Origin of the sequence: Paenarthrobacter sp. NPDC091711 (genome assembly GCF_044756605.1) — a bacterium.
GTDB lineage: Bacteria > Actinomycetota > Actinomycetes > Actinomycetales > Micrococcaceae > Arthrobacter.
Genome location: NZ_JBIVTF010000024.1, coordinates 1 through 47882, shown reverse-complemented (window position 1 = coordinate 47882; position 47882 = coordinate 1). Strand labels below are relative to the sequence as shown.

Annotated in this window: 37 protein-coding genes and 1 pseudogene; 23 read left to right on the top strand and 15 right to left on the bottom strand. The window is 60.4% G+C overall.

Features of this window, described 5'->3' with window-relative positions; genetic code table 11:
• The first annotated feature begins 1393 nt into the window (after positions 1–1393).
• Positions 1394–1558, top strand: coding sequence for a hypothetical protein (locus ACIQH5_RS21670; protein WP_400407561.1), 165 nt, complete (start codon positions 1394–1396; stop codon positions 1556–1558).
• 51 nt (positions 1559–1609) lie between these two features.
• Here ACIQH5_RS21670 and ACIQH5_RS21665 read toward each other — a convergent pair whose 3' ends face one another.
• Both ACIQH5_RS21665 and ACIQH5_RS21660 read right to left on the bottom strand, forming a co-directional pair.
• Complete coding sequence (locus ACIQH5_RS21665; protein WP_400407559.1) at positions 1610–2200, bottom strand: hypothetical protein; 591 nt, start codon at positions 2198–2200, stop codon at positions 1610–1612.
• Positions 2201–2223: 23 nt separating this feature from the next.
• Positions 2224–2727 (bottom strand): MarR family winged helix-turn-helix transcriptional regulator, encoded by a 504-nt coding sequence (locus ACIQH5_RS21660; protein ID WP_400407557.1) that lies wholly within the window; start codon positions 2725–2727, stop codon positions 2224–2226.
• A gap of 87 nt (positions 2728–2814) precedes the next feature.
• Here ACIQH5_RS21660 and ACIQH5_RS21655 point away from each other — a divergent pair, with 87 nt between their 5' ends.
• The 9 genes from ACIQH5_RS21655 to ACIQH5_RS21615 all read left to right on the top strand — a co-directional run bounded on the left by ACIQH5_RS21655 (position 2815) and on the right by ACIQH5_RS21615 (position 18287).
• Positions 2815–3609: an EamA family transporter gene (locus ACIQH5_RS21655; RefSeq protein ID WP_400407555.1), complete on the top strand. Its 795-nt coding sequence runs from the start codon at positions 2815–2817 to the stop codon at positions 3607–3609.
• A 302-nt stretch (positions 3610–3911) separates the two neighbouring features.
• Positions 3912–4514 carry a hypothetical protein gene (locus ACIQH5_RS21650; protein WP_400407553.1) on the top strand — a complete coding sequence of 201 codons (603 nt, stop codon included), beginning with the start codon at positions 3912–3914 and terminating at the stop codon, positions 4512–4514.
• Positions 4515–4932: 418 nt separating this feature from the next.
• Complete coding sequence (locus ACIQH5_RS21645) at positions 4933–7377, top strand: hypothetical protein (protein ID WP_400407551.1); 2445 nt, start codon at positions 4933–4935, stop codon at positions 7375–7377.
• Positions 7378–7406: 29 nt separating this feature from the next.
• Positions 7407–8804, top strand: coding sequence for a hypothetical protein (locus ACIQH5_RS21640; protein WP_400407550.1), 1398 nt, complete (start codon positions 7407–7409; stop codon positions 8802–8804).
• An 8-nt stretch (positions 8805–8812) separates the two neighbouring features.
• Positions 8813–14392, top strand: coding sequence for a hypothetical protein (locus ACIQH5_RS21635; protein WP_400407548.1), 5580 nt, complete (start codon positions 8813–8815; stop codon positions 14390–14392).
• Between the two features lie 136 nt (positions 14393–14528).
• Positions 14529–15899, top strand: a complete 1371-nt coding sequence (locus ACIQH5_RS21630; RefSeq protein WP_400407546.1) for a DNA cytosine methyltransferase — start codon at positions 14529–14531, stop codon at positions 15897–15899.
• 96 nt (positions 15900–15995) lie between these two features.
• A complete protein-coding gene (locus ACIQH5_RS21625; RefSeq protein ID WP_400407544.1) occupies positions 15996–16421 on the top strand; it encodes a very short patch repair endonuclease in 426 nt (141 codons plus the stop codon).
• A gap of 445 nt (positions 16422–16866) precedes the next feature.
• Positions 16867–17790 (top strand): APC family permease, encoded by a 924-nt coding sequence (locus ACIQH5_RS21620; protein ID WP_400407542.1) that lies wholly within the window; start codon positions 16867–16869, stop codon positions 17788–17790.
• Between the two features lie 296 nt (positions 17791–18086).
• On the top strand, positions 18087–18287 hold the full coding sequence (locus tag ACIQH5_RS21615) for a hypothetical protein (RefSeq protein ID WP_400407540.1): 201 nt from the start codon (positions 18087–18089) through the stop codon (positions 18285–18287).
• A 19-nt stretch (positions 18288–18306) separates the two neighbouring features.
• On the opposite strand, the gene ACIQH5_RS21610 is transcribed toward ACIQH5_RS21615, so the two are convergent.
• Entirely contained in the window at positions 18307–19551 is a 1245-nt protein-coding gene (locus tag ACIQH5_RS21610) for a flavin-containing monooxygenase (RefSeq protein ID WP_400407538.1), read from the bottom strand.
• Between the two features lie 309 nt (positions 19552–19860).
• On the opposite strand from ACIQH5_RS21610, the gene ACIQH5_RS21605 reads away from it, so the two are divergent.
• From ACIQH5_RS21605 to ACIQH5_RS21590, 4 genes and pseudogenes are all read left to right on the top strand, one after another.
• Positions 19861–20064, top strand: a complete 204-nt coding sequence (locus tag ACIQH5_RS21605; protein ID WP_024819996.1) for a cold-shock protein — start codon at positions 19861–19863, stop codon at positions 20062–20064.
• 353 nt (positions 20065–20417) lie between these two features.
• Positions 20418–20807 (top strand): annotated as a pseudogene (locus ACIQH5_RS21600) (AAA family ATPase); the annotation flags it as partial.
• Positions 20808–21719: 912 nt separating this feature from the next.
• Complete coding sequence (locus ACIQH5_RS21595; RefSeq protein ID WP_400407565.1) at positions 21720–23012, top strand: LuxR C-terminal-related transcriptional regulator; 1293 nt, start codon at positions 21720–21722, stop codon at positions 23010–23012.
• Positions 23013–23094: 82 nt separating this feature from the next.
• The gene (locus ACIQH5_RS21590) at positions 23095–24357 is read left to right on the top strand and encodes an APC family permease (RefSeq protein WP_400407536.1); all 1263 of its coding nucleotides are present in this window, start codon (positions 23095–23097) and stop codon (positions 24355–24357) included.
• A gap of 467 nt (positions 24358–24824) precedes the next feature.
• Here the strand turns inward: ACIQH5_RS21590 and ACIQH5_RS21585 are convergent, their stop codons facing one another.
• From ACIQH5_RS21585 to ACIQH5_RS21570, 4 genes are all read right to left on the bottom strand, one after another.
• Entirely contained in the window at positions 24825–25151 is a 327-nt protein-coding gene (locus tag ACIQH5_RS21585) for a hypothetical protein (RefSeq protein WP_400407534.1), read from the bottom strand.
• 190 nt (positions 25152–25341) lie between these two features.
• Positions 25342–25521 (bottom strand): hypothetical protein, encoded by a 180-nt coding sequence (locus ACIQH5_RS21580; RefSeq protein WP_400407532.1) that lies wholly within the window; start codon positions 25519–25521, stop codon positions 25342–25344.
• A 150-nt stretch (positions 25522–25671) separates the two neighbouring features.
• Positions 25672–27057 (bottom strand): UDP-glucose dehydrogenase family protein, encoded by a 1386-nt coding sequence (locus tag ACIQH5_RS21575; protein WP_400407530.1) that lies wholly within the window; start codon positions 27055–27057, stop codon positions 25672–25674.
• Positions 27054–28223: a glycosyltransferase family 4 protein gene (locus tag ACIQH5_RS21570; RefSeq protein ID WP_400407528.1), complete on the bottom strand. Its 1170-nt coding sequence runs from the start codon at positions 28221–28223 to the stop codon at positions 27054–27056. The genes ACIQH5_RS21575 and ACIQH5_RS21570 overlap by 4 nt, the downstream gene beginning before the upstream one ends.
• 321 nt (positions 28224–28544) lie before the next feature.
• Between ACIQH5_RS21570 and ACIQH5_RS21565 the strand changes: the two genes are divergently transcribed.
• Positions 28545–30428: an FG-GAP-like repeat-containing protein gene (locus tag ACIQH5_RS21565; protein ID WP_400407526.1), complete on the top strand. Its 1884-nt coding sequence runs from the start codon at positions 28545–28547 to the stop codon at positions 30426–30428.
• A gap of 48 nt (positions 30429–30476) precedes the next feature.
• Here the strand turns inward: ACIQH5_RS21565 and ACIQH5_RS21560 are convergent, their stop codons facing one another.
• Positions 30477–30833: a MerR family transcriptional regulator gene (locus ACIQH5_RS21560; protein ID WP_400407563.1), complete on the bottom strand. Its 357-nt coding sequence runs from the start codon at positions 30831–30833 to the stop codon at positions 30477–30479.
• Between the two features lie 229 nt (positions 30834–31062).
• Between ACIQH5_RS21560 and ACIQH5_RS21555 the strand changes: the two genes are divergently transcribed.
• The 4 genes from ACIQH5_RS21555 (at position 31063) to ACIQH5_RS21540 (ending at position 34305) form a co-directional block, all read left to right on the top strand.
• On the top strand, positions 31063–31485 hold the full coding sequence (locus ACIQH5_RS21555) for an Hsp20/alpha crystallin family protein (RefSeq protein WP_400407524.1): 423 nt from the start codon (positions 31063–31065) through the stop codon (positions 31483–31485).
• Between the two features lie 226 nt (positions 31486–31711).
• Positions 31712–32113: a J domain-containing protein gene (locus ACIQH5_RS21550; protein ID WP_400407522.1), complete on the top strand. Its 402-nt coding sequence runs from the start codon at positions 31712–31714 to the stop codon at positions 32111–32113.
• Positions 32110–32487 (top strand): hypothetical protein, encoded by a 378-nt coding sequence (locus ACIQH5_RS21545; protein WP_062066719.1) that lies wholly within the window; start codon positions 32110–32112, stop codon positions 32485–32487. The genes ACIQH5_RS21550 and ACIQH5_RS21545 overlap by 4 nt, the downstream gene beginning before the upstream one ends.
• Before the next feature lie 486 nt (positions 32488–32973).
• Positions 32974–34305 carry a DUF6350 family protein gene (locus ACIQH5_RS21540; protein WP_400407520.1) on the top strand — a complete coding sequence of 444 codons (1332 nt, stop codon included), beginning with the start codon at positions 32974–32976 and terminating at the stop codon, positions 34303–34305.
• A gap of 38 nt (positions 34306–34343) precedes the next feature.
• On the opposite strand, the gene ACIQH5_RS21535 is transcribed toward ACIQH5_RS21540, so the two are convergent.
• Positions 34344–34793, bottom strand: coding sequence for a hypothetical protein (locus tag ACIQH5_RS21535; RefSeq protein WP_214814997.1), 450 nt, complete (start codon positions 34791–34793; stop codon positions 34344–34346).
• An 11-nt stretch (positions 34794–34804) separates the two neighbouring features.
• Here ACIQH5_RS21535 and purN point away from each other — a divergent pair, with 11 nt between their 5' ends.
• Positions 34805–35371 carry a phosphoribosylglycinamide formyltransferase gene (gene purN / locus ACIQH5_RS21530; protein ID WP_400407518.1) on the top strand — a complete coding sequence of 189 codons (567 nt, stop codon included), beginning with the start codon at positions 34805–34807 and terminating at the stop codon, positions 35369–35371.
• A gap of 52 nt (positions 35372–35423) precedes the next feature.
• On the opposite strand, the gene ACIQH5_RS21525 is transcribed toward purN, so the two are convergent.
• The 3 genes from ACIQH5_RS21525 to ACIQH5_RS21515 are packed head-to-tail and all read right to left on the bottom strand — an operon-like array spanning position 35424 to position 38697.
• Positions 35424–36776, bottom strand: coding sequence for an MFS transporter (locus ACIQH5_RS21525; protein WP_400407516.1), 1353 nt, complete (start codon positions 36774–36776; stop codon positions 35424–35426).
• A 51-nt stretch (positions 36777–36827) separates the two neighbouring features.
• Positions 36828–37778, bottom strand: coding sequence for an N-acetylmuramic acid 6-phosphate etherase (gene murQ, locus ACIQH5_RS21520; RefSeq protein WP_400407514.1), 951 nt, complete (start codon positions 37776–37778; stop codon positions 36828–36830).
• Positions 37753–38697: an N-acetylglucosamine kinase gene (locus ACIQH5_RS21515; RefSeq protein WP_400407512.1), complete on the bottom strand. Its 945-nt coding sequence runs from the start codon at positions 38695–38697 to the stop codon at positions 37753–37755. Before ACIQH5_RS21515 ends, murQ begins: the two co-directional genes overlap by 26 nt.
• Positions 38698–38933: 236 nt before the next feature.
• On the opposite strand from ACIQH5_RS21515, the gene ACIQH5_RS21510 reads away from it, so the two are divergent.
• A complete protein-coding gene (locus ACIQH5_RS21510) occupies positions 38934–39863 on the top strand; it encodes an endonuclease domain-containing protein (RefSeq protein WP_400407510.1) in 930 nt (309 codons plus the stop codon).
• A 512-nt stretch (positions 39864–40375) separates the two neighbouring features.
• A complete protein-coding gene (purH, locus tag ACIQH5_RS21505) occupies positions 40376–42046 on the top strand; it encodes a bifunctional phosphoribosylaminoimidazolecarboxamide formyltransferase/IMP cyclohydrolase (protein WP_400407508.1) in 1671 nt (556 codons plus the stop codon).
• A gap of 178 nt (positions 42047–42224) precedes the next feature.
• Here purH and ACIQH5_RS21500 read toward each other — a convergent pair whose 3' ends face one another.
• Positions 42225–43331, bottom strand: a complete 1107-nt coding sequence (locus ACIQH5_RS21500; RefSeq protein WP_400407506.1) for a trypsin-like serine peptidase — start codon at positions 43329–43331, stop codon at positions 42225–42227.
• A gap of 106 nt (positions 43332–43437) precedes the next feature.
• A complete protein-coding gene (locus ACIQH5_RS21495; protein WP_400407504.1) occupies positions 43438–44049 on the bottom strand; it encodes a hypothetical protein in 612 nt (203 codons plus the stop codon).
• A 240-nt stretch (positions 44050–44289) separates the two neighbouring features.
• On the opposite strand from ACIQH5_RS21495, the gene ACIQH5_RS21490 reads away from it, so the two are divergent.
• Positions 44290–46512: an NADP-dependent isocitrate dehydrogenase gene (locus ACIQH5_RS21490; protein ID WP_400407502.1), complete on the top strand. Its 2223-nt coding sequence runs from the start codon at positions 44290–44292 to the stop codon at positions 46510–46512.
• Between the two features lie 61 nt (positions 46513–46573).
• On the opposite strand, the gene ACIQH5_RS21485 is transcribed toward ACIQH5_RS21490, so the two are convergent.
• Positions 46574–47683: an FAD-dependent oxidoreductase gene (locus ACIQH5_RS21485; RefSeq protein ID WP_400407501.1), complete on the bottom strand. Its 1110-nt coding sequence runs from the start codon at positions 47681–47683 to the stop codon at positions 46574–46576.
• Between the last annotated feature and the right edge of the window lie 199 nt (positions 47684–47882).

Genomic DNA, 47882 nt, shown 5'->3' with positions numbered 1-47882 from the left:
CCGGCGGACGAGGGCGCCGAGGTCCTGGTGGGACGCGTCGGTTTGTTTGCTCAGGTTCCCGAGTGTTTCGGCGCCCATGTCAAAGATGGCCATTGGTTCCCCCCAGTAGAAGATAAGGTCATTGCCTGCCCGGACGGACCGCGACAGGCTCAACCAGCATTGCGAACACAACTTGATAAGTCCAGTCGATGCAGTAACAAGAAGCTGAACTCCTTATGACGGTGGTGTCACATATGCAGTGGTCTCGGCAGGTCCTGTCGGACACCACGATGCCCCGGGAAAACGCCTCTAGGTATCAAAACGTGGCATCTAGGTGCCGTTTCGGGTCAGTCTAGGTGCTGAAAACACCCAAAATGAGTGTTCTCAGGGGGCGCCTAGGTGCTGAGGGTCCCTAATCCAACAAGCCGAGCCCTCCGATGCCCAACGTTAGGGCTGGCCGTTGGTGCCGGTCCCGTCCGGGTCAGCTGCCGCCGTCGTGCCTTAACTGAAGTACGACGGCGGCGGGTGGCTTTGGTGCCGTGCTTAGCTGACGCTGACGAGGACTTGGGGGATGCAGGCGAGGAGGACTGGCGAGCCGATACCCGTGCCGTTGAGGGCTTGCTGCCCCCAGCCGCCCATTTCCATGGTGAAACGGTGGGTCAGGAGCTGCGACGTGCTGCGGGCTGCCCATACCGACTATTGGGGGTGCGGGGAGGTGCGCTTGAGGCGGACCGAGTTCTCAGTAATGGGTGTATTCCTCCTATGTCAGAAGATTCCGAAATAGGAAGTGTCTCTGGTGACCTAGTACCTAGGCCGGGCTTGGGAGCACTCATATACGGGGGTTTTGGCACCTAATTGTGCTCTACGAGCACCTAGTTTGAGGGTTTTCGCCACCTAGATGCGGGTTTGTGGGATTGGATTGGGCGGAATGATCATCGACTTCAATAAAGGATGCTGACGGGCGGGCAGTATGACCAAGGCCAGAAACTTCTCGCTCTCCTTGTCCCTGGTTCTGGGTGTAGGAACGCTAGCTGTCGGTTTAGTCCCTCAGCCCATGGTCTTTCTGGCCGGTACTCTGCTTCTCGGCCTCCTCGGAGCTGTGACTCTGCGCTTTAGGGTGTGGCGATGGGTCCCGGACCGAGAACTTGAGTCAAGCCGCTCTGTCTTTGCTGTTGGTTGCGTTGTTGCCATGACCTTGGCGTCACTTCTCAGGAGTACGGATTGGAGTTTCGTGCTGGTTCCAATGGTCAGCATCGCAGTGACAACCTGTGCGTTCTACTGGCTTGACCGGCATGTCGACATTCAGGATTCCAGGTCGTCGAGCGATCCATAAGCCGAGGCAGTGCCTTATCAAGATTCTCGGTCGCAGTTCAATAGGAGAAATATGAGAAGGGTTCCACATCCATTTCAAGTCGTGGCGTTCTTCCTTATGGCCGTCAATTTCGCGTTGTGGCAGCCGTTCGTCTGGTGGCGTGCGGGCGCTGCAGTTCTCATGCTGGGGTTCGGCTGCTATGGCGTTTATGTGTTGCGGCGCAGCAAACGACGAGAGTCCAAGGCGGAGTCTGACGAACTTGAGTGATGGGGAAGCTGACGATGGCCTGTGGACTGACGTCTGCGGGCCATCTCCTTATTACGGGGTGTTTTTATCCGGGCGAAGGCGGTTCTGAAGATCCGGGTCACCTGAGCCAGCGACGAACCCGAAGTCGTACTTTCCATTGTCCGGTCGTGCCTCGCGCTCCAGTTTCAGCGCCTTGGAAGCTGTGTACAAGGTCTTCGCGATCCCGCTTTCCGTTTCAAAGGTGAAGGACCCAAAAACCGTAGGGTCCGTGCGGTCTCGCAGCAGGAGGGTTGTGTCCGGGCCATGTACTTCGGAAGCGATCGGGTGATAGCGGTCCATGTGCCGGCCCCAGATTGGTAAGGACAGGGGGAATGACAGCTTGACGGCTTCAGGGAAGGAAAACGGGATTTGGTCGATGGACAGGCCGTAGGGATCATCCACACCGTCGGTCTGGATGATCAGTCTTTGGGGGTCGAAGGTTCGGGTGCTTCCGTCCGGCAGCTCCTTCGCAGACCACATGAAGGCCCTCGGGTGCACTGAAACGGCATAACGCACCACATAGTTTCCGCTCTGGCAGTAAGAGATGCCGTCGTAGGACGTTCCGTCCCCGCCGCCCATAGCCTTACCGATCGCGATCGCCAGGTTTTCAGAGGAAGTGTCCACGCCTCATCCTTGCACGAGCCCGCTTAGGAGGGTTCGCCGTCGTTGTTTGTCAGCAGGAACTTGCGCAAGAGGTTGGCGAGCTGTGTGCGCTCGGTCTTGGACAGTCCGTCGAGCATCCGTTGCTGATTTTCCACGTGATGCTCCACCATATCGTCCACCAAGGTACGACCCTCGGGGGTGAGGCTGATCAGCAGTTGCCGACGGTTTTCCGGGTTGGTCTCCCTGTGAACGAGCCCGCGGGTGACGAGCCTGTCCACGCGGTTGGTCATGGCTGCGGAACCGATCATGGTGAGGCTGGCCAACCGTCCGGGCGTGAGCGGAGCTTCGGCGGCCGATCTGCGGAGTGTTGCCAGGACATCGAACTCCCATGGTTCCAACCCGAACCGGTTCATGAACTTCTGTACGTCCAGCGAGGCCAGGCGGCTGGCCCTGTTCAGCCTGCCCAGAACGCCCATGGAGCTGACGTCCACGTCGGGCCGCTCCTTGTTCCACTGTTCAAGAATCAGGTCTACTGCGTCGCGTTCCATTGCCCTCCCATGCTTGACCTCAAACAGTACAGCACCTACATTGTCTTACATCAAATAGTTCGACATCGAAATGTATGGAAATGAACAATGACTAAAGTGTCGCCTCGCGACCTCTTCATCACCGCCCTGGCGCCGATGGTGTGGGGCTCCACGTATCTGGTGACTACCGAGTTTCTCCCCGCCGACCGACCTCTCCTCGCCGCAACCGTTCGGGCTCTGCCGGCTGGGATCGTGCTGATGCTGGTCACCCGGACGTGGCCGCGGGGGAGTTGGTGGTTCAAAGCAGCTGCGCTGGGCGCGCTGAACATTGGGCTGTTCTTCTTCCTGCTGTTCTTCACCGCGTACCAGCTACCCGGTGGGCTGGCCGCACTGGTGATGTCCGTCCAGCCGCTGTTCGTACTCTTCCTGGGCGTGCTGCTTTTGGGGGAGAGGATCCGCCTGATGCACGTGGTTGCCTGCGCGGTGGGAGCAGCCGGTGTTGGCTTGCTCGTCCTGCGGTCCGACGCGACGCTAACTTTCGTGGGTGTGCTGGCCGGGATGGCGGCGGCGCTCAGCATGGCGGCCGGTATTGTCCTCACCAAACGCTGGGGAAAGCCCGACGGCGTGGGGCTGCTTGGGTTTACCGGCCTGCAGTTGGCGATGGGTGGAGTCATGCTCCTACCGGTCACTTTGATGGTTGAAGGGTTGCCGGAGGCGGTTTCTGTTCCTAATCTGGCCGGCTTCGCTTACTTGAGCGTGATCGGTGCTTTGGTCGCCTACGCGGTTTGGTTCCGGGGGATTCAGCGGCTGCCGACGATGGTGGTCTCGTTCCTGGGATTCCTTAGTCCGCTTGTGGCGACGGTGCTGGGGTTTGTGTTCCTGGGGGAAGCGGTGTCGGGGTGACAGGTGGTGGGGGCGGTGCTGGTGCTGGGGTCGGTGGGTTTGGTGCGGGGGGTGGGGCCGCGACCTCCCGCAAAAGCTGGGGACGCTGACGTGCTTGCCCGAGCAACCGAGCGGCGGCGTCACGCGTCGCCCGTCGTTCAAGCTAGAGAAATGCGGTTTGGCCGTAAGCAGAGCCCAACCGTTAGGTGAATGATGATCAGTCGACGAGCCCATTTCGTAACTAACTACCAAAGGTACTGCGGAGCCTTTAGGACTCGGCGTGTGGAACTTGGCAATCACGGAGCAGATGACAGGCTTCGGATATGACTCTTTCAGACTTTAACGCGAGTGCCTTGGTACTGGAATCCTGGGACAAACTATATAAAGCTCATAAGGAATACATCGCCGGGGCCCCACGTGCCTACGACGAAGTTCTTTACGAGGTCGCAGAACGCATACGAAGCACCAAAAGCATCGGCAAAGCCGACATCGGATCACTGCTCCTTTGGAAACGACTCCGCGCGGACACCCGGTGGGTTCGCAACCTCATGGTCATCCCCGACAAGGAAGTCCGTGAGCACACGTGCAAGGCAGTGGAGGCGGCCAATGACTTATCGTTCCCCGTTCCGGAGGCCGCTGTGTCCGGTCGAACCGCGTTGTCGCCTCTGCCCGGTTTTCAAGCCGGCGATGCCTTGGCATCTGCTCTGCTGCTGGCTGCTGCACCGGAGCGCATGGCCGTTTACGACAGACGTGCACAATTGGGCCTTGAAAGGCTGGGGCTGCAGTTGTCCCCAGCACGTGGCCGCTATGGGCGGTACATGGAACTCGTTGAAAGTATCCGGCTGAGCGCTAGCGCGAACGGTCAAGTGTGGACTGCAAGAGACGTTGATGTTGCCCTCTACTGGCTTGGCGGTCCGATGTCCTGAGAAGCCTAAAGGGCCGCGTCCTGCTCAGCAAGAGGGCACCTGTCGAGAGCGAAGCCTGCGGGGTGAGGGTAAGACGATTCCCAGGGCCGCGAACTCGGCGAGGAAGATCTGATCGTCGCAAGCGACCATTGGAGCGGAATGAGCCAGATGCTCCTTGAGCTCCAGACGTGCCCGTCCGTTTCACGTCCCAATATTGGCGCAGGGACGTCAACCGGTTATCAAATGGGCTAGCCTGGCCACATTCGTCGCCTGCGCGACGCTCGGGTTGTCAGGTGCCGCTAAAACCAGTTACTGAGATGAGGACGGTCGGGATGTCGCTAAACTCTGCTGCCCACAGAGGTTCGATATTGTCGATTGGATGGGAAGCTCCGCAGAGTGTTGACGGGATAGAGCACCGCCCTCAACGTAGTCTGGCTCAATGGACGACAGCACAAACTCTCGGCAATGGTCGGATGCCGAGCTTGACGCGCTCATTGACAGTTACCTCGGGATGCTCCGACTCGAGGTCGTCGGAGAAAAATATAATAAGCGGCAAAACAATCTCAAATTACAGGAGTCCGTTAGGCGGACGCACGCCTCGATTGAGTTTAAGTTTTGCAACTTGAGTGCCGTGCTGCATGAACTCGGTCGTAGATACATCTTCGGATACAAGCCCCGGCCGCACTATCAAGCTTCGCTTAAGGAGCGGTTGCTCGTGAGACTGGATGAATTTTCCGTGACTGAGGACAGCGACATTTCCCAAGACCGATCCGACTTTGAGCCAAACGGCGATGGTATCCAGCCTGTTGTCAACGCTTGGCATGCCAATGCGAAGGTCGGTGTTAGGTTATTGCCAGTTGAAGAGGGGGATTCGGTGAACACAGGCGATAGCGTGTGGCTCAGGCTTGGGGAGCTGTGGGATCGCACCACAGGCGGCAGTGACGTTGCTGCCAAACCGATGGACGATGTACTCAGTCCCCTTCCAACGGCACCTCGACCTGCCGCGGTGGAAGAGGCTTGCGAGTGGTTCAGGCAAGGACTAAACAGCGAATCCCTACCCAGGCTCCTTTTCTTGGTCGGAGGACCTGGTGCCGGAAAGTCACATGCGACTGCGGAGATAGTTGCTGGTCTTGAGCCGATTGATGTCCCAAACGACGGGCTAGCCCACCGTAGCTATCGCTTCAAGACGGACCATGGAGAGCTTCTTCTAGTTAATGACGCCACAATTGGGAGCTCCGAGCATCGCCGAAATCCACTTACGAAAGACGTCGACGGCTCCGTCGATGCAGGACGCCACGTTCTTGCCTGCGTGAATCGCGGCATCCTCGTTGATGAGGCCGCACTGAGTAGCGGGATCCTGCCCACTAACTTTTCTGCTGGTCAGGCCCTTGTCCAATGGCTGGCCGGAAACTCCCTGAAAGAATCAAACTGGACTGTCCAAACAGACTGCAACGAACCTTACATGCGTGCGGGTCACCTGTGCGACGGCCCCGACATCGTTGCGAGCGTGGTAGTTGTCTTCGTTGACGTTTGTTCGCTGCTCGAACGCCGTCCAAAAGTCCTTGTAACCTCCGCCCCTGACCGTGGCACCGTTTTCACTGCGCAGCCGTACTCAATCGCAGACTTCGCCAAACGGACGATACAGGACGTTGAAACGCCCGCAAGTGCCCTGTTTGGCAAAGTTGTCGAGTTCGTATCCAACCCTCTGGCGCTTGAGAAAACGGATCACCTGATTAATCCGGTCGAAGCAAATATCGCTTCTCTTCAATCACGACGCGTTCGTGCCGGCATCCTGACGGTTGTGCGTAGTTCAGAAATTACGTCTGGACAACGCATGACATTTCGAGAAGTTTGGGGGACGGTCACTCGCTGCATACTCGGCGATGCGCCCGACAGGGTTGGTCGAAATGAGCTGCGGGACCTCATAGTGGGTTTGCAGCCGGGGCCCGGTGACTCGATTTCACAGTTTAGGGAAATTCAAAAGCTTGCAGGACTGCGTTTCTCTCAAGCTATATTCGGCGGTCGCAATCCGGGCTCAGAGTCTTTCGACGCGCTCAGTAATCCCATCACTAAACTCACCCATTTTGTCGACCCCATGAGGGACGCGATACCGGGCCGGTTCGATCAAAGCTGGGATTCGGGTTGGGCGACGCCAATAACTGATGCCTTCGCGGGCCCAGTAGTGGACGGGTCGCCGCTCGAAAGCCTAGAGTCGGACCTCGAAGTTGACGATTCCTTCCGAGAAGTCGTCACAGCTTTCGATCGGACCGTGGACAAGTGGTTCGTTAGGGCAATGAAAAGTCCAAAAATCGTAGACAAGGACCGCTACGCCTTCATCTCTTGGTATGGGGCCTATCTTGGCCGCTTGTATGGTCTCGCCAACGGTATTCCGGCCTTCCGACCGCAGGTCTCAGCATGGACTCAAGCATGGTATCTGAGTCCCACTCTCCCGGATGAGTTGGGATTTGGATTGCGCACCCTGCTTCGCCCGAAGCGCCGTCCAGGTGACATAGAGTCAGCGTCCCTGATCCCCATATTGGCTAGCCGCACGGATCCGATAGTAGGCGTTCAAATCGAGCCAAGACTCGCGCTTAAGACAGGCGACGTCGAAATGAAGTCATATCGAGAATCTGAGTCACTTTTCCTGGTACTCAGCGAACAAGGAAAAGAAATCTCTAGAATGCCGTTGGACTTCCCGCTGGTGCGTGAGGCTTTGGCTTGTGGCAATGAGCATGCCGGCGTCACCGAGATGACAGATGTGACATCGCCACGGCTTGAGCGTTTTAGGGCTGCCCGATTGGTACCCGCGCAATTGGGACAGGCCAATTATCGTGTTGTTGTTGGATCATCGGATTTCGGCATGACAGTTAACGGAGGCAAATAGTGGTTATGGTTGGCAGTATTATACTTCCTTTGAACCGGCCGCAATATGTTTCGGTGCCGGAAGCCTTCATTTCGTCGATGGCGTGGACCATGTACGATCATCGTTCGAAAAAAATTGCGGAAGACGGTGTTCCCGTGGGCTACATGTTCCGATCGGAAACGACTGGAACAACTACTCTGAAGATCCGTTCGACGGCTCCTGAAGGTGAAAATCTTCTGGAATACGGCCACCAACTCGTTGTCCACGGGCTCGCTACTAATGCAAAAAATGAAAGCGATCTTGCATCTGCCGTGTTGAACAGTGTGGCCGGCGTTCAGGCAGAAAAGAGTAAGAGCCAAGCAGCTAGCCCTGTTACGCCCGCGTTCGCGCTGCTGCAGGACATGCGCGGCTTTCAACGTACGAAGAACCCACCCGATCTCGCCGGCATTCTCGAAACGCTATTCCGACTAGGTCTTACGGACGACTCGATCTCGACCACGGCTTCGCGACTATGGCTCAACGCGGCGAAGAAGAGATGTGAGATCGATCCCCTTCTTTCCGCGATTGATAAAGCTACTAAAACCGCTCTTCTGGACCTTGGGTACACAGAACGTGAGGAAAATGGGAGTTCTGAGCGACAGCTCTCGTCGGACTGGGATCGCAGAGGATTGCTCGAAGGCACACCGTATTCATGGTTTACAAGAACCTGGGTGAAACTGACTAGCGACGAGTGGGTAAAGGCCCTACCCTCAAGAGTTTGGGTGGACTGGGCAACTACGGTTTTGCGGCTCGCCTTAGGGCAAGGCTTTCTTTGGGAAGCGGCTTGGTACGAGACGTTAGGCCGCCGGATCCTCAGCGGAACTCCAGCTTCGTGGCACGAAGTCAAAGAGCAGGTCCCGGAGATTCTCCCGTGGAAGTCGAGCAGATCTTCAATTGCGGTCAGAGATGTGGCCCCATTGCTGTCGTGGCGCGTCCATCGGGGGTCAAAAATTCGAACCCTGTTGGAAGGGTGGCTTGCGGAGAACCAGAATGGCAATCAGGAGTTCGAGAATGCATTCAATGAGATGTCAGGGGATGCACAACTCGTTAGGTCCGTAACGTCGGCACTCGGAAGCAAAGAGCGGTCTTCTGTCAATACCTGGGAAGCCGTTAGATACGCTCTTCTGACTCGCGAAGCCAGCGGTCCGTTTGCTGATTACTACGGACTTCTGCGATCGAACGGACGTTTCCTCACGGTGCAGCCTGGCACAGAGTGGATGGCGGTTGTTGCCAGCCTTTCATGTTCTGGACCAGGGAAGACCTCAGACGTGGCAACTCTAATGCTGAACCTACAAGAACTCGGTTTGAGACCGGAGGCCGGCGACCTAATACAGCTTCTTGAGAAGGCGGGCTTGGCCCGGGGCAGTGCCGACGCTGACCGGGGCGTCATCATCGAAAGTGCGTTCTAGGAGACATCGTGGAGTTGGAATTGTTTGGTTCAGTACTTGGACGCTGCTTGTCATCGCTGGACACGCTAACGGCGGCATACTTGCCCGAAGGCATTGACGATGCCACGGCGGCCGCTATCGTGCGCAAGGCAAATGAACTTCGGCCCGCCACGCCTCCTTATGCCATTTTGGTGTCTGCAGGGCCTGAGGACTTGACAGATGACCTGTGCATCAGGGTTTCTCCTCAAAATGCCATCAAGTACCGTCAAGGAGATCGATTAGCGGTAGTCAGTGGAAAGCACCCTGATCTGGCATCCTTCGTGCAAGCCTTCCGCGAGGTGCTGGGGCAGAACTTTCCTGAGGGGGCTACCCAGGAAGTTTCACCGGAATCCGTTGCCCAAGCTGCCATTGCCGAGATCGCGGCGACAACAGGGATCGGTGATGTTGGTTGGGATCGTGATGCCGCCAGCCATCGGCTCTCTGAATGCTTCTCCCTTTTGTCCTCAGTACATAGAGAACTCCGTCAGGGCACAGAAAGCTGGAACACGTACTGGTTCCGGCACGTTGGGGTCGGTCTCACGCGACTTGTTGAGAAGATCGCTGAAATGAAGGTCACAGCTCCGCACCTGTCCATTAATGATGTTTTCGACCGATATACCTACGCCGCCTTTAGAATGCCCCGACCGAATACCTCTGGGCCGTTGAAAACATCACCCGGAAAGATTGTTGAGGCGATGCAGGCTTTTTGGGCCGATGAGTCCACAATTGCCATGACGACAAAAGCATTAGGAAATATTGCCGGAGTTGACGCTGAGCATCACAGTCTTGAGAACATTGACTGGTCGGACTTCAATCGGCAGCTGGCCGCTGACGACAATCAGGCGGTCGCGCTAGCGAGCTATTCCCCGGACGGTCACGACCTCACAGAAGCGATAAGTACTTTATACGAAAGTGAATTTACCGCACCCTTCGGCCTTGATCTAGCAAACGCGAGCCTCGAGGTCATGGACAATGCTGGACGACCATTAACGACAACTGGTCCCAGCGACTCTGGGGCGGTCTCTGTTGCTCTGGCCGACTTCGACGCTGAGGCTAACGGCTTCCTTTCTGAGGAAATTCGACTTCGTATTCCCGTTCTTGGCGGTGCCTCACATACCGACGTCGAGAGCTCCCGAATCACATTCACTACGAAGAGTTCGAAAACACACTGGTCCGGTGCCCTCACTGTAGATCCATCCGGGGCGCTCTGGGCAGTGGGCCACGTCTACCGTGCAGGCTCGCAAGTGCCGTCGAGAACAATCCACTTCGACCTGAGTCTGCCGGCAGACGACACATTTGCGGGCAAGGTCAGCGCCTCGTTGAGCTTCGACGTGTTCCTCGCTGCCAGCAACGCCGTGGGGATCCTGCATATGGCGCTAAAGGCGAAAGGGGCTAGCGGCAAGCCAAAGTATGTCGGATCAGACCCTCACGGCGGGATTGTGGGAGTAACAATGGATGGGCGGGTCTCTCGATATCGTTACATAGCTTGGGGCGTCGGAGACTCACCCCGCCCGCTATACGAAGGGACAGAGATACCGAAACTCAACGGGCGCGAGGGCATTTTCGCAATAGACGCGGGCCCGGCCAGTCTGGCCAACATACTTGTAGGTGAGACCACCTACGAACTTCGTTCGGCAGAGGGCCGTGATGCACCGCAGTCACCGATCGTAGCTGCCGTACACAGAGACAGGGTAGCGAAGGACAAGCCGACCTATGCTTCGGTCCATTCCATCCGCGGCCTTTATGAGAGTTTGCTTGTCAAGGAACTACCCAGCGACAACTGGACGTTGTCAATGGGACACGTGGTGACTCCAACCGACAAGGCTTTCCCGCTCGAGGATTTGAGCCCAATGAACGGTCTGCTCATGAATGACTCGATGGCCGGCACATGGGCCAATATCACTGACTTCAAGGTGCCGGACGAGATACTTCGTTCAACCGAGGCCGAACAGTTCCGGGCAGCCTTTAGCGAGCTGGATGTTCTGGGTGCCATGACGACCCGAGACACGGACGGAGCCATCTACGTGGAGTGGCCCTCTAAAACTTCCTGGCGTGATCTTTGGGAGCACCGCGAGGACCGGTTGGCCCGATACCTCAGCACGTACTCAGACTTGGTTGAGAAAGCCAGATGGTTCGGCGATCCTGCTGGTGTTTTTTGGGCCACTTATCCATTCAGCATCAGCGCGTGGGCTACTGAACCTGCAGCCAAGTGTTCCGCTGTCCTCTTGAGTCCCCTCCACCCTGTGCGCTTGGCTTGGCTGGCTGGGGTCGAATCGGCGTTGTGGAGCTCCGAGTGGGCGGAACACCTCGCGGGCACTGTGGAAGGTTGGAATTTTCCGCTTATAGGCCCAAAGGAGATGTCGAGCGGCCGGATGCTTGCAGTCCCGGTGGAAACGGGAGACGAGCAGCTGTTTCTCGGTTGGTCTATGCTGGTTCGCGCTTCAATTGAAGGACCAGAACCACTAGAGGCCCCAGACCGGGTGGGAGACCGACCAGCCCCTGGAAGTGCCGCCAGTGGGTTGAATGCAACCGCTGTTGCGGCGGCCCTGCGTAGCTATCGCAAAATGAATCCGCATGTGTCTACGCTGACTGTCGACCTGTCGGCCGTGTCAGAAGCCACCCGTCTGCACGAGGTGGATGAAGTTGTTCTGAAAGAGATTGAAGCCTGGACTGGCCGAGTTGATGTACCGCTAATTGGGGGCGCCAGAATATGGGATTCTAACCGAAGATCAGGAGAACCGCCCCGGGAACAGATGGCCAGTCTAGTCCGCTCAGCTCAAGGAGTGCCTTTGACTTGGTCGCGATATACGCCGGACACCTCAAACATGAAGCGGTGCAATGTTCGGATCCTTCAGGATGCTGGCGTCCACGTAGAAGTGCAATCGGGTCAGGGGCGAAACTTGGGCGTACTTGGCGATGTTCCCTTGCGTCGCTTCGAAGCCGTGGCTGGAAAAGGCGAGTCCAAGGTGTCGTCTACGTCGCACCCCACATTCCGTCCTGAGGTTGGATGGGAACCATTTTCAAGAGCACTTCGCCTGATCGAAGGGACCGCAAGCAGCCCCCAAATCGTCTCCAAATTGTTCAAGGCTAATCTGGTAAATGAATCCGCAGATTGGACCGTTTCAGGAGAGGCACTCATGAACCCGAGTGCCATGGCGGAAATAGTTCAGCACTCGAGCGGTGGAAATCAGATGCTTTGGGAGTGGCGGCCTCCCTTCCTTGATGCGTCGGACGACGTGCCATTATTGGAGCGCCGGCCTTTCGTGTCTGTTGCCAGAGTTCCTGGAAGTTTTCGCGCGCAAATCCGAAAGTTGCTGTCTAAGGCTCAAAGTGCCACCGTTTCAGATGAGGCGCTTGATGATCTCTTGGGGCAACTGGGAGCGCGCGGGGTTGGACTCTCATCTCTACTGTCAATGGGCGGTACACATGCGTCCGGGGCATTAGGCTTTTATCTTGCCTTCGCGCTCATGAATCAAATTGATGAAGATTCTGACAACACATATGTCCTACCCATTGATGCCTGCGATAATTTCCTTCGAGCTCTTGCTCGCGGTAGAAACCATGGTGCTCAACTCCGCCGCGCAGACCTTCTTATCCTTCGACTAAGCGATTCTGAAATCACTCTCTCCCCAATAGAGATCAAATTCTATGGTCTGGGCGCCGAAGATCCGAGCGGCAACTTGCCTGGACCGACAGATTCGGCTATGAGTGAACCACTGGAGCAGGTACGCGCTACGTCGGAATTGCTGGCCAGCGTCTCGGATAATTCCCGTTATATTGCCTCGCACGGAACTTCTGAAGATAAGGCTTTATGGTTCAACGGCTTTGGAGCCCTAATTGAGGCTGCTATTCGTTTGAGACCGGGTGGAAGTGCTGAACCGGAAGTACTAGCTCGACGTCTGGATAGCCTGATCAATGGAAAGCACGAAATCCGTGCTGGTCAGCCGTTGGTGTGCTACTTCAAACATGAAGCTACCAGCGCGGATGGAAGCTTGTTTAATGCCATTCGGTCTCCGGGGGAATCTACTATGACTTCCCAGGGCGGCTTTGGACTTCTGAGTGCCAACGTGGGCCACGCCTTTAAGGAAGTTCAGGATCCCAATAGCGATTTCGTTAAGGAATGGGGCAAGCTAGTTCGATGGGCGCTTACCAATCCTGTCGATTACAAGCATGAAGCCAGTGCGGCAACAGACGTAGAAGATATACGTAAATATCAAGGGGAGTCGGTCCAACCGTTAGTGGCTCTCGCTGAGCACCCCTTCGAGCCGGGCGCCCACTCCCGGGCCGACGATGGAGTCCCGGCTGCTGTGACCGTCGACGGAATCAAGGCGCAAGAATTGACGTTGCCCATAGACGATGCTGGCCAAGAATCAACGCCAATAGCAGAAAGCGTTAACCTCACTAGCGAGGACTCGAATCTGGAGACGTCTGGCGCCGGTGATTTCATTAATGGGATACGTGGTGATGGTGTTCATTTCAGTGTGGGCAAGGTTCTAGGCACGCTCGGTGACTCGGAAGCAGAATATTGGCCGAGTAACGTTGAACTAAACCAAATGAACATTGGAGTTGTCGGAGATTTGGGGACCGGCAAGACCCAACTACTAAAGGCGCTCGTCTATCAGTTGAGGGAAGGTGGAAGGAAGAAGCAGGAGACCCCTGTGTCATTGCTAGTCTTCGACTACAAAAGAGATTTTCAGTCAGATGACTTTCTCAGTGCTGTAGGTGGAAAAATTCTGCGGCCATATCGAATTCCAATCAATATTTTTGCGCTTCGTGACGGATACACGCCACTTGCCGCATATCAACGTGCACAACAATTCGCTGATGTCCTTGACAAAATTTATGGGAACATTGGTCCAGTCCAGACGGATCGTCTGGTTACGGCAATTGTGAATCTTTACAAACGAAAGGGTGGCAATCCTCCCACGCTGGCTGAAGTTTTAAGTGAATACAGTGAAGATCAAAAGCCAGATGCGGTGACATCTATTTTGAAACCTTTTATCCTCGGAGAAATCTTTAGCGATGAAGTCAGTGAAATGATTTCATTCGAGGAAATGATTGATGACAATGTTATCGTTGTAGCACTGAATGAATTTGGAACCGATGATAATGGTAAGAATGCTCTAGTGGTATTGTTCCTGAATCTTTATTATGATTACATGCTGAATGCTACGAAGTGGCCATTTTCAGATGGAAATCCAAAGCTGAGGCGATTGAATTCATTCCTCCTTGTGGATGAGGCGGTGAACATCATGAAGTACAACTTTCCCGTCCTCATGAATCTCATGCTCCAAGGTCGCGAATTTGGATTTGGTGTCATTCTTGCTTCGCAATACTTGGAACACTTTAAGAAAGATGGGAGAAACTATGGGCAACCTCTTTTGACGTGGTTTATACACAAAGTGCCTTCAGTTACGTTGAAGGAATTGCAACAGCTTGGATTGCCAAATATTACCGCGGACGTAGCTGGGAAGATTTCGACGCAGAAAGTGCACCACGCGCTATACAGCTCGCTCAACTTTCCAGGGAGATTCATTGAGGAAGTACCGTTCTACCGGCTGTTGGACTAGTAGGGATCGGCCGGACATGACCAACAGTTGTGGAAGCTAGCCGGGCATTTTGGCTCGCTTCCATCCTGCTGGGTTGTTACCAACGGGGACCTTAGTGTCGGTGGCATAGCCGTATGTGGGAGAGAATGGGAGCCTTATGAAATACGTTGACCTGTTTTCCGGCTGCGGGGGGCTCTCCCTGGGCATCGAACGTGCTGGTGGCAAGCTGGTGTTGGCTGTGGAGAAATCCGACATGGCGGCTCGTACGTTTCGTCACAACCTGATCGGGGATTCCTCCGATTCGCGTCGATGGCGGGCGTATGTGGCGTCCGACGAGGCAGACCAGATCTCATCGAGGCTACTCGTCAAGGAACTTAGCGTTCTGCTTGAAAATGACGCTGCCATGCGAGACCTTCGCGATCAAGAACTCGATTTGGTCGTGGGTGGTCCTCCGTGTCAAGGGTTCTCTCTAGCCGGGAGGAGAAACCCAGCGGATGTGCGCAACAAGCTCCCGTGGCAGTATCTGGAGTTTGTCGGAGGCACTAATCCACGAGCCGTCGTCATCGAAAACGTTGTTGGCATGGATCGAAGCTTCGCTGCTGGCGAGGACTCCTCCTTTATCCAGCTCCAACAGGCGTTAGCTGAGACAGGGCAGGGGTACGTAGTTCAGGGCGTACACGTAAATGCTGTTCACTACGGTGCTCCCCAAAACAGGCCTCGATTGATGATTCTGGCGCTTCGGGCGGATCTCGCAACGGCCCGAGGGATCTCCTCCTCTGACGTAACTTGGCGTTCGACATTTTTGGATCGCGTAGCCGAGAATGAAGTCCCTAAACTGGCGCCGCTTCCGACTGTTCTCTCATCGGAGGTGTCTACCGTAGCGGATGCGGTGGCCGACCTCGCCTCAGTAGGCGAGGCTATAGCTGTAGATGCTTCTTACGGCCCCTACGTTCGGGAGCTTTCAGCTGCGTTTCGACGGCGACAGACCATGGGCGTTGTTCCAAACCATGTGTACCGTCGACATGCTGAGCGCACGGTCCAGAGGTTCCGCTTTTACCAGTACCTATCTCGTAGCGGCCTCGACCAACGTTTGCTGAGCCACGCCGCCCGTCTCCCTGACGCCGAATCTCGGATTCTGTTGAAGGATCGGCTTTCTCTCGCGCCGCTTCCGGCTATATCACCTGATGGAAGCGTACTTGCCGCATCACTTGACGCTTTGGTGGACCTGGCAGTTAGCCTATCGACGAAGAAGCACTCGCAGAAAGTCCTTCCATGGCGCCAGCCCGCAAGAACGGTAGTTACGCTTCCTGACGATTATGTTCATCCATTGGAGCCGCGAATATTTACCGTGAGAGAGATGGCACGATTCCAAGGCTTCCCTGACGACTTCGAGTTTCTTGGTAAGGAAACCACAGGTTCTGATCGTCGTCGCTTCGAAGTGCCACAGTATTCTCAGGTGGGAAATGCTGTTTCGCCATGGTTGGCGCTGGCCGTCGGCCGAAGGATGAATGCTATCTTGTCGAGGTAGAGAGTGAACCGCCAGCCTACGGGGTCCCGTCCTGAACCATCCTCGCTGGCGCGCGTCGGACAAGCTGCGCTCGATAGTGACAGCTAAAATAGCTTCATGGCGGACTTTATGACCGCGGCCCAGCGAAGTGTCCATATGGCCAAGATCCGGTCGAAGAACACGAAGCCGGAGCTTGCGCTACGGCGGGCGTTACACGCTGTTGGCTATCGATATCGCCTGCACGACAACTCGTTGCCTGGCCGCCCGGACCTCGTCTTCGTGGCGCGGCAGAAGGTGATCTTCGTCAATGGCTGCTTCTGGCATGGGCATGACTGCCCAGTTGGCACGCGCTTGCCTAAATCCAATACGGAGTTCTGGAGGGACAAGCGAAATCGCAATCAGGACCGAGACAGGCTCCAGCGCACGCAGCTACTTGCGATGGGTTGGACCTATCTCGACGTTTGGGAATGCGAACTGGTTGCTGACAGTTTTGCTTTGACTAAAGCGCGGGAGTTCCTTGGAACTCCTAGGCTAATGAGCTAACTGATAAATCGGTAGGGGGAAGCCTGTGGGGCTGGCATCCGCCAATCGCCTTCCTTAGGGTCGCACCGTGTTGTCGGCGTTCCATTACTGTTCGTGTTGGGTTTGGTCTAGAGGGTGCCGTTCACTACCTTCCGCACCTACGACGTCGCCGTGAAACTTGCCGGCGAGCATCTATAGGCTGTCTATGCTTAGACCCTGTTGGTCATATTGTTATAGCCGGTCGTAGGGCCGAATGCTGTAGGCTCTCCCATTTCGGGAAATCCGCGTACTCCTGACTGACCCGATCCTTCTGCCGGGCCCTGGCTTCATGGCCGGGTGGCCACTCCTGCTGGACTACCTACTGCCGCCGATTATCAAACTACCTGCTGATCGGCATCTATATGAACGCGGCCTGCCCGGCTGTGCTGTCGTGTGTGTGCGTGATCCTCGATCGTGGCTGTTGCCCATGCTGAACATCACGGGCATTCCTGCGATTGCGAAGGCCAACTTTGTGGTGGTGGGTCTCCAAGCACTCTTCATCGTATTGTTTGTGGCCTTGGGGCTTTCCTCTATCACCGGAACTGGCAACATTGATTTGTTGGCGCCCTTCACTGGGGCCGAAGGTGCCGAGGGACTTTCGCCCGTCTTCGCAGGCTCCGCCATCCTCTGCCTCTCCTACTTGGGGTTCGACGCCGTCTCAACTTTTACGGAGGAAACAAAGGACCCGAAGCGGTATCTGCCCCGCGCCATCATGATCACCACGATTCTTGCCGGCCTGATCTTCCTGGGACTCGCATACATTAGCCATCTGGTTCTCCCCGTCAGCACCTTCAACGACGTGGACTCGGCTGCCATCGAGGTCATTGGCGCAGCTGGCGGCGAGTTGTTGGTGGCCTTCTTCACGGCCGCCTACATAGCCGGCAGTCTCGGATCAGCGTTGACCTCCCAGGCTTCGGTCTCGCGGATCATTCATTCGATGGGCCGCAGCGGGGTGTTCCCTGCAGCGCTGGGGCGGCTGCACGCCCGCTTCAGCACCCCCGTGTTGCCCATTCTCCTGACCTCGGCCGTGTCTCTGCTGGCGTTCGTGTTGGACCTGCTGACGATTTCCTCGCTGATCAGCTTCGGTGCCCTGGTGGCGTTCTCAGTGGTCAACTTGGCCGTGATCAAGCACTACTACTTCGACCAAAAGGCCCGCGGCGCCCGTGGCGTGATCCACAACCTTGTGCTTCCGGGCATCGGGTTTGTGCTCACCATCTGGCTGTGGACCAGCCTGAGCGGTTTGTCGTTCACCTTCGGTCTGATTTGGGCAGGCGCGGGACTGGCCTACCTGGCAGTCCTGACGCGAGGGTTCCGGAAACCAGCGCCCCAACTGGACCTCAAGGAAGCCTAGGTAGCGTCCCGCAACCCAGCCACGTCTCCGGCGGCGGTGACAGCGCACCCGCTGTCGCCGTCGTCGTTCTTCTTTGCCCGTCACCTTTGCCGGGGAAGAATTGGTGTGGAAGCCTCGGCATGATCCTGGAGCTGCCAAGGACGGAGTCGACTCCACGCCCAAGCGTCACCGTGAGCCAGCCGCGTCGCCTCGTCCAATAAGACACTACTTGGGGGCCAGCTTTCGGGACTGCGGCCACCCCTGGGACACGAGGCGTTAGGCTTCTTGGACGACATCGTAGGGGGACGATTCTGCAAATGACTACTGCACGTAAGATCCGCGTTTTGAATATTGCAGCAACAGTCCTGCTGCTGACCATTTTGACTCTGCAGTTCACAAAAGTAATCGACGCGTTCTGGAGTATGGCGCTCCTCGCGCTTATCGGGGCCCCGACGACGGTTGCTTGGGTGATTCTTGAGAGACGGCAGGGCGCTGAAAAGATGCGTGACCGGGCCTAGTCTGCTCAAGGCGCGTTGATCAGTCAGTGGCAACGCGTCCTGCTACGTACTCCGCGTCCAGCCCAACACCGCCAACGATCGCTGAGTAGTGACGGGTTAGCCACGGCAGCCCCACGACGTACAAGCCCGGAATGACAGTGACACCGCGCGTGTGTTTGGGGTAGCCCCATTCGTCGACTAGCGGTAGGTCGACGAAACCGAAGTCGAGCTTGAATCCGGTTGCCCAAATGACGGACGTGATGTTCGCACCGGCGAGGTTCAGCTCTGTTTGTTCTTGGGGGAGCCAGTCATCTGGCGGCGGAGGCTGCTGCTCCGGTGCGTCGATCGCTACCGCCGCGATGTACGCATCAATTGCCCTTCCCGAGCGTTGCGCGAAGATCGACTCTACTGTTCCAAGACGCTCAGGGACGTCGTCGCTGAAGGTGATGTTGCCGTCGTCGATTGATTCAACGTGGCCGTGCAGGTGCATACCGCGACGGCCGAGTTCGCGGAGGTGGATGCTGTGGCCGCCGTCGATGCCGGAGAGCAGGGGATTGGGGGCGAAGCGAAGGGCGGGGGAGGGGAGCGCCTCGGTGGTGAGGGCATTGACCCCGTAGCCGGGGCCGTGTTTGCCGGTTTCGAGCATCCAGTAGATGAGGTCTTGGCCGCGGTATCGGCGGGGCGCTTCGGGAACGAAGGAGACGGAGAGATGGACCTCGCGGCCGGCTGCGTGCAGCTCCTCGGCAATCTGCCCGCCCGATTGGCCGGTGCCGACGATGAGCACTGCCCCCGCTGGGAGCTGCGACGGACTGCGGTAGTCGTGGGTGTGGAGTTGTGTCACGCCGGCGGGAAGCTTGGCGGCCAGGGCGGGGACCTTGGGGACTTGGTAGGCACCCGTTGCGAGGACCACCTTCCGGGCCCGCAGGTTTCCGAGCGACGTTTCAAGGTTGAAGCCACCGTTCCGTGCTGAGGTCAACCGGGTCACGTCGACACCCGTATGTACTGGAGCGGAGATCAGTTCGGCGTACCGCCTGAAGAGGTTCACCACAGCGTCCCGGGAGATAAACGCGTCCCGGTCGTCGCCGTCGTAAGGCATTCCAGGGAGATCCAGGGCAAGGTTTGGGGTGTTCATGTAGAAGCTGTCCCAGCGGTCCTGGAATGCGCCGCCAAGTGAATGGCGCCGATCCAGGATCTGATGCTCGACGCCGAGTTGCGTGAGCCAGTAGCTCGTCGTGAGGCCGGCCTGGCCTGCGCCGATGATGACCGTATCCGGGGTCGGTCCCATGGGTGCACTTTACGCCTGGCAGTGCTTCCAGAACAGGCAGCAGCGGAGTGGGATCCGGGACCTATTCAGAGGCGCTTTGTGCTCTTAAAACGGACATCGATCAACATCCGATGGATAAATGTTCCCCAGCACTAGCCATCTGCTCAAATCTCTGTAGACTAGTTGGTGTTGTTGTGTTTGGCATTTGGTAGTTCAGGCAGTCCCCACGATCCTTCCGGATCGTGACTTTCTGAAGTAACTGTGGAGAACACCCCACACCCGGAGACCCGAAAGTCGGGACAATCTCCACCTTCAGTAAGGACTGAAAAAATGGCTACAGGTACCGTAAAATGGTTCAACTCCGAAAAGGGCTTCGGCTTCATCTCTCCTGAAGATGGCAGCCAGGACGTTTTCGCTCACTACTCTGCGATCAACTCCTCGGGTTACCGCTCCCTCGAAGAGAACCAGAAGGTTTCCTTCGACGTCGAGCAGGGCCCCAAGGGTCCCCAGGCAGTAAACATCCAGGCTGTCTAGTCTTCGGATAAACTTAGAAGCAGGGCCGGTCACTGACCGGTCCTGCTTTTTTGTCTGCCCTCGTTGGGAACATATCTTCTAATGCGTTTGAAAACTTTAGAACATATATCCACATAGCGAATTACACCCATGTAATTCGCCCCCAGCTCTCCGTAGCGTGGAACGTAATCCACCCGCCGAGCTGAGGGAGCCCCCATGGAACCGTCAACCTCTGAATGCCTCCGCCACCTAGACGAGTCCTGCGAGCACCTAATTTGGCCCAAATCACCACCTAGAGTGCCCCAAAACAGTCTGTGCAAGGCCGTTTTGCCACCTAGCCCTGTTTTCAAGATCTAGCCTGCGAAGTGAGCCGCATGTCGGGCATCCACAAAAACAGAAGGCTAGGTCGCGTGTTCGATTCAGAGGTTCAACGAATCCTGGACTTCGTTGCACGCGGCATCGGAGTGAGGGTTGTCGGGGCGCCGGGTAGCGGTAAAACGACGGTCTTACGCAGCGTCATGAGTAACTTGGAGAAGGCCGGAGTTTCCGTGCACTTCATCAGTGGCCTCCGCACGCACAGAACCATCCCCTACGCGGCCATCAAAGGACTCGGCCTGGACGTGAGGCCGGGACGCAGCGGTGTGTTTGATATCGCTGACGTGTTCTCCAGCCAGCTGTCCAAGGCCGGCAAACACTTGCTGGTTGTTGACGATCTTCACTTGGTGGACAGCGAATCCCTGGCTGTTCTTGAGGCCGTAAGGCGGAGGTCGGATTGCCCTATGGTGGCTACGGCCCCCGACACATGGTCTTTCTCCAGAGGTCAGTTGGCCGTCCTGAACAACGGCCGGGAGGCGCATCTGCAACTGGATCCGCTCCACTATGAGCAGGTCCACTTCCTCATCGCACAGGTTCTCGGGGCCCCAGCCGACGCAGACACAACTGCCCGCATCCTCACCAAATCCGCCGGCAACCCGCGCCTCATAGTACGGATCGCCGAGACCGCCTCACTGAGCAACCTTCTGATCATGAAGGACAAGCAATGGACCATGACGGCCGAAACCCTATGGAACGAACATCTACGCGGCACACTCGAGGCACTCCTGGCTGAATTGAGTGCTGACGAGTTCACAGCACTGCACATCATGGCGATTCTTGGTACGGCACGGGTGGACATACTTCGAAAGGTCATTCACGCGGACGCCTTGGAGGGCCTGGAACGTAGAGGCTTCCTATCCGTACTGGCAGATCAACACAATGGTTCAATAGCTGCTATCAGCCCGCCGGTCATCGCCGACTACTTCCGTGGGAGCAAGAATCTACGGGACCGCAAGCTGCTGCGCAGCAAGATCGCAGGCGTCCTTGAGGCGGCTCCACACGAGATCCTGGAAGAGCGCGCGACCTCGGACGGGCTCTCGCGAGTGCTGTCATCGCTCCGACTCGAGAAAGGGGGCGACGACGCTATTACCTCCCGGCAAATCCATGAGCACAATGCGGACAGGGAACGCATCCGTTTTGAACGCTGGCAGGCCAACAAGTCAACGGCAAACGCCGCGGCATTCCTTCGCATCTACTGGGGCGCACCCTTGGACGTGGAACGTGCCAGCCGCGTCTGCGCCGAAACAACAAACTTCGACGCCGATCCCAGGGACGTCCTGTTTGTCACCATCACTGAGGCCATGCTTGCCATCCACGCCGGACGCGGCCCGAGCGCTGCCGTCGGAATTCTCCAAAAGTTCGCAGGGGACAACCCGAATTTGAGTGCGGAAGTGGAGGATGCCATATTGTTCCTCAGCGCCTCCCACAGCAGGGTTCCACTGGATACCGTTAGGGAGTTTGTGGCTTATGAAGGCCCTAATACGGGAATGGGGAGATTGGTCCACGGGTTGCTGGAGCTTTACCGTTTCAAGCCTGCAGCAGCCCTGGAAGCTGTTGATGGCGTGGGTGACGACGATACCTTCTCACATCTCCGCCCTTTCATCCGCAGTTTCGCATTGTTCGCGGCCGGCCGGGTGGAGGAATCCTTGGTTCTTGCCCTGGACTGGCGAACCGAAGCAAGAAAGAACCTGGACCAATTCGGCGTGATCACCAGCAGCTACGTGGCCGCCCAGGGACTGCTCTACCGCGGTCACTTCGAAGAGGCGGAGTACCTCATGAGCAGCGTCTTTGCGATGGGTCGCCCGGGCTTCGTGGTCGACTCGCTCTACGACGCAATGCTCAGGCTCGCGGGGCTCAGACACGCAACAACGGCCATGCTGCCTGCCCTCTCCATAGCCGCCCAGGCGCGAACAGAAGTGGCGGATGTGGGGCCGCTTCCCGGCATCGGCAAGGGAGCTTACGAGCTCGTAGCCCACAACAGCACGCAACCCTCAGCATTCGATCGAAAAGCCACCAAACTCATCAGGCGGCAATTGAAGAGCGGCTACGTCCTCGAAGCCATGATGACGGCGCTGCTTTGCACGTGCCTTTGCCCGGGTCGGCCGGTTCTGGACCTCCTGCAGAAGATCCTGCGCGAGAGTGGCTTGACGGTCCATGACCAGCTCCTTGCCATCGCATCCGCGGTGGTGGAAGGGGACCATAAGCTGCTTGGCCTTCTGCTCAAACACTACGAACCTGACGTCGACACATATCAGGTTGGAATGCTGCTCAGGGGAGCTCTCAAACGTCACGTAATCGACGGCGATGCCACCGCAGCTGATGCCATGGCACAGGCTTCCTCAGTCTTCGCCGTCCGATTCCCGTCAGCAAACGAGCAGCTCTCCTACAACTCCTTCAGAACCACGCCACTCACTGAACGGGAGATTGAGGTGGCGATCCTGGCCGGACACCACACCAACGTGGAAATCGCGGAACAACTGGGGATCAGCGCCAGGACAGTGGAGAACCACATCTCCAATGCATTGCGTAAGTCCGGAGCCACGTCCCGAACTAGCCTCTTCATGCTCGTGGGGAATTCACTTTCGCCACGCTGAGCCGAGATAGGGTGGATTCACCTCAAATCGCGGGCGTCAGTCACTCCTGTCTACGCCCAGCTCCCCAGTGCGAAGGGTTTCAGTGAGCAACTCTCCGGCTTTGGCCCGCCGACTAGGCACGTTCGACGCATCGCTGATCGGGCTAGGGTCCATGATCGGTGCCGGTGTGTTTGCTGCCTTCACGCCGGCTGCGGCAGCCGCGGGATCAGGGCTGCTCATCGGGCTGCTGGTGGCCGCCTTCGTCGCCTTCTGCAACGCCACATCATCGGCCCAACTCGCTGCCGCCTATCCGACCTCCGGCGGCACCTACATATATGGTCGAGAACGGCTCGGCCCGTGGTCCGGGTTCCTGGCAGGCTGGGGATTCGTCATCGGCAAGACCGCGAGTGCAGCGGCCATGGCGATGACCTTCGCCGCCTACGCCGCACCGCAAGGATGGGAGCGCCCGGTGGCGATGGCCGCCGTCGTGGTTCTGACGGCCGTGAACTATCACGGGGTGACCCGAACTGCCGGGCTGACCCGCGTGCTGGTGATAGCTGTGCTTGCCGCCCTGGCCATTGCCCTCGCTGCGGTGTGGGGCGGCTCCGGCCCTGACTTTGGCAGCCTCGTGGGCGACGGGCTGTTGGCCCACGGCTGGTACGGCATTCTGCAATCGGCAGGGCTACTGTTCTTCGCGTTCGCCGGCTACGCAAGGATCGCGACAATGGGCGAGGAAGTTCGCGAGCCCAGGCGCACCATTCCGCGCGCGATCAGCATTGCCCTGGGTATCACCATCCTCATTTACGCCGTCATTGCCGTTACTTTGCTGGCGGCACTCGGCCCCGATGGAGTGGCTGCCACGCCCACGCCGTTAGCCGATGCTGTAAGTGCGGGTACCTTGGCTTGGGCTGCGCCGGTGGTCCGCGTCGGTGCTGCCGTGGCTTCCCTAGGTGCGCTGTTGGCACTCATCGCAGGGCTCGGAAGGACGAGCCTGGCCATGGCCCGGGAACATGACCTGCCCCACTGGCTCTCGGCGGTACACCCTCGCTACAAGGTCCCGCATCGTGCCGAGATTGCCGTCGCCGCGGTGATCTGCGTGATCATCGCTGTGGCTGATCTTCGCGGAGCAATCGGATTCTCGTCATTCGGTGTCCTGCTGTACTACTTGGTGGCCAACGTCGCCGCCTATACCCAGCCGGCTCAGGACCGCCGATACCCGAAGTTCCTGCAGGTGGCGGGCGCGGTTGCCTGCTTGGTTCTTGTTGCCACCCTTCCGCCAGTGTCCGCCGGGTTGGGTGTGCTGATGTTCGCAGCGGGCATCGTGTACCGGTTGGTGCGTTTGCGCCTCAGCCGTCCAACCCGCTGACGTTCCGGCTAGGCACGGCCCCACCAGGGGGTGGAAGGTGGAGCCGCGCCGCAGTGCCTCCAACGCCAGGGCGGGTGGGACTCCCGCCGGACACCGGGATATCCGCCCCGGAGGCACAAGAAGAGACTATGGGGCGTTTTCAGGGTCTAGGTGTTCGAAACCGGCGACTAGGTGGCGAAAACAAGCGAATTAGGGGTGGCGAGGAACAAAATTAGGTACTTATCTGGAGCGCCTAGGTGGTGGCGAGCCGTCGAGCGCAGCCCGAACCAAGGACTCGAGGGCGTGAAGCTCGCGACACAGCTCAGGGTGCGGTGTCTATCAGCTTGGTCTGTCTGAGGCTTTGGGGTTCGACGAAATGGGGTTCGGATGGGCTGGGATTGTCCGACGCCGGCATCAAGTTCCTACTCGACGTGCAGAGCCGCTGGGACGGCCGCAGCGTTTGACGCTGCGGCCGCTCCAACTCAGGGTTACCTCTCGCAGCCGATCCCATCATTGTCGTTGCCATCAAGCTGGTAGATGTCCGTGCCAATCACCGTAACGGGGCCTTTCACGTAAGCCGGACCGTTACCGCTGCCACCCGCGCAGTCTACGTCTGAGGCAATCGGTACGCAGGCTCCAGCGTAGTTGGGGTCGCAACCACTCTGGGCAGGAGGAGCAGCCGGAACTACTTTCGCTTGGGCTTGGGCTGGGGCTTGTGCTGCAGCGGCATCCGCGGCCGCCTTGGCTGCGGCTGCGTCATCTGCTGCAGCCTTTTCGGCAGCCGCTTGAGCTGCCGCTGCTTGATCAGCGGCCACTTTGTCCGCTGCCGCCTTCTCGGCCACTAGTTTGTCGGCCGCGGCCTTTTCAGCGGCCGCCTTCGCCGAAGCTTCCGCAGCCCGCTGATCCGAGAGTTTCTTGGCGCTCGCAGAGTCTAGCCACGTCAGCTTGCCAGCTTGGTCGACCGTGCATATGTACGTCTGACCGGATGAAGTCTGAGCGGCCTTCTCAGTTGTACAGACGGTCCCAGCGACTTTGCTGGGCGTCGGAGACGGAGTTGCGGAAGGCGATGCCTTTGAACTGGTTACAGAGCTGGCGCTTGTTGGTGCCCCCGGTGCGCACGCCGTGGCTGTCATCAGCAGCGACGTGACGGCCACGAGCCCCAATGTTTTTCGGCCAGGCGTCCACGAAGACTTGCTTCCAAAATGCCGGTTTTTGGACGTGCGAATAGAACCCTTTTTCAATGTATTGCCCCCTTGTAGATGCGCCGATGCGATGGCGCGTCCAGTGACCATAACACTCTGCGGAACTTCAGGGGGAGGAGAAGCCTTCTATGACTTAGTGCGCCGCGTGCTTCGTCCTGCCTGCGCCTTTCGCCTCGCCACTCCCCGAATCAACAACCGAAGCACCCGTCCCCAGCCCGCGGACCGTCCACCCCGCACTCCGCCAAGCCTCAGCGTCCAGTACGTTCCGAGCGTCCAGCACCATCCGTCGTCGTACGAGTGCTCCCGCATCTACAGGCGAGAGCGAGACGTATTCGTCCCATTCGGTGAGCAGCAGCACCAGTTCGGCGCCTTCGAGGGCGCGTTTGGTGGAAGCCTCAAAGCGGATTTGTGGGTAGCGGATCCAGGCGTTGTTGATGGCTTTGGGGTCGGTGACGGTCACGTGTGCGCCGGCTGCTGCGAGTTGTTGGGCGACGTCTAAGGCAGGGGAGTCACGGATGTCGTCGGTGTCGGGTTTGAACGCCGCGCCAAGGATGGTCACCGTGCGCCCGGACAGGAAACCGCGGCACATCTCGCGGGCCACCTCCACGGCACGGGAACGCTGGTCCAGGTTCACCGAATCAACCAGGGCCATCCACTCATCCACCGACGGCACCGACAGTTCGCGTGCCTGCGCCCGGAAAGACCTGATGTCCTTCGGCAGGCAGCCACCGCCGAAACCGAGCCCGGCGTGCAGGTAGCGGTTGCCGATGCGCGGATCCAGACCCATCGCCTCGCTCAGTTCACTCACGTCAGCGCCCGACGCGTCGCACAGCTGAGCCATCGCGTTGATGAAGCTGACCTTCGTGGCGAGGAACGCGTTAGACGCCGACTTGATGAGCTCCGCCGTCGCGAAATTGCAGACCAGACGCGGGATGCCGGCGCTGATGAGGGGCTCATACACCGCATCCAGCACAGCGGTAACGGGAGCGCCCGCGGCGGCACCCTTACCGCCGGGGACGCCGTACACCAAGCGGTCGGGCACCAGAGAATCCTTCACGGCCGTACCCTGACGCAGAAACTCCGGGTTCCAGCCAAGCAGCACGTCCGAGCGTCGGGCCAGGATGGCACGAAGCGTCTCCACCGTGCCTACCGGCACCGTCGATTTACCCACGACGGCGGCACCCTTGGCCAGGTGCGGCAGGAGGCTCTTCGTGGCGCCCATCAGGTAGGAGAGGTCGGCCGTGTCAGAGGTTTTGGACTGCGGGGTGCCAACGCACAGGAAATGGACCTGCGCATCCGCGGCAGCAGCGAAGTCCGTGGTGAACACGAGCCGGCCGGTGGTCCGACCGTCCTTGAGCAGCTCGTCCAGGCCAGGTTCGTGGAAGGGTGCCAGCGCCTTGTTGAGCTGCTCAACTTTGGCGGAATCGACGTCGATACCCACCACGGTGTGGCCCATCGAAGCGAGCGTCGCGGCATGGACTGCGCCGAGGTAGCCGCAACCGATCACGGAGATCTTCATGAGGAGGGTCCTTTGCTTGAGGTGAACTCGCTGGGCCCGGATGTTCCGACGGGCACGCCGGCGATGACTTCGTTGTAATGGCGCACCAAGTCTGCGCTGAGCACGGGCCACGTTCGGCCCTGTACCGACGCTGTTGCTGCCGAGGCGAACGCGCGGCGCTTGGCGTCGTCGCCGATCAAGTCCTGCACGTAACCGCGCAACTGGGTAAGGTTTCCGGGTTCGTAAAGCCAACCCGTGCGCGAATTCTCCACGAGATCCAAGGGGCCGCCACGGCCAGTCGCCACCACGGGAACGCCGGATGCCATGGCTTCCTGAATGGTTTGGCAGAACGTTTCGAACTCGCCGGGATGGACGAAGAGGTCGAAACCCGCGACAGCCTGGGCCAGTGCCTCGCCGCCAAGGAAACCGGCAAAGTGGGCATTGGGTAGAGCCGCTTGGAGTGCTTCCCGCTGCGGGCCATCGCCCACGATGACCAGCTTCGTGTTCGGCAGATCGGCCAACACCGCGAGATCCTCAACCTGCTTCTCAACGGCGAGCCGGCCAACGTAGCCGATGATGCGGTGACCATCGGGCGCCACGGAGCTGCGCCACGCTGTCGAACGCTTAGCGGGATTGAAACGCGCGGTATCCACACCGCGACGCCACATGTCCACGCGCAAGATGCCGCGTCCGCGCAACTGGTTCAGCGCGAACGTTGACGGCACAAGGGTTCGGGTGGCCAGGAGGTGGATGTTGTCCACGCGGTTCCAAGCCCAGTTCTCCAGGAACGGCACGCCGTACCGGGCGGCGTAGCTGGGGACCTCTGTTTGGTAGATCGCGGCTGTGGGGATGCCCAGCTGATGGGCGGCCTGCACGGCGCGCCAGCCGAGGACGAACGGGGAAGCGAGGTGCACGACGTCGGGGGAGAAATCGGCAAGGATTCGCTTGACCCGATTCACACCACCCAACGCAACCCGCACATTCGTGTAACCGGCCAGCGGCACAGAAGGCAGCCGGTGCACATACGCACCCTTCTCGACGCTCGAAACATCAGTGTCCGACGTCGACGGCGCGATCACCATCACCTCATCCCCGCGCTCCTGCAGATGCTCCAGCACCCGCAGTATGGAGTGGGTTACCCCATTCATCAATGGCAGGAATGATTCGGCGACGATTGCGATCCTCACGCCTACAACGGTGGTCGCGGCGGTTGGCGGGGCGGGTTCGAACGGGTGGCTTGTGGGGGAAGAGTTGGTTAACAGGTGGGGGCCTGTTTTGTCTGAGGGAAGTTTGCGGCCGCAACGGCACTTTCGCTTCTGCTCGGATCGCCTGCAGAGGCGGATATCACCACGCATAACCGGAGGGTTGGGGCGGCCCCGCGGGCCGCCATGACCGCGATCCTCTGAGGACGGAGCTCTTTCCTGGGATGGCTCCAGTTTGTCTTGATGCGAGCGTAGACTCTGGCTCATCGACGCACTGGGGCGTCATGACTTCTGGGGGGTCTTGCCATGTTTGCTGCTGGGGATGGTTCGCGCGCGTTCGGATCACGACGACGGCGCCGGGCAGCGGTGCGGTCGGCCGCCGTCGGCATGGCGTTGGCGCTGTTGTTGGGCACCTTGGCTCCCACCGCGTTGCCTGCCGTTGCTGATGTGGTGACGCACGTTGTTCCTGTAGGCGACAAACCCGGTGCCATTGCCGTGAACCCCGTGACAAACAAGGCGTACGTTGCCTCGGCCGAAGGCGTCTCAGTCATCCATGGAGTGACCGGTGCCGGTACTTTGTATTCGGGTGATGTACCTGTGGATGTTGCCGTGAACTCTGTGACGAACAAGATCTATGTCAGCGAGATTGGCGGGTCCGTTGCTGTTGTTGACGGAGCCACCAAGGCCGTCACCTCTGTTCCCGTAGGCACGGGGCCGGGCGTCGTGGCTGTGAATGAAACGAACAACAAGATCTATGTGGGGGTCGAAACCGGCGTCACGATCATCGACGGAGCCACGAACACCACGACTTCCGTGGCGCTGCTCAGGGGCGCCCAGGACATTGTTGTGAATCCCGTGACCGGCAAGGCTTACGTTCTTTCCGGTGGAACAATTCGGGTCCTTGACACCAGCGGCACGGTAGTCGATGAAGTCATCATCGGTGCTGGCTTCGTTCGCGCTGTTGTTGTAAACGAGGTGACGAACAAGATCTACTACACGACATTAGGCAGGTACGGAGCCTACATCTACGCGTGGGATGGTGCGACTGACAAGATTACGGGAACTCTCGAATCCTCCAGGAAAGTGGAGAAACTGTCCGTGAACACGGCGTCCAACAAAGTCTACGTCGCTGCTGACGACGAATACGAGGACGGCTTTGTCAGGATCATCGACGGAGCGTCTTTCACGGAAATCACCACCATCGGCACCGCCACGCCTGTCAATGAGATCGCAGTGAATCCGGTGAGCAACAAGTCCTACGCTCCCACTAGCGGTGGTGGCACTCTTGTCATCGACGGGCGGAGTGACAGCAGCTACGCCGTTTACACGGGTAGCAAACCAGTCGCCGCCGCTGTGAGCACCTCCACTAACACGGCGTACGTGGTCAGCTCCGGCACCGCGTCTGTGCGGATAATCGACGGGTCAGTAGAGCAGCCCGCCAAGAACGACTTCAACGGTGATGGCTACACCGACCTGTTGGCTCGTGAGACTTCGGGCGTGCTGTGGCTCTATCCGGGAGATGGATCGGGTGGTTGGCTCACCCGTGCTCAGGTGGGTCAGGGCTGGAATGTCATGACAGCCCTTGTTGCCCCTGGTGATTTCAACGGCGACGGGAACGCCGATGTCCTGGCCCGTGATGGAGACGGTCTGTTGTGGCTGTACCCGGGCAACGGTTCCAGCGGTTGGCTGCCCCGCGTCCAGGTGGGCACAGGCTGGGCTGGGATGAACGCGATCGAGTCGGTAGGAGATTTCGACGGCGATACCTTCGTGGATGTCGCAGCCCAGACGGTCTCGGGAGTGTTGTGGATATATCGCGGTAACGGTTCCGGCGGCTGGTTGCCTGCTATTCAGGTGGGAACTGGTTGGAACACTATGTCCGAGATGACGGGCGTCGGCGACTTCAACAGCGACGGTACCCCGGACATTGCTGCCCGGGACTCCGCCGGAGTGCTGTGGCTCTACCCAGGCGACGGCTCAGGTGGCTGGCTGCCACAGCGAGTCATCGGCCAGGGCTGGAATGTCATGAACTCCCTGATTGGACCGGGCGACTTCGACGGCGACGGGCGCGCAGATATCCTCGCCCGGAACGCTGCTGGCGAGCTTTGGTTGTACGCCGGCAGCGGGGGAACGGCGTGGCCTACGCCCTCCCGCGTTGGCACGGGGTGGGGCGGGATGACGGCGATTCTTTAAGCCGTGGCTGATCGTGCACATGGGGTGCTTAGCGGATACGTGCACGCTTCAGGCACCGGACGGATTAGCCCCACCCCGCGCCCGCTTCAGATCCTTCCGCAGTCCCCGGTTGTCCTCCCGTAGCCCGCGGTTGTCGTCAGCCAGCCCTTTGTTGTCCTCCGTCAATCCCCGGTTCTCCGCCTCGAGTTCAAGCACCAGCTTCACTCCAGCCAGATTCAGCCCCTCATCCAGCAACGCTCCAATCCTGCGTAGGGTCGCGAGGTCGTTTTCGCTGTATCGGCGAGTGCCGCCGTCGGTCCTGTCCGGGGTGAGCAACCCCTTGCGCTCGTACTGGCGGATGTTTTGCTGGCCTGTCCCTACGAGTTCGGCCGCGACGGAGATCGCGTAGACGCCGCGCGCGCCCAGGCCCGCGCCAGAGGTGCCGTCCCCACCAGAAGCCACCAGACCGCCGTCGTACTCTTCAGCGGCAGTCCCGCCGTCCGAACGCGCCATGCAAACCTCTCCAAAAATCCTCCGGAAAACTACTTGCATCCACTTTGCCACCAGTGCTATAAAAAATCTATACCAGCCACCATAGATCAGGCAGGCTGGACGAACAACAGAATCAGCATCAAGACCAAAGGAGTGAGAACCAATGCTGATGCGCACTGACCCGTTCCGCGAATTCGACAGGCTCGCACAACAGGTTTTTGGCACAACAGCACGCCCGGCCGGAATGCCGATGGATGCGTGGCAGGAGGACGGACAATTCGTTGTTGCCTTCGATCTGCCAGGGGTGGATCCGCAGACCGTTGACCTCGACGTCGAACGCAACGTCCTCACGGTCAAGGCCGAACGCAAGTCGCCCGCGGGGGAGACCACCGAAATGATCGCCGCCGAGCGCCCCCAAGGCGTCTTCAGCCGCCAGCTCATCCTCGGTGACACCCTCGATACCGACGGCGTCGAGGCAAGCTACGACGCAGGGGTGCTCACACTCCGCATCCCCGTCGCCGAGAAGGCAAAGCCGCGGCGCATCGAGATCCAGTCCCAAGGGCAGAGGCAGGAAATCAACGCCTAATCCCGTTCGCCCTGCCGGAATGCTCACCCGGGGTGGCCAACCGACAGGGCGACAGCCGGGAACAACGGAGGCGGCCGCATCGGAATAGTTGGGCGCAGGCTTCGCGCCACGTCACCGCGCTTCTTAGCGCACATGAAAGCGACCCCCGCCCGTCGTCTCCCGAGTGATGGCCCCCGGTTCACGCCGGGGGCCATCTCCAAATCCGCAGCAAGAATCGGAACCACCAGTGAGCACGCAACCCGACCACTACGCAACCCTCCACGTGTCGCCGGACGCGACAGCCCGTGAGATCACCCGCGCCTACCGCACGCTGCTGCGGACCCACCACCCGGACACGCGTCAAAGGCTCGACGACGGCGACACCACCTCCGCGGCCGACCTCCAGGAACTGCACTCCATCATGCAGGCGTACGTCGTTTTGTCGGACCCAGGAAAGCGGGCGGCATACGATCGTGCGCGGACTGCCGCTGGTACGGGGGGAAGCCCCGGCGGATCGCGCGGTACGCCCGTGAAAGTGCGCTTCCACCGGTCCGAGTCGGCGCCTCAGCAGAAGCGACAATCACCGCTGCTGTTTGGGCCATCCCGCTGGGAGCCTTCACCCCTGAGAAACCGAAGGAGTAATCCATGAGCGCTTGGCGTCCCTACGACGGCCACATCATTCCGGCCTTCTACGAGCGGTTCGAGAAACGCTGGGGGAGAGGAACTGCCCCCTTCCTGGACCCCGAAGTCCACGAACAACCCTTGCCCCGCGCCCAGTGGATCAACCCGGATACGGGTGCCGCCGTAGCCGTGGTCCCCATCTGGACGGACGACCCCGAACACCGCTCCTTCGGCGTCTTCTACCTCCCACCGGCCGGAGACATCTGGATGCTCCGCCCAGGGCCAACGACGTTTCTGGAACCCAACGCCGGAGCCAGCCGCGAGCAAGTGACACTCCGCAACGACGCCTTCAAGAAGGCCGTCAATCACGCCAAGGAGTTCATCTACGGGCCGCAGCTTTGAGGGCTTCCTCATCGAGGGGTGAGCTCTCGGGTCTTTGTGGGCGCCAAAGTGCCGAGAAGTCGCCCCTCGGCGGAAAGAGGTGAGGCGGCCGGCGTCGTGCGTTTTTCGCGAGGGGTGAGCTCTCGGCTCTTTGTGGGCGCCGAAGTGCCGAGAAGTCGCCCCTCAGCGGAAAGGGGTGAGCCAAAAAGAAGGCTGGTGCAGCCTGTGGGACGAATCCCGAGGCGGCTGCACCAGCTGCTAGTACGACTTTCTGCTATGAGTTGTGACACCTATTCATTGGCCGCTCCTAGTTCCCGGCTTCGATTGTTTCCGGGCCTTTCAAAGTCTGTGCGGGGCGGGGAGGAGCTGAGGTTGGTCGTTGAGGGCTCCGTCCCCGGGAGAACACCTCCCATTTTACGGCGGCCCTTGGGAAAAAGCGCTGGAATTCGCGGTATTTCAGGGGAGCCTGCCGGGGGAGCGCGGCGTACCGTGGCACGATAGATCACGATGAAACTGCGCGCTGATCAGACCGGAAACCGTGGCCTCCCGATGCCCCTTTGGCTACAGGGTGGTTTGGAAGCGGCTCAGGCAGCGTTCATTTCCGCCATTGTTGTGATCCTTCCCTTGGTGGGGGTGTGGGCCACCGACGGGTTCCAGGACCGGAACGTGGACTCTTTGGCCCGATTGGCGGGCCAGGCTTGGCTGCTGATCCACGGTGTTCCGCTGGAACTGGCGCACGTGAACCTCGGAACTGCGGCCCAACCCGGTTCGGGGCTGCTGTCCCTCATCCCCCTTGGCCTGACGTTGATCCCGTTCCTGCTCGCCTGGCGGGCAGGCCGTCGACTGGCCCGGGCGTCCTATACGGATCAGTTGTGGCAGGCGTTCCTTGGCGCGTTCGTGGTGTACGCGTCCTTCGGCACGGCCACCGGTTTCGTGTGCCGTACCCCGGAAGTTGTCATCAATCTGTGGTTCGCCATGACCATTCCGCTGATCTCCTTTGGCCTTGGCATGATCGTGGGCGCCCGGCGAGAGGCAGGCTCGTGGAGCAGGCTGATCGGCGTGGACGCCGTCGCCTGGCTCGCGAAGACCAGCCAGCATTCCCGATGGGCGGGCTCGTACGTGGGCTCGGCGTTGAAGGCGGGATTCGTAGCCGCCATGGCCGCTGTTTGCCTGGCCGCGCTGCTCCTGGCTGTGACTATTGTGTGGCATTGGACGGACATTATTGCCGTCTACGAGGGTTTGAAAGCTGGGGCCCTTGGCGGTGCCGTGCTCACCATCGCGCAGCTCGGCTACCTGCCCAACCTCGTCATTTTCGCTTTGTCGTGGTCCACCGGCGCCGGCTTCTCGCTCGGCGTCGGTTCAACAGCGGGTCCGCTGGGCACCGCCGTCGGACCGCTGCCGGCCGTCCCCGTTCTTGGTGCCCTTCCCGCCGGACAGTTCGACGCCGGGGCCATGGCCCTCGCGCTGCCAGTGGTCGCCGGGATACTGGCGGGTTGGTGGTTCCTGCGTGAAGGCGAGAATCACTTTGACGAGTGGCTCTCCATCAAGATCAAAGCCCGCTGGTTCACCGCCACCGTTTCCACCCTGTTCCTGGGCGCATTCATTGGCGCCGTCGCGGGGCTTCTGGGTGGGGCGTTGGCTTGGATCGCCCGCGGTTCAGCAGGCGTCGGGCGACTCACGGAAATCGGTCCCCACCCGTTGTGGATGGCGGCCTGGCTGGCCGCCGAAGTGGGCATCGGCGTCGTGATTGGCTACGCAGTGGGGCCGTGGCTGGAACGCAGCCAGAAGCAGCGCGAGGCGAACCTCGACGAAGCAGCGTACGACGACGAACACGCCTGAGCGGGTTCGCTCAGTAGCGCTGGGGTTCTACGAAAAAGCTACCGCAACGGCCCCGGCATCGAGTTCTCGAGCTGCGTGAGGCACTGCGTCTTTGCGGATTCCGTGAGGGCACCGCGTGAGCAGTCCTGGTAAGTGCTGACCTGGTTGAAGAAGAGCGCCGATGTCAGGATCAGCAGACACATCACGGCAGTGACAACCAGGCCGGAAATGGTCCCGAACAGCATCAGTTTCGGGTGTTTGTGCTTCAGCGTCCGAACCAGTACGACGATGCCCAACACCAACGCTGCAAGCGTCAGGATGGCGCTCAACCACACGTAATTCACGTTCAGTGAGAACACGAAGAACGCACCCAAAGCCGCCAAGAGGAATGCGCGGAAGAGATTCTGACTCACGCCGAGGGTGGACTTTTCGGCCTCGGAGCGGGGTTGTTGGTTCGGCTTGGAACCGACGTCGGGATTCATGTTTTCCAGCCTACGCGAGCCGCCCATAAGCTAGTGCAATGCGCATTGTTGTCCTCGTCTCCGGTACCGGTTCAAATCTTCAGGCAGTCATCGACGCCGTGAAGTCGGGTGAACTGGATGTCGAGATCGCCGCTGTGGGCGCCGACCGGCCCGATACCTACGGTGTGGAACGCTCCGACGAAGCCGGCTTTGAGACCTTCGTGGTCAACTTCAACTCATTCGAAACACGCGCCGAGTGGGATACCGCCCTGCGCGACAAAGTCCTGTCCTACCGGCCGGACGTGGTGGTTTCCTCGGGTTTCATGAGGATCGTCAGCGAGGACTTCATCAACGCTTTCGGCGGCAAATACGTCAACACGCACCCAGCCCTGCTGCCGTCCTTCCCGGGCGCCCACGGAGTGCGCGACGCAATCGCCTACGGCGTGAAGGTCACTGGGTGCACCGTTCACTGGGCCGACGCCGGGGTGGACACAGGCCCCATCATTGCCCAGGAAGCCGTGACTGTACTTCCCGAGGACTCCGAAGAAACCCTGCACGAGCGCATCAAGGTAGTGGAGCGCCGTCTGCTGGTCCAGACCCTGGCAGACCTCGCCGCCGCCAAGTAGCGCACCGCCCCCAAGTAGCGCACCGCACCCAACTGGGGGCGCGGGGAGCGGGCTACTCGAGGACGCGCTGCTTCGTTTCCGGTGCGAAGAACGCCATCCAAAGCACGGACAGCAGCACCAGGCCGCCAGCCATCGCGAACGACTGCGCCAGCCCGAACTCAGGCCAGAAGAACGAGGCAAACACCAAGGGGCCAAAGCCTGCGCCGATGCGCGAGAAGGTCGAAGCCCAGCCGAAACCGGAGCCGCGAAGTTCCGTCGGGTACAGCTCGGACACGTAGGCGTACAGCACCGGAATGGCCACCTGGACCACGAACCCGAACACCAGCAACCAGAACACGGCAGCCGAAGGCACATCCACCACGAATGCCACGATCACCAGGGTCAGAGCAGATAGAGGACCGGTGACGGCGAGGATCCACTTGCGGCCCACACGCTCCACCAGCAGCGCTGCGACCACCACGCCCAAGAGTCCGACGGCGGCCATGCTCGCCGTCGTGACGAACGCCTTGTACTCCTCGAAACCAGCGCCGATGAGAATGCGGGGCATCCACGTCAGCGACAAGTAATAGACCAGAAGCACAGAGAAGAACAACGCCCACGCCGCTGTGGTGATCTTCCAGTTGAACTGCCAAATTCCCCGCAACTGGGCCCAAGCACTGCCGGGGGAGAGGCGGGGTGCGGCCTGGGGTTCGGGCAAGCTGTAAGCCCGTGGGGAAGCGCCAGTTGCCTCGACCAGCCCATCAATCACTGCCGCCGCCTCAGCGCGTCGGCCCGCCCGAATGAGGAACAGGGGCGACTCCGGAACCGAACGCCGTACCCAGAAAACCAACAACGCGGGCAGCACCATGATCAGCATAGTGAGCCGCCAGTCGCCAAAGGCCGCAACCAGCCCGGCGGAAATGAAACCGCACAGCGCTGCACCAACGGGCCACCAACCATCCATGGCCGTGAGCACTTTGCCGCGTTGCTTGCGGGGCGTGAACTCACCCACCAGCGCGTAATCCACGGGGATGCAGCCGCCCAGCCCGAAGCCGGCCATGAAACGGAAGATGCAGAACCACACGATGTCCGGGGCAAACGCGCCGAAGACCGTGAAGATACTGAAAATGAGGAGGGTGGCCGTGAAGGCTTTCTTGCGGCCGATGGTGTCCGCAATGGTGCCCCACGCGAACGCACCCACAGCCATGCCGATCAGGTTGGCCGTCCCGATCCACGCAGCGTCAGCCGGCTGCAGGGACCAGTGCTTGGACAGCAACGGAATCAAGATGCCATTGAGCGTGACATCCCAGGCGTCGAACATGAACCCGAGCCCGCCGATCAGGAAAATCCGTCCTTGGACCTTCCACCGCCATGGCAGTTCCTGCACAACTTGTTCGCCGCTGGGCACGGCTGTGTATGTATTCATTTGCCCTCCTGCATGCAACTTTATGCGCTGGGCACGGCGCAGCCGTCCGGGTTACTTCTGGTTCTCAATGGCCCTGCGCAGGAAACCGCCGGCTTCCTCGAGGGCGCCCTTGGCCTGACCAGCATCGATACCCGTCAGGAGCACCAAAATGGCAGCCTTCACCGAACCGCCAACAGAGTCCAGGGCGGTCGCTGCTTCCTGGGCAGAAACCCCGGTTGCATGCTGAACCGTGCGTTGCGAGCGGGCAAGCAGCTTCTCGTTCGTGGCCCGCAGATCCACCATGAGGTTCCCGTAGGTCTTGCCGAGCTTCACCATCACCAAGGTGCTGATCATGTTGAGGACAAGTTTCTGCGCCGTTCCCGAGTTCAGCCGGGTGGAGCCCGCGATGAACTCCGGACCCACCACAACCTCGATCGCGGCGTCGGCCACATGACTGACGGCCGAACCCTTGTTGCAGGCCAGCGACGCCGTGAACGCACCCCGTTTCCGGGCCTCCTCCAGCGCGCCGATCACGTACGGCGTCCGGCCCGAGGCCGTAATACCGACGACGGCGTCCGCTTCGGTCACGTTGATGTCGTGCAGGTCGCGCGCGCCGGCAGTCGCGTTGTCTTCGGCATATTCCACCGGTTTCTGGATCGCCTGCACACCGCCCGCGATGAGCCCGACGACGAGTCCCGGCGGGGTTCCGAACGTCGGCGGGCACTCGCTCGCGTCGAGCACACCGAGTCGCCCGGCTGTCCCGGCTCCCACGTACAGAAGGCGGCCGCCGCGCTGGAGTCGCTCCGCAACGGCGTCGACGGTGTGAACAATGGCGGGGCGTGCAGCCTCAACCGCGGCGTGTACTCCTGAACTGTGTGCGAGCATCGCGGAAACGAGTTCTTCAGTACCAAGGATGTCCAGGTTTTCCAGGCCCTCGGCCGTGGCCTCGGTCTGCAATCCGGCGAGTTCCGTGCGCAGGCCCGCTAGGTTGTCGGCGTTAGTCGGGCCAGTTTGTTCCGTCACGGTGGATGTACCTTTCCTGGATGAGCCCGCGGCGCGTCGCAGCGAGGGCAGCCCCGTCCAAGCCATCGCCCAGCGCGGCCACCACCTCAATCCCAGCCGAAGCGAGTGACTTCCGCAAGAGCGCCGCGAAGAAGTCCGATCCCACCACTCCGCCCAGGAGCGCCACCCTGGATGTGCCGGGTTCGGTGCCGCTCGCTCGCTCAACGGTACTGGTCAGGATGCGGCACGCCTCGCCCACAATGTCATGCGCGACGGCGTCACCCGCCTCCGCTGCGTGCAGCACCAGCGGCGCGAAACGGGCCATCGCCCGGTAGGGGTTCTCCATGGCCGCGAGCCAGCCCGGCAGCATCTCGGGCGACTCAACCAGAGCGCCAGCTGCAGCGGACAACGACGTGGACGGGCCGCCGTCGTGCGCTTCAAGAACTGCCTGTAGACCCTGCTGGCCGATCCATCGGCCGCTGCCGCGATCGCCAAGATAGGGACCCCAACCGTCGGCCCGGTGCAGGATTCCGGCTTCATCGAAGCGGAAGGCCACTGCGCCTGTGCCCACGATGAGCGTTGTGCCGGGGGCTCCTTGCAGTGCGCCGAGCTGGGCAGCCGTGGCGTCGGAGAGGACGGCCGCGGGGACACTGAACCGTTGGGACAACATGGTGGCGAGTTCCTGCGACTTTTCCGCGGAGGCCTCAACGCCGGCAACCGCGGCGCCGATACCCGTCAACGTGCTGACGGGGAGACCGGGCGGCAGTTGGCTGACCGTTTCGAGCAGGAGCTCGAACGCGAGGGTGGGTCCGTTGTCCACGTGTACCCCGGGAAAGCCGTGCTGGTCGGCGGCGCCCAGCAACTCATGGCCGCTGCGCAACTCCACCCGGCAACGGCTCTTCCCAACATCGGCAACAAGAACAACCTCGGTGGATTCCATGGCTCAACCCTATGTTGTGGGGCCTGTTGAGCGTGTTTGGTGGGTGGTTTGGGGCGCAGAGCGGGCCTCGCAAGTTTTGGGTGATGCGTTGTGGGGCCTGTTGAGCGTGTTTGGGGGATGGTTTGGGGCGCAGAGCGGGCCTCGCAAGTCTTGTGGAGGAGCAGTCAGGAGTGTCCCTGAGGGCGATTTCTGTGGATAACCGAAGGTGAGCCATCGTTTCCCGAGAGCATGGATCCATGCGGAATCTCACCCCTTTGCCGACGGACGTTGACCCCCAGGGCTTTCTCGTCGCCGATGCCTATGCTGCCGGCGTGCCACGGTGGCGGCTCCAGTCGAATGAACTTGTAACGCCGAGTCGTGGCATTCGTATTGCCAAGGCAAACGGACGAGACCTCGAACTGCTCGGTCGGCTGCATACGGCAGTCACTCCACGCTGCGCAATCAGTCATGTCACGGCGGCGCTGTTGTGGTCTATGCCCCTCCCCATCTATCTCGAGGAGGAAGGCAAAAGTGGGCTAATCCATGTGACCCGTCGGCCAGAGATCGGCAGGGTCAAGCGTCGCGGAGTCATGGGACATCGGGCTCCACTGCTTGCTCGGGACGTCCGTATGTTGAACGGAGTTCAGTTGACGTCGCCGGAATGGACATGGGTGGATCTGGCCAGGCACATGGGAAGGTCATCGCTCGTGGCAGCTGGCGACTTTCTGTTGGCGCGCGAGAATCCCCTTTCCTCGTTTGAGGCGATCCAGGAAGTCATCAATAGACGCCCCAAGGTAAAGGGAATCAGAATGGCCCGGGAGATCCTGCCGTTGCTGAGGTCGGGGGTTGATTCTCCGCAGGAGTCGAGGCTACGCCTGAAAATCGTCGACGCCGGCCTGCCGGAGCCAGCGATTACCGCGCCGATCTTCGACGATCGTGGGAGATACATATCGACGCCCGATCTCCAGTACAAGGAGTACAAAATTGCCATGGAATATGAGGGTGATCATCACCGCTCCGACCCAGTGCAATGGGGCAAGGACATCGAACGCGACGATCGGCTTCGCGCGTTGGGGTGGATCGTCCTGAAATTCTCCGATGTCCAGATGAAGGGCGGGTGGGCCAACGCGGAACGGAAGGTGCGCGATGCGTTGAGGTCGCGCGGGTGGCGCGGGCCGTCGTCGTAGTCTTTGGTCTCGCCCACTTTGTGGGGCCGGGTGTGCGCCTTTCGCGCCCGGAGTTGGGCGCAGTGTGGGCCTTGCAACGTTGGGGGTGTTTTGTGGGGCCGGGTGTGCGCGTTTCGCGCCCGGAGTGGGGCGCAGAGTGGGCCTCGCATCGCAGGGGGTGTTTTTGTGGGGCCTGGTGTGCGCGTTTCGTGCCCGGAGTGGGGCGCAGTGTGGGCCTTGCAACGTTGGGTGTTTTTGTGGGGCCTGGTGTGCGCCTTTCGCGCCCGGAGGGGGACGCAGAGTGGGCCTGACAACGTTGGGTGTTTTGTGGGGCCTGGTGTGCGAGTTTCGGGCCGGGAGTGGGGCGCAGAGTGGGCCTGACAACGCTGGGGCCTCGCAACGCAGGGGCAACGCAGGGGCAGGGGCAGAAACGACGCAAAACCGGGGCGGCAACGAAACACGATAAACTCTCCGTATCCCCACCACCCGCGAAACCACCCGCGACATCTACGCGAACTAAGACGGAGACTTTTGTGAGCTTGACGCAGCTTGACCGTGTTCCCATCCGCCGTGCACTGATCTCGGTTTACGACAAGACGGGACTGGAGGAGCTCGCGAGGGGCCTGCACGCAGCCGGTGTCGCCCTTGTTTCCACCGGCTCCACCGCCAAGAAGATCGCCGCCGCAGGCATCCCGGTCAAGGAAGTCGAAGAAGTCACCGGCTCCCCGGAAATGCTGGACGGCCGCGTCAAGACCCTGCACCCGCGCGTGCACGGCGGCATCCTGGCTGACCGTCGCGTCCCGGCCCACATGGACACCTTGGCCGGCATGGAGATCGAAACCTTCGACCTCGTTGTGGTGAACCTGTACCCGTTCGTGGAGACCGTGAAGTCCGGCGCAGCGCAGGACGATGTGGTGGAGCAGATCGACATCGGAGGCCCCGCCATGGTGCGTTCGGCCGCGAAGAACCACGCCGCCGTCGCCATTGTCACGGACCCGAACTTCTACGGCGCAGTTGTCGACGCCGCCGCACACGGCGGTTTCGACCTGAACACCCGTCGTCGCCTGGCCGCCAAGGCCTTCGCGCACACGGCCAGCTACGACAACGCTGTGGCTTCCTGGACTGCCAGCCAGTTCCTGGACGAAGACGGCGACGGCATCATCGACTGGCCCGCCTACGCCGGCCTGTCCCTGGAACGCTCCGAGGTCCTCCGCTACGGCGAAAACCCGCACCAGCAGGCCGCGCTCTACGTGGACAAGGCTGCTCCGGCCGGCATCGCGCAGGCCGACCAGCTGCACGGCAAGGCCATGAGCTACAACAACTTCGTGGACGCCGATGCCGCCCTCCGCGCAGCGTTCGACTTCGCCGAGCCCGCCGTCGCGATCATCAAGCACGCCAACCCGTGCGGTGTCGCCGTCGGTTCCGCTGACGCTGCAGACCCGATCGCTGACGCTCACGCCAAGGCCCACGCCTGCGACCCCGTCTCCGCGTTCGGCGGCGTGATTGCTGCCAACCGCACCGTCACCGCAGGAATGGCCCGCACGGTTGCCGACATCTTCACCGAGGTTGTCATCGCCCCGGACTTCGAGCCTGAAGCCGTGGAGATCCTCTCCAAGAAGAAGAACATCCGCCTCCTCGCACTGCCCGAGGGCTACGGCCGCTACCCTTCCGAGATGCGCCAGGTTTCCGGTGGCGTCCTGGTCCAGATGAGCGACAAGGTGGACGCCGACGGCGACAACCCCGCCAACTGGACCCTCGCAGCCGGCGAAGCCGCCGACGAAGCAACCCTCGCTGACCTCGCTTTCGCCTGGACTGCTTGCCGCGCGGCAAAGTCCAACGCCATCCTGATCGCCAACCACGGTGCAGCCGTGGGCATCGGCATGGGCCAGGTCAACCGCCTGGACTCCTGCCGCCTGGCCGTGGAGCGCGCCAACACGCTGGGCGTGACGGTGGAGTCCGACGTCGAAGGTGCTGGCGGCGCGTCCAACACCAGCGGTGGGGACGCACCTGAGCGGGCACGCGGCGCCGTTGCATCCTCGGACGCGTTCTTCCCGTTCGCTGATGGCCTGCAGATCCTGATCGACGCCGGTGTCCGCGCCGTGGTCCAGCCGGGCGGTTCGGTCCGCGACGAGGAAGTCATAGCCGCAGCCAACGCTGCAGGCATCACCATGTACTTCACCGGCGCACGCCACTTCTTCCACTAGTCCCCACCGCCGCCCTCACCTCGCTGCGCTTCGGCCAGGGAACCCGGGCGGCGTGGGCCCAGCGCCACAAGACACAGAGCACCACAACGCGACGGCGGCCGCCCCCGGGAAGGGGACGGCCGCCGTCGTGCTTTATACGCACGTATTCAACAGGGACGTGCCTACAAAAGAGGGTCCGTTACGAAGCCGCCGCGGTGTTGTAGGTGGACTGGATGACGGTGCCCCAGTACGGGCCGTACATGGTGGTGGAGTTGCTGCCGTATCCGTAGCTGTTCACGGAGTTCTGGTAGCCGGTGGAGCTGGTGCCGATGAACCACGGTCCGCCCGAGGACCCACCGGTCATGTTGCAGGGGATTCCCTGGCTGTTGAACTGCGGGTTGTAGGGATCGTTCGTGGCGGTGCCGGAGCAGCTCTTGAGCGATTCGCCGTTGAAGGGCGAGCCTGCCGGGTAGCCAAAGGCCTTGTAGCTCAGGCCGCGGGCGGCGTTGAACTGGACGCCTGAGGAACCAACCACGTCGGCGAGCTTCTGGCCGTTGAGGGTGTTCATGACGGCGAAGGCGGTGTCGTACTGCATGTTGCCGTTGGAGGCCCACTGGGTGGGGGCGTACAGCGCCTTTGCCGTCCACTTCCCGTAGGGTGCTGCACCGTTGAGGTAGGCGGGAACGAAGACGAAGTTGGTGGCGTAAGCGCCGGGGCCTTCGTTGAGGCAGTGTCCGGCGGTGGACACGGTGCTCTTGTTGGCTGCGGTGACGGAGTTGCCTGAGCAGACGTAGTTGGAGCCGCCCAGGGTGAAGAAGATCTTGCCTATGTGCTTGACCGGCGTTTCGCTCTGGTTCACTTTCCGGTCGATGGTCTTGGAATCGGGTGCTGCTTGCTGGCCTGCGATGCTGCTGATGGCGCCCGGGGCTTCAGTGACCGGGGCTTTGCCGATGTTGAGGAGCTTGCCGCGTTCGAGTGCTTTCGCGGCCAGGATTTCGCCGGACGCGGCATTCTTCATGCGCTCCGGGGTCCAATAATCTGCAGCGCCGGCGTCCGACACTACGTGGCTGCTGACCGCAGCGCCGCTGGAGTCTGTGGTGTTGACCGGTGCCGCGTTGGCGCTGGTGGTTCCAACCAGCGCCAGGATTGCGGCAGCGGACAGACTCAGCAGGCTTGTGGCCAGGGTCTTGGTTTTTGTCACGTTGTTCCTACCTATCGAGGGAGTGAGGCGGCCAGTGATGGCGACCGCCGACTGACGGAATTGAAGGTATCGAACGTGTGACAACTTTGTAAAGAGATGTTTCATACTTTGTGATAATTTGCTGTCACTTGCTTGTTAAGTGGCAGGGTCCTTTTGGCGTGCGCGGTGCACGCCTAATCTCCGGTGGCTGGTGGTTCTCCAATGGTGAGTGTCAGTGGTCTTTGACCGTGACCCTGTCCGAGAGTGGTTTTGGCACAACGCCAGGCCATGAACCGTCCCGTTTGAACATTGAAAGGTTGCGCGCGCCATCGGGATCGTCGGCGCTAAGCGGGATGATGATGCTGTTGTGCTGCTTGGGGGCAGAGGGCTGTCCGCCCATCCAGGCCGATCCCACGCCTGCGGCGGCGAGGTCGAAGAACGGCTCCCCGTCAGCGGTTCGGGCACTGATCTGGATCTGCGTGTTGGGCATGTAACCCTCGCCCACAGACCAAATGTTCCGGACGATGTAATCCACCAGCAAGTCGCCGTAGAGGACGGTGTAGCCGGGGTCGATGGCTAGCTGTATGGAGTATCCGGTGTTGCCTTTCACGTTTGGTGGACCCCCTCCGTCGAATCCGGTGACCGAGATCCCGGGAACGGCGTCGATAGCTTCGCGGGCTTCGGCAATCGTCTGTCCGGTGTCGGCGTCGTGCGGGATGGTCTGCCGGGGCGTTGGTGCCGGCGCGGTGCAGGCGGTCAGCGCGAGGAGCATTCCGGCCGCCAAGGCAGCCAGGAAAGGGGCCAATGAGGCAGCCGGGGAGGCGGCTCGAAGGGTGCGGGTCATGATTTCACTATGTTCGGTTTCGTCGTGAATGCGATGCTGACGCGCCCGGGAACCGCACATTGCTCACGCAACCAGCGCACGACGGCGGCGGGCAGCGGCGGCGGTCAGGTCGCCGTCGGGCGTTAATTGCCGGAGAGCGGTAACGAACACGTGATCCCGGACACGAAGGGCCGTCAAAACGGTCTACTCGGGTAAGTTAGAGATGTTGAAATCTGCAGACTTTCAGGGAGAACCCCACCAATGGCCAAGATTATCTATACCCACACAGACGAAGCGCCGATGCTGGCAACTTACTCATTCCTGCCGATTGTTGAAGCGTATGCCTCGACCGCAGGAGTAGAGGTTGAGACCCGCGATATTTCGCTGGCCGGCCGCATCATCGCCGTCTTCGGTGATTTCCTGACAGAAGAACAGCGCACGGGCAACGCGCTTGCTGAACTTGGTGAACTGGCAAAGCAGCCGGAAGCCAACATCATCAAGCTGCCCAACATCAGCGCTTCCGTGCCGCAGCTCAAGGCTGCCATCGCCGAACTCCAGGCCCAGGGCTACGCCCTCCCGGACTACCCGGACAACCCCTCCTCGGACACCGAGACGGACATCCGCTCGCGCTACGACAAGATCAAGGGTTCCGCCGTTAACCCGGTGCTCCGTGAAGGCAACTCGGACCGCCGCGCACCGCTGTCGGTGAAGAACTACGCCCGCCAGAACCCGCACTCCATGGGTGCCTGGTCCGCTGATTCGAAGACCAACGTTGCCACCATGGGCGAGAACGACTTCCGCTCCAACGAGAAGTCCGTTGTCCTCAAGGCTGACGATTCCCTGACCATCCAGTTGGTCCGCGAAGACGGCACCACCAAGGTCCTCAAGAAGGACTTCCCCGTCCTGGCCGGCGAAGTTGTGGACGCCACCGTGCTCCGCGCTGACGCCCTGGACGAGTTCCTCAAGGCACAGGTTGCCCGTGCCACGGAAGAGGGAGTCCTCTTCTCCGCACACCTGAAGGCCACCATGATGAAGGTCTCGGACCCCATCATCTTCGGCCACGTGGTCAAGGCTTACTTCTCCGAGCTGTTCGAAACCTATGGCAAGCAGCTCGCAGCCGCAGGCATCAGCCCGAACAACGGCCTCGCAGCCATCCTCAGCGGCCTGGAAGACCTGCCCGAGGACGTCCGCGAAGGCGTCAAGGCAGCAATCACCAAGGGCCTCGAAGACGGTCCGGCACTGGCCATGGTGGACTCGGACAAGGGCATCACCAGCCTGCACGTTCCGTCGGACATCATTGTTGACGCCTCCATGCCCGCCATGATCCGTTCCTCCGGCCACATGTGGGGCCCGGACGGCAAGGAAGCAGACACCCTGGCTGTAATCCCGGACAGCTCCTACGCCGGCATCTACCAGGTTGTCCTGGACGACTGCCGCGCCAACGGTGCGTTCGACCCCACCACCATGGGCACCGTTCCCAACGTGGGCCTCATGGCACAGGCAGCCGAAGAATACGGCAGCCACGACAAAACCTTCGAGATCCAGGCAGCCGGCACCGTCCAGCTCGTGGACAGCAAGGGCAACGTCCTCACCGAGCACCAGGTCTTCCCCGGTGACATCTGGCGCGCATGCCAGACCAAGGACATCCCGGTCCGCGACTGGGTCAAGCTGGCCGTCACCCGTGCCCGCGCATCCCAGACCCCGGCCGTGTTCTGGCTGGACGAGACCCGCGCTCACGACGCCAACCTGATCGCCAAGGTCAACGAGTACCTCAAGGAACACGACACCGAGGGCCTGGAAATCAAGATCCTTTCCCCGGTTGAGGCCACGGCCTTCACCTTGGAGCGCATCCGCAAGGGTGAGGACACCATCTCCGTCACCGGTAACGTCCTCCGCGACTACCTCACGGACCTGTTCCCGATCCTCGAGCTTGGCACCAGCGCCAAGATGCTCTCCATCGTTCCGCTGATCAACGGTGGCGGCCTGTTCGAGACCGGCGCCGGTGGTTCCGCTCCCAAGCACGTCCAGCAGCTGGTCAAGGAAAACCACCTCCGCTGGGACAGCCTGGGCGAGTTCCTTGCCCTGGCCGTCAGCTTCGAGCACCTTGCCACCACCACGGGCAACGCCCGCGCACAGGTCCTGGCTGACACGCTGGACCGCGCCACGGGTACGTTCCTGCTGGAAAACAAGTCCCCTCGCCGCAGCGTTGGCGAGCTGGACAACCGCGGAAGCCACTTCTACCTGGCCACGTACTGGGCCCAGGAACTGGCCAAGCAGACCGAAGACGCCGAGTTGGCCAAGGACTTCGCAGCAATCGCTGAAGCCCTGACCTCCAACGAGGAGACAATCGTCGGTGAGCTGGCCGCAGTCCAGGGTCCCGCCGTCGACCTGGGCGGTTACTACCGTCCGGACGCTGCCAAGGCCGCTGAGATCATGCGCCCGTCGGCCACCTTCAACAAGGTTCTCGCGGACCTGAAGAAGTAGTCACGGCATAGCAAACTGGCCCGCAGGCATTGCCTGCGGGCCAGTTGCTTTAAGTACTGATTTAGCGCTCTGCGTGGAACCGCTCCGGTGCCATGCCGCCGTCGACGATGTCCTTCAGCACCCGGCCGATAGCGGGCGTGAACTTGAAACCGTGACCCGAGAAGCCGGCGCCCACCACCAGCGGACCGAAATGGTCCAGCACAAAGTCCTCGTTGGGCGTGGTGGTGTACGTGCAGCTGATGGGAACCGCGGTGGAGGGGTCGACGCCGGGAAGCCACTCTTCTGCGTACCTCACCAAGGCTTCCATCTGGTGGGGGATGGGCTCGAACGTGCGCTCGTCCGGATCCATGACCGGGCCGACCCCATGCCAACCGGCTTTCACGCCTTCGCCAGGGGTGAGCATGCCGTACACGGGGCTGTACCAGTACTCGTAGGCTTCGTTGTTCGGATCAGGGTCCGGGCTGTGGTTGAAGCTGGGCCACACCAGCGTGTTGTCCCTGGGCGTGAAGTGAGCCGGTTGTTCCTGGGTGACCACCAAGGCCGGGAGCTTGACGTGCTTGCTGACGAGCTTGTTGGTCCACGCACCTGCCGTGACGACCACGCGGTTGGCGGTGTATTCGGTTTCCTCCGTCACCACCACCACCGATTCGGCGCCATCGATGCGGATGTCCAGGACCGGCGTCGAGTACTTGAACACGGCACCACTGGCTTCGGCGGATTTCCGCAGCGCCACCAGGGCGTCTGCCGAGCGGATCCGGCCGGAGCCGGGAACGAAGAGGACGTCGGTGGCGAAATTCATGCCCAGCCACCGGTTGGCGGCTTCGTCGGGGGAGATGAAGTAGCTTTCGATGCCCCGTGCCTCGTGCGCTTCCCGGACCTCTCGAAGGCGGGGGACGTTTCCGTGGTTCACGAGGCCCACCATGTCCAAGAGCGGTGCGCCGTGCTCCGCCGCGAGTTCGTCCCACAGGGTCTTGGACTCGGCGAGGAGGTCCAGGTAGTCGGCCTCGGCGTAGGCGGTGTTGAAGTTGCGGGTGGCGCCGTGCGAAGCGCCGATGTGGTGGCCGGCCTCGAATTGCTCCAACAGAACCACTGAGCGACCCGCCCGGGCCAGTTGCCAGGCGGCCGCCGATCCCATGGCTCCTCCGCCAACAACTACAACGTCAACCTGCATGCCTGCTCCATCCACAATGCCCTCTTGAAACGCGACCCCGAAACAGGGCCACTCCCATTCTGCCCCCACTCACCCAACTGAGTAGCAGATCAGGCCGTTCTGAACGCGCTGAATCATGCGGTGATCGCAACACCTGAATATTGAAGGGTGTCGATTGCCATGGTGAAGTTCACGAATCGTTTGGTCGCTGAGGTTGTTC

Bases quoted from the DNA above. Each gene is read 5' to 3' on its own strand.
- ACIQH5_RS21660 (WP_400407557.1), bottom strand. From the start codon at position 2,727: ATGGAACGCGACGCAGTAGACCTGATTCTTGAACAGTGGAACAAGGAG.
- ACIQH5_RS21615 (WP_400407540.1), top strand. From the start codon at position 18,087: ATGACTACTGCACGTAAGATCCGCGTTTTGAATATTGCAGCAACAGTC.
- ACIQH5_RS21575 (WP_400407530.1), bottom strand. From the start codon at position 27,057: ATGAAGATCTCCGTGATCGGTTGCGGCTACCTCGGCGCAGTCCATGCC.
- ACIQH5_RS21630 (WP_400407546.1), top strand. From the start codon at position 14,529: ATGAAATACGTTGACCTGTTTTCCGGCTGCGGGGGGCTCTCCCTGGGC.
- ACIQH5_RS21565 (WP_400407526.1), top strand. From the start codon at position 28,545: ATGTTTGCTGCTGGGGATGGTTCGCGCGCGTTCGGATCACGACGACGG.
- ACIQH5_RS21525 (WP_400407516.1), bottom strand. From the start codon at position 36,776: ATGAATACATACACAGCCGTGCCCAGCGGCGAACAAGTTGTGCAGGAA.
- ACIQH5_RS21540 (WP_400407520.1), top strand. From the start codon at position 32,974: ATGAAACTGCGCGCTGATCAGACCGGAAACCGTGGCCTCCCGATGCCC.
- ACIQH5_RS21535 (WP_214814997.1), bottom strand. From the start codon at position 34,793: ATGGGCGGCTCGCGTAGGCTGGAAAACATGAATCCCGACGTCGGTTCC.
- ACIQH5_RS21485 (WP_400407501.1), bottom strand. From the start codon at position 47,683: ATGCAGGTTGACGTTGTAGTTGTTGGCGGAGGAGCCATGGGATCGGCG.
- ACIQH5_RS21620 (WP_400407542.1), top strand. From the start codon at position 16,867: ATGCTGAACATCACGGGCATTCCTGCGATTGCGAAGGCCAACTTTGTG.
- ACIQH5_RS21555 (WP_400407524.1), top strand. From the start codon at position 31,063: ATGCTGATGCGCACTGACCCGTTCCGCGAATTCGACAGGCTCGCACAA.
- ACIQH5_RS21515 (WP_400407512.1), bottom strand. From the start codon at position 38,697: ATGGAATCCACCGAGGTTGTTCTTGTTGCCGATGTTGGGAAGAGCCGT.
- ACIQH5_RS21490 (WP_400407502.1), top strand. From the start codon at position 44,290: ATGGCCAAGATTATCTATACCCACACAGACGAAGCGCCGATGCTGGCA.
- ACIQH5_RS21655 (WP_400407555.1), top strand. From the start codon at position 2,815: ATGACTAAAGTGTCGCCTCGCGACCTCTTCATCACCGCCCTGGCGCCG.
- ACIQH5_RS21610 (WP_400407538.1), bottom strand. From the start codon at position 19,551: ATGGGACCGACCCCGGATACGGTCATCATCGGCGCAGGCCAGGCCGGC.
- ACIQH5_RS21495 (WP_400407504.1), bottom strand. From the start codon at position 44,049: ATGACCCGCACCCTTCGAGCCGCCTCCCCGGCTGCCTCATTGGCCCCT.
- ACIQH5_RS21650 (WP_400407553.1), top strand. From the start codon at position 3,912: ATGACTCTTTCAGACTTTAACGCGAGTGCCTTGGTACTGGAATCCTGG.
- purN (WP_400407518.1), top strand. From the start codon at position 34,805: ATGCGCATTGTTGTCCTCGTCTCCGGTACCGGTTCAAATCTTCAGGCA.
- ACIQH5_RS21605 (WP_024819996.1), top strand. From the start codon at position 19,861: ATGGCTACAGGTACCGTAAAATGGTTCAACTCCGAAAAGGGCTTCGGC.
- ACIQH5_RS21645 (WP_400407551.1), top strand. From the start codon at position 4,933: ATGGACGACAGCACAAACTCTCGGCAATGGTCGGATGCCGAGCTTGAC.
- ACIQH5_RS21545 (WP_062066719.1), top strand. From the start codon at position 32,110: ATGAGCGCTTGGCGTCCCTACGACGGCCACATCATTCCGGCCTTCTAC.
- ACIQH5_RS21500 (WP_400407506.1), bottom strand. From the start codon at position 43,331: ATGAAACATCTCTTTACAAAGTTGTCACACGTTCGATACCTTCAATTC.
- ACIQH5_RS21595 (WP_400407565.1), top strand. From the start codon at position 21,720: ATGCTTGCCATCCACGCCGGACGCGGCCCGAGCGCTGCCGTCGGAATT.
- ACIQH5_RS21510 (WP_400407510.1), top strand. From the start codon at position 38,934: ATGCGGAATCTCACCCCTTTGCCGACGGACGTTGACCCCCAGGGCTTT.
- ACIQH5_RS21625 (WP_400407544.1), top strand. From the start codon at position 15,996: ATGGCGGACTTTATGACCGCGGCCCAGCGAAGTGTCCATATGGCCAAG.